This is a genomic window from Enterobacter cloacae complex sp. 2021EL-01169 (assembly GCF_020733125.1).
In the GTDB taxonomy this organism is placed as follows: Bacteria; Pseudomonadota; Gammaproteobacteria; order Enterobacterales; family Enterobacteriaceae; genus Enterobacter; species Enterobacter roggenkampii.
Map to the genome: position 1 here is coordinate 172,191 of NZ_JAJFTC010000006.1, position 57,231 is coordinate 229,421.

Consider the following 57,231-nt stretch of genomic DNA (forward strand, 5'->3'; position numbering starts at 1 on the left):
GGCAGCGGAGATGGCCTCTTCCTGCTGCTTAAGCTGGGCGAGCAGGGCGGCGCGCTGTTGCTGCTGTTGGCGTACCGCACGCTCTTTGGCGGCGATATCGGCCTGAATGGATTTCAACTGGTCGCGGTCATCCGCGTGGGCGGATGCGGCGCACAGCAATACGCCAGCGCTGAGTGCGCTGGCGTAAAACAGAGGTCTGACTGATAACCTAAGCGGCTTCACGACCCATGTGATTGAAAAAATCGCCTTTCCCCTCATGGGGAGCGATTATTCCACGATGAACAGCGGCTTACCAGTCATCTCTTCAGGGATCGGCATCCCCATCAGCGACAACATGGTTGGCGCGATGTCAGAAAGCTTGCCGCCTTCTACGGCTTTCACTGATTTATCACCCACATAAATCAGCGGAACCGGCAGGTTGGTGTGGGCGGTGTGCGCCTGTCCGGTCGCCGGGTCGCGCATCTGTTCAGCGTTACCGTGATCCGCGGTGATCAGCAGCTGGCCGCCAACGGATTCAACCGCTTTCGCCACCTGCTCAACGCAGTGGTCCAGCGCTTCAACCGCTTTCACTGCCGCTTCCATCACCCCGGTATGACCGACCATGTCGCCGTTCGGGTAGTTACAGATGATGGTGTCGTATTTGCCGCTCTCGATGGCCGCAACCAATTTTTCAGTCAATTCTGCAGAGCTCATTTCTGGCTGCAGATCGTAGGTGGCGACTTTCGGGGAGTTGATCAGAATACGTTCTTCGCCTTTGAACGGCTCTTCAACGCCGCCGTTAAAGAAGAAGGTCACGTGCGCGTATTTTTCCGTTTCGGAGATACGCAGCTGCGTTTTGTCGTTCTTCGCCATCCACTCACCGAAGGTATTTGCCAGCGAGGCCGGTGGGTACGCGCACGGCGCTTTGATGTCTGCCGCGTATTCGGTCAACTGGATGAAGTCGATGTTTACCACTTTCTTACGGGCAAAACCGTCGAAGTCGCTGTTGACGAACGCACGGGTGATTTCGCGCGCGCGGTCAGCGCGGAAGTTCATGAAGATCAGCGCGTCGCCGTCTTCCATCGCGGCATCGGCCTGGCCTTCAGCACGGATCACGGACGCTTTCACGAATTCGTCGTTTTCATCGCGTGCATAAGCCGCTTCCAGCGCTTCAACGGCGGTCGCAAACTGGAATTCCCCTTTTGCCAGGGTCAGCAGGTCATAGGCCTGTTCAACGCGATCCCAGCGGTTGTCGCGGTCCATGGCGTAGTAACGACCAATGATGGAGGCCACGCGGCCTTTACCCAGCGCGGCGAATTTGTCTTCGAAGGCTTTCAGGGAGCCTTCCGCACTGCGTGGTGGCGTGTCGCGACCGTCCAGGAAGGCGTGCAGATAGATTTTTTCCGCACCGCGCTCAGCGGCCAGTTCAACCATTGCCATGATGTGATCTTCGTGGCTGTGAACGCCGCCAGCAGAGAGCAGACCCATGATGTGAACGGCCTTGCCAGCAGCAACGGCTTTATCAACCGCGCCAGACAGCGTTGGGTTGGAGAAGAAGGTGCGTTCTTTGATTTCAACGTCCAGACGCGTCAGGTCCTGATACACGATACGCCCGGCGCCCAGGTTAACGTGACCGACTTCGGAGTTGCCCATCTGGCGGTCCGGCAGGCCCACTTCCAGGCCAGACGCGTCAATCAGCGTATGCGGACGTTTTGCCCACAGGGCATCCATGACCGGGGTTTTGGCGTTGAAAATAGCGTTATCCTGGCTGTCTTCACGGTAGCCATAGCCATCCAGAATCACCAGTACCATAGGTTTTTTAGAAACCGACATTGCGACAACCTCATGCTCAAGAGTCAAAATTTGCGTAATTTTACTACAGCTGAATCGATCAAATAGCCGCAGAAGATCAAAGAAAGCGCAGGGGCAAGGTACTCGCCAGACCATTTTGAGGCATTTTTTTAGGTGGCATGCCGCAGAAAATGGATTAGGTTAGGGTCGCTGGCTGTATTTGCCAGAACGCACAGGTATACTCCTGTCCTGGTTTTTTTAATCACTAAGTCGGGAGTAGTAACCCTCCATGCAAGAAATTATGCAATTCGTTAGCCGCCATCCGGTTCTGAGCATCGCGTGGATTGGCCTGCTGGCTGCTGTGCTGTTCACCACATTTAAGAGCCTGACGTCTAAGATTAAGGTTATCACCCGTGGTGAAGCGACGCGTCTGATTAACAAAGAAGATGCTGTCGTGGTCGATCTGCGTCAGCGTGACGATTTCCGCAAAGGGCACATTGCAGGTGCGATTAACCTGCTGCCTGCTGAAATCAAAGCGAACAACGTGGGCGAGCTTGAGAAGCATAAAGCCCAGCCGATTATCGTGGTTGACGGTACCGGCATGCAGGCGCAGGAATCCGCCAGCCTGCTACATAAAGCAGGCTTCGAAAACGTATCTGTGCTGAAAGAAGGCATTTCCGGCTGGAGCGGGGAAAATCTTCCTTTGGTACGCGGTAAATAAGGAGTTCAGTCATGGCCCATATTGAGATCTACACCAAAGCGACGTGCCCGTTCTGCCACCGTGCGAAAGCGCTGCTGAACAGCAAAGGCGTCACGTTCCAGGAACTGCCGATTGACGGTGACGCGATTAAACGCGAAGAGATGATCCAACGTAGTGGTCGTACGACGGTTCCACAGATTTTTATTGATGCGCAGCACATTGGCGGCTGTGATGACTTGTATGCGCTCGATGCCCGTGGTGGACTCGATCCGCTGCTGAGCTAAGAGACTTTAGGACAATTAAAAAGGGTATTTCCATGTCAGAACAAAGCAATAATGAAATGATTTTCCAGATCCAGCGCATCTACACCAAAGATGTCTCTTTTGAAGCGCCAAATGCGCCGCACGTTTTCCAGAAAGACTGGCAGCCAGAGGTTAAACTTGATCTGGATACCGCATCAACCCAACTGGCTGATGACGTGTATGAAGTCGTACTGCGTGTGACCGTGACCGCTTCTCTGGGCGAAGAGACTGCTTTCCTGTGTGAAGTACAGCAGGGCGGTATCTTCTCCATCGGCGGTATCGAAGGCAACCAGATGGCGCATTGCCTGGGTGCGTACTGCCCGAACATTCTGTTCCCGTATGCACGTGAATGCATCACCAGCCTGGTTTCTCGCGGTACATTCCCGCAACTGAACCTTGCGCCAGTTAACTTTGATGCGCTGTTCATGAACTATCTGCAGCAGCAAGCTGGCGAAGGTGCTGAACAACATCAGGATGCCTGATGAGCACTGTTAATGCGTCAATGACTGTGATCGGTGCCGGCTCATACGGCACCGCTCTTGCCATCACGCTGGCAAGAAATGGTCACGATGTGGTCCTGTGGGGCCACGACCCAAAACATATCGCGACGCTACAGCGCGACCGCTGTAACGTGGCGTTTCTCCCGGACGTTCCGTTCCCTGACACCCTGCACCTTGAAAGCGACCTTGCGACCGCGCTGGCGGCCAGCCGCAACATTCTGATTGTGGTCCCGAGCCATGTCTTTGGCGACGTGCTGCGTCAGATTAAGCCGCTGATGCGCCCGGATGCGCGCGTTGTCTGGGCGACGAAAGGACTGGAAGCCGAAACCGGACGCCTGCTGCAGGACGTTGCCCGCGAAGCGCTGGGTGATGCGATCCCGCTGGCGGTCATTTCCGGCCCGACCTTTGCCAAAGAGCTGGCCGCTGGCCTGCCGACGGCGATTTCACTGGCCTCCACCGATCGGGCCTTCTCCGACGATCTCCAGCAGTTGCTGCACTGCGGCAAGAGCTTCCGCGTTTACAGCAACCCCGATTTTATCGGCGTGCAGCTGGGCGGCGCGGTGAAGAACGTGATTGCGATTGGCGCCGGGATGTCCGACGGCATTGGTTTTGGTGCCAACGCCCGTACGGCGCTGATCACCCGCGGTCTGACCGAGATGTCCCGCCTGGGCGAAGCGCTGGGTGCCGATCCGGCCACCTTTATGGGAATGGCTGGCCTGGGCGATCTGGTGCTGACCTGTACCGACAACCAGTCTCGTAACCGCCGCTTTGGCATGATGCTCGGACAGGGCAGCGATGTGAAAGACGCGCAGGAGAAGATTGGCCAGGTGGTGGAAGGCTACCGCAATACCAAAGAAGTCCGCGAGTTGGCGCACCGTTTCGGTGTCGAAATGCCAATAACCGAGGAAATTTATCAGGTATTGTATTGCGGAAAAAATGCGCGCGAGGCAGCATTGACCTTATTAGGTCGTGCGCGCAAGGACGAGCGCAGCAGTAACTAGTCGGAACCGTTGTCACCTGAATGACCCAGCCAGCGCAGAACTGGCTGGTCATTAACTATCGTCTGGAGTAAGCAATGCCGTGTGAAGAACTGGATATCGTCTGGAATAACATTAAAGCCGAAGCCCGGGCGCTGGCCGACTGTGAGCCTATGCTGGCCAGTTTCTACCACGCAACGCTACTCAAGCACGAAAACCTCGGCAGCGCGCTGAGCTATATGCTCGCCAACAAGCTGGCGTCCTCGATCATGCCCGCGATTGCGATTCGTGAGGTGGTGGAAGAGGCTTACGCCGCTGACCCGGAAATGATCGCCTCTGCCGCCTGCGATATCCAGGCGGTGCGCACGCGTGACCCGGCGGTCGATAAATATTCTACGCCGCTGCTGTACCTGAAAGGCTTCCACGCCCTGCAGGCTTACCGCATCGGCCACTGGCTATGGAATGAAGGCCGCCGCGCGCTGGCGATCTTCCTGCAAAACCAGGTTTCCGTGACGTTTCAGGTTGATATTCATCCGGCGGCGAAGATTGGCCGCGGGATCATGCTCGACCACGCCACCGGGATCGTTGTCGGGGAAACGGCGGTGATTGAAGACGACGTCTCGATCCTGCAGTCGGTTACCCTGGGCGGTACCGGGAAAACCAGCGGCGATCGCCATCCGAAAATTCGTGAAGGGGTGATGATTGGCGCGGGTGCCAAAATTCTCGGCAATATCGAAGTCGGGCGCGGCGCGAAGATTGGCGCAGGCTCCGTGGTGCTCCAGCCGGTGCCGCCGCACACCACCGCCGCTGGCGTACCGGCGCGCATCGTCGGTAAGCCAGACAGCGATAAGCCGTCCATGGATATGGATCAGCACTTCAACGGCATTCACCATACCTTCGAGTATGGTGACGGCATTTAACTTCTGAGAATGGCGCCCGGATATCCCAGCTGGCGCCATGCTTCATACACCACCACCGACACCGCGTTCGACAGGTTCATGCTGCGGCTGTCCGGCATCATCGGAATACGGATTTTCTGCTCAGCGGGCAGGGCATCCAGGATCGTGGCCGGCAGGCCGCGGGTTTCCGGGCCAAACATCAGATAGTCACCTGCCTGATAGCTTACGGCGCTGTGCGCTGGCGTGCTTTTGGTGGTCAGGGCGAACATGCGCTGCGGCTGCTCTGCTTCCAGAAACGCGGCGTAATCGTGGTGGCGAATAACGGCGGTAAATTCATGATGATCCAGCCCTGCGCGACGCAGGCGTTTGTCGTCCCACGTAAAGCCCATCGGCTCAATAATGTGCAGACGAAAACCGGTGTTGGCACACAGGCGGATAATATTGCCGGTATTCGGCGGAATTTCTGGTTCGAATAAAACGATGTTAAGCATGCTGCCCCCTTAATTGCGGGGGCAGGATAGCAGAAAAGAGAGGAACTACGCGACGCCGGGTTCCTGCGAGCGGCTGTACAGCATTTTGTAGACGGTTGCCGCCGCGGCCACCAGGGCGGGCACGCTGAGGATCATTAAAATACTGTCCGCCTGCCACTGCATGGAAAGAAGCTGGGCGCTGGTCATGGTTCCCGCCACGCCGCCAAAGCGGCCGATGCCCTGCATCCAGGCGATGCCCGTCGCGCGGCACTCGGTAGGGTAAAAGGTGGCGGCCAGGGTCTGCATGCCCGACTGCGCACCGTTCATCGCGATCCCCATCAGGAAGATCAGCCCGCCAAACAGGGCGATATGGTTATGCTCAATGCCCAGTACCAGAATAAGGCCCATCGTCAGGACGAAACCACACGCAACCACCCTGTGCGCTTCCCAGCGGTCCATCATCCAGCCCGCGAGCAGAATGCCTGCGGTACCGCCAAAGGTGAACAGCGAGGTGAGCCAGGCGGATTCCGCCAGGGCATAGCCCATCCCCTGCATCAGCGTCGGCATCCAGCTCAGCAGGACGTAGTAAATCACCAGCCCCATAAAATAGGTCACCCACAGCATCAGGGTGCCGGGCAGCCAGGGCATGGAAAACAGCTGCGACACGCTCCCTTTTTTAGACGCGACCTTCTCCTCCGCCAGGAAAAAGCCCGTGACGCCCTCCAGCGTGCTGCGCGAGAACCGGCTGGCGATACGGCGGACCTGCATGATGTCTTTCCCGCGCTGCACCAGAAACTTCACCGACTCCGGTAAAAGCAGCGCCAGCAGCAGCGTTAAAACCAGCGGCGCAATTGCGCCGGTCAGCAGCACGCTTCGCCAGCCGTGGTGGGGAATCAGCCAGGACGAGATCGCGCCGCCGCCCGCCGCACCCAGAGGGAAGCCGCAGTACATGGTATTGATCGCCATCGCGCGACAGCGCTGGGGGGCAAACTCGGAGATCAGCGTAATGGCGTTCGGCATGGCGGCACCGAGCCCCAGGCCGGTCAGGAAGCGCCACAGCGTCAGGGTATTCAGGCTTTGCGCCCAGGCCGTCCCCAGGCTCGCAAGGCCGAAGAACAGGCACGAAAAGACCAGCACGCGCTTGCGCCCCATCCGGTCCGATACCGGACCGGCAATCAGCGCGCCCAGCGACAGCCCCAGCAGCGCGGCGCTCAGCACCGGCCCCAGATCCTGCTTGTGGATCCCCCATTCTGCCGACAGCGTAGGCGCGATGTAGCCCATCGCCGCCGTATCAAAGCCATCGATCGCCAGAACCAGAAAGCCCAGCACAATGAGCAGCCAGTGAAACCCTGAAAAGCGGCTGTCGTCGATCACCTGCTGAATATCCACCTTACCTGAATAGGTCATACGCTCCCCTCTGATGTGATGTTGTTTTTGTGTTCTTGTCTTTGCTTGTCTATACAATTGCGGGCGACAGGTAGATGTCAAATTTTCTTATCCAATATGTTATCTGGATGTTATTTTTGGCATAAAAAAGCGCCCGAGGGGGAGATCGGACGCATGAGAAGAGATGTTAACGAGGGATAATTCAGGCCGCGTTTCCCTGAGCAAGCGGAGCCAGCGCTGCCGGTAATTTGCTTAACTCCTGAACCAGAGAATCCCTGCTGATTTCGCTAATCGTTTTTGCACCGGTCAGCGTCATAGCCACCTTCATCTCTTTTTCGATCAGGTTAAGCAGATTCGCCACGCCCGCCTGGCCCGCGGTCGCCAGGGCGTACAGATACGCGCGCCCCAGCAGCACGCTGTCGGCACCCAGCGCAATCATGCGCACCACGTCCAGCCCGTTGCGGATCCCGCTGTCGGCCAGGATGGCGATATCGCCTTTCACCGCATCGGCAATGGCCGGCAGGGCGCGGGCGGAGGAGAGCACCCCGTCGAGTTGGCGGCCGCCGTGGTTAGAAACCACAATCCCGTCTGCGCCAAAGCGGACCGCATCGCGGGCATCTTCCGGGTCGAGGATCCCCTTGATCACCATCGGGCCATCCCAGAATTCGCGGATCCACTCCAGGTCTTTCCAGGAGATGGACGGATCGAAGTTGTTCGCCAGCCAGCCGATGTAATCCTCCAGCCCGGTGGGTTTACCCAGATACGCCGAGATATTCCCCAGATCGTGTGGACGACCGTTCAGGCCGACGTCCCACGCCCACTGTGGATGCGTTACCGCCTGCCAGTAGCGGCGGAGCGCCGCATTTGGGCCGCTCATGCCGGAGTGCGCATCGCGGTAGCGCGCGCCGGGGGTCGGCATATCAACGGTAAAGACCAGCGTGGAGCAGCCCGCCGCTTTGGCGCGCTCCAGCGCGTTACGCATAAAGCCGCGATCGCGCAGGACGTACAGCTGGAACCACATCGGTCGCTTGATGGTCGGGGCGACCTCTTCGATCGGACAAACCGAGACGGTAGAGAGGGTAAACGGAATGCCTTTGGCATCCGCCGCGGCGGCGGCCTGCACTTCACCACGGCGGGCGTACATGCCGCATAAGCCGACAGGTGCGAGCGCGACCGGCATGGAGAGCGTTTCGTTGAACAGTTTCGTCTCAAGGCTGAGGTCAGACATATTCTTCAGCACGCGCTGGCGCAGCGCCACCTCCGACAAGTCTTCCACGTTGCGGCGCAGGGTGTATTCGGCATACGCCCCGCCGTCAATGTAGTGGAACAGGAACGGGGGCAAAATGCGCTGCGCCGCGGCGCGATAGTCACTGGCTGCTGAAATAATCATGCTTTGTTCTCCCTGGAAATATCACTGTCGCCAGGCAGACGGGTAATACGCGCCTGTCGGGCCTGGTCTTCATCGAATCGTTTAATCGTGGTGTGCACGAAACCGAGATGCGCCATCATCGCTTTGCGTGCGGCCTCGGCATCACCGGCCAGAATGGCGTTGAGCACCGCCTCGTGTTGTTCGGTCAGCTGGGCAAACACCGGCGGAACCAGATACATCCGCTGGCGGCTCTGCTTCACGGAGGATTGCAGCAGGTCGAAGAACCCGCGCATGGTCTGGAGCAGCACCACGTTGTGCGACGCCTCGGCAATCGCCAGGTGAAAGCGCACGTCCGCCTGGGAGGCGATATCCGGGTCGCTGCTTTGCGTGGCCTCAAAGCAGGCGATGAGTTTCTCTTTGTCGGCCTCGGTTGCCCGCATGGCCGCGTGCCAGGCGGTACTGGTTTCGATGGCGTGACGCGCTTCAAGGATGTCGAAGCTGTAGTCCGGGTCGTTCTCCATCAGCGTTTTCAGCGGCTGAACGATGTTTTGCTCGGACCAGTCGTCATGCTGCCAGCGTACAAAGGTGCCGCCGCCGCGACGGCTTACCAGCACCCCTTCGCTGACCAGCGTTGCCAGCGCCTCGCGCAGTGAATTGCGCGACACGCCAAGCTGGGCGGCGAGCTGGCGTTCGGCGGGCAACTTCATGCCCGCTTCCAGCTGTTGTTCTTCAATCAGCGCCCGCACGCGAGAGGCAATCTCGTCGGACAGGCGTCTGGGCATCACTATCATGGGATCATCCAGGTTAAGACATAGGCCTGCAGGGTGGTGATGACTCCGACCATACAGGTGAATATCAGGCTATGTTTCACGGTAAAGCGGAACAGATCCGACTCTTTACCGACCAGTCCCACCGCCGCACAGGCAATGGCAATGGACTGCGGGGAGATCATTTTCCCGGTCACGCCGCCCGTCGTGTTTGCGGCCACCAGCAGGACGTCCGACACGCCAATCTGCTGGGCCGCCGTGGCCTGCAGTGCGGCAAACAGGGCGTTAGACGAGGTATCGGAACCGGTCAGGAACACCCCCAGCCAGCCAAGGAACGGCGAGAAGAAGGTGAAGGCGTGGCTGGTATGGGCCAGCGCCAGTGCCAGCGTTGATGACAGGCCGGAGTAGTTCGAGATAAACGCGAACGCCAGCACCATGCCGATGGAGTAAATCGGCAGCATCAGCTCCTTAATCGTCGCCGCAAAGGTTTGCACCGCGGCCGCAGGTTTCATGCGCAGCCACACCACGGAAAGAATAGCGGCAAACAGGATGGCGGTCCCGGTGGCGGAGAACCAGTCGAATTTATAGACCGCGGCATACGGCGTGGCGGCGTGCACCACCGGCGGCATACGGGCGACCATCTTGTCGAGGAACGGGACAGAAACGTTAATGACCATGTCGTACAGCGCGCCGCCCGGGGCGAACAGGGCTTTAAACGGCGGGATGCTCCACAGCGTAACCGTGGCGGTCAGGAACAGGAACGGCGACCAGGCGCGGATCACCTGGCCTGCGGTGTAGCCGGTGCGGGCCAGCGTTTGATCGACCTGCGAAGCGCCCATGTCGGCGAAGCGGAAAATACGAACCGGCTGCCAGCGTTTCAGGAACAGCGTCAGGCAGACCAGCGACACCAGCGAAGAGATGATGTCCGGCAGCTCCGGGCCAAGGAAGTTCGAGCTGAGGTACTGGGCAATCGCGAACGAACCGCCTGCCACCATCACCGCAGGCCAGGTCTCCTTCACGCCGCGCCAGCCGTCCATAATCGCCATGATCCAGAAGAGGACGATAATGGTCAGGAAGGGCAGCTGGCGGCCAACCATCTGGCCGATCTCGAAACTGTCCAGCCCGGTGACCTGTCCGGCCACCAGAATCGGAATACCCATCGCGCCAAACGCCACCGGCGCGGTGTTCACAATCAGGCACAGGCCCGCGGCATACAGCGGGTTAAAGCCCAGACCGACCAGCAGCGCGGCGGTGATCGCCACCGGTGCGCCAAAGCCTGCCGCGCCTTCCAGAAACGCCCCGAAGGAGAAGCCGACAATCAGCATCTGCAGGCGCTGGTCCGGCGTGATGGAGAGAATCGACGAGCGGATGATGTCGAACTGCCCGGTTTTCACCGAGATTTTATAGACGAAGACCGCCGCGATGATGATCCACGCAATCGGCCACAGGCCGTAGAAGAAACCGTAGACGACGGAGGCCAACGCGCGATCGACCGGCATCTTGTAGAAGAACAGCGCCACCATCAGGGCGATGGCGACGGTGTACGTCGCGGCAAGGTAGCCCTTCAGCTTGAGCTTAATCAGCGCAAAGAAGAAGAACAGGATCGGCAGCGATGCGATCAGGCTCGATAGCCAGATATTTCCGGCCGGGTCGTAGTTTTGTTGCCAGAGGCTCATGCAGGTCTCCTGGGGACCAGACAGCCTGCGCTGCGGGTGAGTCTCCGCTCATCTCTGCGTCACAGTCTGTGTAAAAGTGGTCCTGCCAATGTTGTGTTGTAGGGTTAATGACAATGAATGGTTAACCAGATGTTATGAGCTAGCAATGGTTTTGTGAGCGGAAATAATGGAATTGTGAACCGGGGGAGGATTGATTGCACTATTGGTTGGACCAATTCACGCGAAGGGGAAAAGAGTAGGCCGGGTAAGCGCAGCGCCACCCGGCATGAAATCAGAACGCCGTCTTACAAAAACCCGTCATCTCTTTCAGGCCCATTTCGCGGCCAAGCTCGGTCATCGGGTGAACCACCACCAGACCACGGACGCTTTTCTTCAGCTTGCCCATGTCGGCCTGCTCTTTTTTGGTGATCGCACGGCGGTGCGGCATGTTCATCAGCTTCTGCGCTTCTTTGCTCAGCTTCTGGCCTTTGACCTCGCGCAGGCGCTCGATCTCCGCTTCCAGCTTCGCGGTCTCTTTCTCAAGCTCGGCGTACTTCTCGGCGGAGTCGACCAGCGACAGGCCCGCCATCTGATGGCGGATGAGATCCAGGCGGTCGCTCAGGCGTTTAATTTCGTTCTTTTCGACTTCTTTCATGACAAATAACTCTGAAAACGGGGAATTTACAGGGAAGGATACACCAATGTGAGCAGGCTTACTTCTGAAACGCTTTTTTTAAGCTGATTCGGGAAATCAGCTCAGTCAGGGAAAGGACCATCGTGGAACGGACAACCTGTTGATAACGCAGCTTTTGCATCGCGTAGAGTTCCGGGTCGCTGTTATCAAACTGCGGTGCCGGAGGGAGCGCGGTGACGCAGTGCAGCTCGCCGAACGGCCCCAGGATCTCATCGTCGGTAAAGGTGTATTCGTTACCGTCATGGTTGAGTTCTTCGCGCAGCGCCATTAGCAGCTCCGCATCTTCATACTCTTGTCGGTTCAGCACGCCAAGACCATAAATCAGCTTCAGACGCACGGATAAATCGCCCAGCGGTCCGTCTCCGTCCAGTAACGGTTCTACAGCATATTTTACCGCGTAGTCGTCTTTGCGAAACACCTGAAGCACCAGGATATTCACCGCCTCGGTTAACAGCTCGACGGCGGCAATCAGGAAACTTCGTACGGTTTTGCCAGCATTCAGACGCTCAAGCACACGATTTTCAAAGGCCTGGGTTTGTTCCATTATTGCCTGCATATCTGACAATCTGTAATCAGGGCGCAGGATTACCTGCGCCGCATTCTGCATCATTTGGTTGCGTTGTATGCGTTAACCGCCTCCACAACCACGTCGCTGTTGGCGTCCAGACCGGAAATCTGCGCCAGCGCAGCCTGCGCGCCCTGGGTATCAATCAGCTGAGCCAGTTCCTGTGCCTGTGGATCCTGCTCGCTGCGGTAGTGCATCGCGGCGGCAATCCCTTTCACCAGGTTGGCGTGCGGCAGACCGTATTCCAGCGTGCCCAGCAGCGGCTTAATCAGGCGGTCGCCCGCGCTCAGCTTACGCAGCGGCTGACGGCCCACGCGCTCAACGTCATCTTTCAGATACGGGTTTTCAAAGCGACCGAGGATTTTCTGGATGTATGCTGCGTGTTTCTCAGCATCAAAACCGTAGCGTTTGATCAGCACCGCGCCGCTCTCTTCCATTGCCCCTTTTACCACCGCGCGGATCTTCTCATCGAGGATCGCGTCACGAATGGTCTGATGACCGGCCAATTTTCCGAGGTACGCGGTTATAGCATGCCCGGTGTTCAGCGTGAAGAGTTTGCGTTCGACAAATGCCATCAGGTTATCGGTCAATTCCATTCCCGGAATGGTCGGCAGCGCGCCTTTAAACTGGGTTTTATCGACGATCCACTCGCTGAAGGTTTCAACGGTCACTTCCAGCGGATCGTTGGCCGCAGATTCTGACGGCGGGACGATACGGTCAACGGCGGAATCCACAAAACCGACGTGCGCTTCCACCCAGGCTTTATCTTCATCTGCCACAGCGTTGAGAACGTGGCCTTTCAGCTGCGTGGTGCCGCGCACCATGTTTTCACAGGCGATGATGTTCAGCGGGGTGTCGATACCCTGCGCTTTACGTTTTGCCAGGCCTTTCGCGACCGCAGGGGCGATGCGCTCAAGCACAACCGGGCCCACGGCGGTGGTGACCAGATCGACGCTGGCGATAAGGTCAATAACGTCGTCGCCGATGCTGCTGACCGCGTTGACGCCAGATACTGTCTCAACCTGCTCGTTTTCGCCCACCACATGGACCTGATAGCTATGACGGGCATTCAGGGCATCCAGGACGACCTGATTCACATCGGCGAATGTCAGGGTAATGCCCGCGTCTGCCAGCAGTTTACCGATAAAACCACGACCGATATTACCTGCGCCAAAATGTAATGCTTTCATAGTGTTAACCTTCATCAATGTTTTTACCCGAGAGGGCTGGGGTGAGGAACGTTTTCCCCTCACCCTAGCCCTCTCCCCGGGGGGAGAGGGAGGAGTACCGTTATTTGTTAAGCAGAGCCAGAACTTCTTCAACACTGGTGGTGTTCGCCAGACGCTCAATAACCGTTTCATCATCCAGCGCGTTGGTCAGGCTGGTAATCACCTGAATGTGCTCGTTGTTGCGAGCGGCGATACCAATGACCAGACGGGCGATGTCATCTTCTTCTTCACCGAAGCGCACGCCCTGCGGGTACTGACAGAATACGACGCCGGTTTTCAGGACGCGATCTTTCGCTTCAACCGTACCGTGCGGCACCGCGATGGATTCGCCCAGATAGGTTGGCGTCAGTTTTTCGCGTTCCAGCATCGCGTCGACATATTCAGGCTGAACGTAGCCGCCTTTCACCAGCTGCTCACCGGCAAAGCGAATCGCGTCTTCTTTGGTGGCCGCGGTACGACCGAGGAAGATGTTTTCCGCACCCAGCTTAAACAGGTGGGCGTTGCTCTCGTCAAAGCTGTCCTGCAGGCTGGAGCGCACTTTCACTTCGTTGTCTTCGTGACGCTGCGCGGCAACCAGACGTTCGGTCAGGCTGGTGTACAGGCCGCTGTCGAGGAAGTTGGTCAGCGAAATGTGCTGTGCCTGCGGCACCTGGCGCATGGCGCGTTCGGTCAGATCGCGGTGCGTGATCACCAGGTCAACATCCGGCGGCAGGCTGTTAATGGCGCTGTTGGTCACGGAGATGTTGGTCAGGCCCGCATCCTGCACTTTCTTACGCAGCACGCCTGCACCCATTGCGCTGGAACCCATACCGGCATCACAGGCAACGATGATTTTACGCACGTGGCTCAGGTCGTTAGAAACATCACCTGCTGCCAGTGGCGTTGCGCCTTTGGATTCGGCTTTCATGTCGTGCATACGACGGGTTGCGGCTTCGATGTCATCATCTTCTTTCACCTTGCTGGTTTTCAGCAGGATAGAAGAGACCACGAAGGAGACGGCCATTGCCGCAAAGATAGCTGCGAGGTTCGCGAAATAAGCGCCTTTTGGCGTCATCGCCAGTACCGCCAGGATAGAACCCGGAGAGGCCGGAGAAACCAGACCACCGCCCAGGACGCTCAGCGTGAACACGCCGGTCATACCGCCGAGGATAACGGCCAGGATCAGACGTGGGTTCATCAGCACGTATGGGAAGTAAATTTCGTGGATACCGCCCAGGAAGTGGATGATCGCTGCACCGCCAGCAGACTGTTTTGCGCTGCCACGGCCAAAGAAGATGTACGCCAGCAGTACGCCCATACCCGGACCCGGGTTGGCTTCAATCAGGAAGAAGATGGACTTGCCGAGATCGTGTGACTGCTGAATGCCCAGCGGCGAGAAGATACCGTGGTTGATGGCGTTGTTAAGGAACAGGATTTTCGCCGGTTCAACGAAGATCGACGCCAGCGGCAGCATCTCATGCGCCACCATGAAGTTTACGCCTGCCGCCAGAACTTTAGACAGCACTTCAACCGCAGGGCCAATGCCGAGGAACGCCAGAATGGCGAGGATCATCCCGATGATGCCCGCAGAGAAGTTGTTCACCAGCATTTCGAAGCCGGATTTGATCTTACCATCAACCCAGACGTCGAATTTCTTAATCGCCCAACCGCCCAGAGGACCGGCAATCATCGCACCGAGGAACATCGGCATATCCGCACCGACGATAACACCCATGGTTGTGATGGCACCCACGACGCCACCACGGTCACCGCCCACCAGACGACCCCCGGTGAAACCGATGAGCAGCGGCAGGAGATAGGTAATCATTGGGCCAACAAGTTTCGCCAGCGTTTCGTTAGGCAACCACCCTGTCGGAATGAACAATGCAGTGATGATACCCCACGCGATAAACGCGCCGATATTTGGCATCACCATGTTGCTGAGGAAACGACCAAAGCTTTGAACTTTGATCTTGAAATCGGATGACATAAAACACCCCTTCTTCTGTTTACGCTTAGGCTTATGGCCCGAGGTTTATTGTTAATGAGGCGGCAGAGGTAGCCGGGCCCTGTTCTGATGCTGTGAAATCTGGCACTGAATCGTTCAACTGTCCAGACAGGGAAAATTTATGTGATGCGTGTCACGTAAAGGCAGGGGGTAGGGATGTCAATGAAGTGATCTCAATCACAAAATAAGTGGGCAAAAAAAATACGATGGCGAGAAAAAAATCAAAATCCACCCCTTTGTGTGATTATCGTCACGTTTTGCCATGGCGTGTTTGTTTCTGGATTGTGACTGATTTCACAAAATATTTTTATGCAGATTTCTCCGGCTGTGATCGGCGGCAAACTCTGCTTCGCGTTTCAGCGCCAGGATGATATGGCACGACACGATAAGCTAAAAAACCACTTTTGATGTGTGGTATGGCGAAAAGTTAAAAGGTGGATTACGCTCATATTGTAAGGTTAAGTCTATTATTATTCAGGATATATTTTGACACGCTTATAAACTTGCATGGAGATATTATAAAAACTCATACTCCCCGGCTCGGAAATAGTAAGCACATCCCCGTGTTTATAAAAAAATTAATTAGGTTGCGTACCGTTTTATTAATTTAATGAGTTGACGTTGTTTAAGTGAGGAGAATATGTTTCTCAACTATTTTGCGCTGGGCGTATTGATTTTTGTATTTCTGGTTCTCTTTTACGGAATCATCGCCATCCATGATATTCCTTATAATATGGCCAAAAAGCGTAACCATCCGCATGCCGATGCCATTCATACGGCAGGCTGGATTAGCCTGTTTACACTCCATGCCATCTGGCCATTCCTGTGGATTTGGGCCACGCTGTACCGCGAAGATCGCGGCTGGGGCATGCAAAACCACATCACAAAGCCTGATGAAGTTCCGGGCATGGATGCGCTGGCCAAACGCGTGGCGGAACTCGAACAAAAGCTGGCTGCAGTACAGCCCACTGCTGATAAGAACACGCTGGAGCGCTAATCATGGATCTGTTGATTATTTTGACCTACGTGGCATTTGCCTGGGCCATTTTTAAAATATTTCGAATTCCGGTCAACCAGTGGACGCTTGCCACCGCAACATTAGGCGGCGTATTTATTGTTGCCGGTCTTATTCTGTTAATGAACTATAACCATCCGTATACCTTTACGGCGCAGAAAGCGGTTATTTCTATTCCAATCACGCCGCAGGTGACCGGTGTGGTCAGTGAAGTCACGGATAAAAATAACCAGCTTATTAAAAAAGGCGAAGTGTTATTTAAACTGGATCCTGGCCGCTACCAGGCGCGCGTCGACAGACTCCAGGCTGACCTGGTAACCGCGACGCACAATATCGATAACCTGAAAGCGCAGCTGTCGGAAGCGGTTGCCAATACCACACGCGTCTCCGCTGAGCGCGATCGCCTCTATAAAGATTATCAGCGCTACCTGAAAGGCAGCCAGGCGAAGGTGAATCCTTTCTCTGAAAGCGATATCGACAACGCGCGGCAAAACTATCTGGCACAGGATGCCATGGTGAAAGGCTCCGTGGCTGAGCAGGTGCAGATTCAAAGCCAGTTAGACAGCATGGTGAACGGCGAGCAGTCACAGATTGCTTCGTTACGTGCCCAGCTTGCCGAAGCCAAATATAACCTGGACCAGACCGTAGTGCGTGCGCCGAGCGATGGTTACATCACCCAGGTGCTGATCCGTCCGGGGACCTATGCCGCCGCGCTGCCTCTGCGTCCGGTGATGGTCTTCATTCCTGAACAGAAGCGTCAGATTGTGGCCCAGTTCCGCCAGAACTCGCTGCTGCGTCTGAAACCGGGCGATGAAGCGGAAGTGGTGTTTAACGCCCTGCCGGGCCAGGTATTCTCCGGGAAGCTCACCGCAATTCTGCCGGTGGTGCCGGGGGGAACCTATCAGGCGCAGGGTGCGCTCCAGTCTCTGACGGTGGTGCCGGGCACGGATGGCGTTCAGGCCATCATCGAGCTGAGCCCTGACGCTGAAGTCGATGCCCTGCCGGACGGTATCTATGCCCAGGTGGCGGTCTATTCGGACCACTTCGCTCACGTCTCGGTCATGCGTAAAGTACTGCTGCGTATGACCAGCTGGATGCACTACCTCTACCTCGATCACTAATCCTTCAGGGCAGGAATGCGACATGCAGACCTGCCCTTTTTTCATCGCTTGATCCATACTGACTTTTTTCCGGCATTAAGGATCAGGCAATGAAACTCATCGGCAGCTACACCAGTCCCTTCGTGCGAAAAATCTCGATTCTCCTGCTGGAGAAGGGGATTGAATTTGAATTCGTGAATGAACAGCCTTACAACGCAGAAAACGGCGTTGCGCAGTACAACCCGCTGGGAAAAGTCCCGGCGCTGGTCACGGACGAGGGCGAGTACTGGTTCGATTCCCCAATTATTGCCGAGTACATTGAGCTGCTGGGCGTTGCCCCGGCTATGCTGCCTGCTGACCCAAAAGCGGCGCTGGCGGTGAAGCAGGTCGAAGCCCTGGCCGACGGTATTATGGATGCGGCATTAACCTCCGTACGGGAACAGGCAAGGCCCGCTGCCCAGCAGTCGGAAACGGAACTGTTACGCCAGCGGGAAAAAATCAGCCGCAGCCTGGACAGGTGTGAACAGCTTATCCGGGAGGGAAAGATCGACACCGACAGCCTGAACCTGGGGACCATCGCCATCGCCTGCGCGATTGGTTATCTCAACTTCCGCCACGTCTCCCCGGGCTGGTGCGTCGACCGTCCGCTGCTGGTGAAGCTTGCAGACACGCTGTTTAGCCGCGAGAGCTTTGCCCGTACCGAACCACCAAAGGCTTGACGCGGGTTATAACACTTCGCCGTCGGAGGCGGTACAATCCCCCCACATGTTAACTCCCTCTCCCGTCGGGAGGGGGGAAGATATTTACTCGCCAGGCGCTTTCATGACTACTCATCATTCGCTGTACAGCCAGATCCCCGCTACCGACCGTCTTCTTCGCGAACCCCGCATTCATGCTGTTGTTGAGCGTTTCGGCCATACCGCGACGGTGGAAATGTTACGCCTGCTTCAGGACGAAGCCCGATGCGCGATTCAGGCAGAAAACGCCTTGCCCGCCTGGTGTAGCGCGTGGGAGCAGGAAGTTGAACAGCGGCTGGATGAGAAGGCGCAAAGCGCATTACGCCCGGTGATAAACCTGACCGGAACCGTGCTGCATACCAATCTGGGGCGCGCGCAGCAGGCGGAAGAGGCCGTTGCCGCAGTCGTGCAGGCCATGCAAGCGCCCGTAACGCTGGAGTACGATCTGGACGGCGCCGGACGCGGGCACCGCGACCGCGCGCTGGCGGAGCTGCTGTGCCAGCTGACCGGCGCGGAAGATGCCTGCATTGTGAATAATAACGCCGCAGCGGTGCTGCTGATGCTGGCGGCCACCGCCAGCGGCAAAGAGGTGGTGGTGTCCCGCGGCGAGCTGGTGGAGATTGGCGGGGCGTTTCGTATTCCGGACGTGATGCGCCAGGCAGGCTGCACGTTGCATGAAGTGGGCACGACAAACCGTACCCATGCGAAAGACTATCGCGCGGCGGTGAATGAAAATACCGCCCTGCTGATGAAGGTTCACACCAGCAATTACCATATTGAAGGCTTCACCAAAACGGTTGAAGAGGCGGAGCTGGCGGCGATTGGGCGCGAATTGAATATACCGGTGATTGCCGATCTCGGCAGCGGCTCGCTGGTGGATCTGAGCCTGTACGGGCTGCCAAAAGAGCCGATGCCGCAAGAGATGATTGCGGCGGGCGTTAGCCTGGTCAGCTTTTCCGGCGACAAACTGCTGGGCGGGCCGCAGGCCGGGATTATCGTCGGCAAGCGCGAGCTGATTGCGCAGCTGCAGCAGCATCCGCTCAAGCGCGCCCTGCGCGCCGATAAAATGACGCTTGCCGCGCTGGAGGCGACGCTGCGGCTCTATCTCCATCCGGAAAAACTGGCTGAGCGCCTGCCCACGCTGCGCCTGTTAAGCCGGGATGCCGCCTCGATTCGCGCCCAGGCCGAATTACTGCTGCCGCGCGTCGCTCCTCACTACCCCGATTTTGACGTTCGCATTGAGCCCTGCCAGTCGCAGATTGGCAGCGGTTCGCTGCCGGTGGACAGGCTGCCGAGTGAGGCGCTGACGTTCACGCCGCGTGACGGGCGCGGTAGCCATCTTGACGCCCTGTCGTCACGCTGGCGTGGCCTGCCGACGCCGGTTCTCGGGCGGATTTACGACGGCCGAATGTGGCTGGATCTGCGCTGCCTTGAAGATGAAGAGCGATTTCTGGAGATGTTGTTGAAATGATTATTGCCACCGCCGGTCACGTTGACCACGGAAAAACCACGTTACTGCAGGCGATTACCGGCGTAAACGCCGACCGCCTGCCGGAAGAGAAAAAGCGCGGCATGACCATCGATCTGGGCTATGCCTACTGGCCCCAGCCTGATGGCCGCGTGCTGGGCTTTATTGATGTGCCGGGGCATGAAAAGTTTCTGTCTAACATGCTGGCGGGCGTGGGCGGCATCGATCATGCCCTGCTGGTGGTGGCCTGCGATGACGGCGTGATGGCGCAAACCCGCGAGCACCTGGCGATCCTGCAGTTGACCGGCAACCCGCAGCTGACCGTGGCGCTGACCAAAGCCGATCGCGTGGATGACGCGCGCGTCAGCGAGGTGCGCGAAACGGTCCAGGCGACACTGCGGGAGTATGGCTTTGCCGACGCATCGCTTTTTGTCACCGTGGCGACAGAAGGGCGTGGTATCGACGAACTTCGCCACCATTTGCAGCACCTTTCATCACGCGCTCACGCCAGCCATCACCGCTTTCGTCTGGCGATCGACCGGGCCTTTACCGTAAAAGGTGCGGGGCTGGTCGTAACCGGCACCGCGCTGAGCGGTGAAGTCAGCGTGGGAGATACCCTCTGGCTGACGGGCGTGAATAAACCGATGCGCGTGCGCGGACTGCACGCACAAAACCAACCCGCTGACCGTGCCCACGCCGGACAACGTATCGCGCTGAACATTGCCGGGGATGCGGAAAAAGAGCAGCTGAACCGCGGAGACTGGCTGCTGGCCGATGCTCCACCGGAACCGTCTGAACGCGTGATTGTCTCCCTGCAGACACACATGCCGTTGACCCAATGGCAGCCGCTGCATATTCACCACGCGGCCAGCCATATCACCGGGCGCGTGTCGCTGCTGGAAAACGACCTTGCCGAGCTGGTATTCGATTCGCCGCTCTGGCTGGCAGACAACGATCGTCTGGTACTGCGTGACATTTCTGCAAGGGAAACGCTGGCGGGGGCGCGCGTGGTGGCGCTGAACCCACCCCGACGCGGCAAGCGTAAGCCGGAATATCTGCAGTGGCTGGCCGCGCTGGCGCAGGCCAGAGAGGATAACGCCGCGCTGCGGGTGCACCTCGATCGCGGGGCGGTGAGTCTGCGTGATTTTGCATGGGCACGCCAGCTGAGCGGGGAAGGCTTACGCCAGCTGACCCAGGAGCCGGGCTTTATACAGGCCGGAGACAGCCTGCTCAATGCCCCGGTTGCTGCGCAATGGCAGCGTAAGATACTGAACACGCTTGCGACTTACCACGAACAGCATCAGGACGAGCCAGGCCCGGGCCGTGAGCGTCTGCGACGCATGGCGCTGCCGATGGAAGACGATGCGCTGGTGCTGCTGCTGATCGAAAACATGCGCGAAAGCGGGGTGATTAAAAGCCACCACGGCTGGCTGCACCTGCCGGATCACAAGGCCGGGTTCACCGCAGATCAGGAGGCGATATGGCAAAAAGTAGCCCCGCTGTTTGGCGATGAGCCGTGGTGGGTTCGGGATCTGGCCCGCGAAACGAATACCGAAGAGCAGCTGATGCGGCAGGTGTTGCGCCATGCGGCGCAGCAGGGGCTGATAGTCGCGATCGTGAAAGATCGTTACTACCGTAACGATCGCATTGTGGCGTTTGCCAACCTGATCCGCGAGCTGGATCAGGCGCGCGGCTCGACCTGCGCAGCGGATTTCCGCGATCGGCTGAACGTGGGCCGTAAGCTGGCGATCCAGATCCTGGAGTATTTCAACCGCATCGGCTTTACCCGCCGTCGCGGTAACGATCATCTGTTGCGCGATTCGTTATTATTTCCTGAAACTCCGTGACCTCCGTCGTAAACACCGTTACCGGTTGGCGAGAAAATCGCCACCCGGAACTACCCTTGTTGTACACCAACAGCAAGGAGACGGACATGACAAACAATCCTCCCTCATCGCGTATCCAGCCCGGCGAGTATGGTTTTCCCCTCAAGCTGAAGCCCCGTTATGACAACTTTATTGGCGGCGACTGGGTCGCGCCCGTCGACGGCGAATACTATTCCAACCTGACCCCGGTTACCGGCCAGCCGCTGTGCGAGATTGCCAGCTCCGGTAAGCGTGATATCGACCTGGCGCTGGATGCGGCGCACATAGCGAAAGAGAAATGGGCTCACACCTCCGTGCAGGACCGGGCGGCGATCCTGTTCAAAATCGCCGACCGGATGGAGCAAAATCTGGAGCTGCTGGCGACGGCGGAAACCTGGGATAACGGCAAGCCGATCCGGGAAACGATGGCGGCTGACGTGCCGCTGGCTATCGACCACTTCCGCTATTTTGCCTCCTGTATTCGCGCGCAGGAGGGCGGGATCAGCGAAGTTGACAACGACACCGTGGCGTATCACTTCCACGAACCGCTGGGGGTAGTAGGCCAAATTATTCCGTGGAACTTCCCGCTGCTGATGGCGAGCTGGAAAATGGCGCCCGCGCTCGCGGCCGGAAACTGTATTGTGCTCAAACCGGCGCGTCTGACCCCGCTCTCGGTCCTGCTGCTGATGGAAATCGTTGGCGATCTGCTGCCGCCGGGCGTGATTAACGTGGTCAACGGTGCGGGCGGTGAGATAGGGGAATATCTGGCCACCTCAAAACGGATTGCCAAAGTGGCGTTTACCGGGTCGACGGAGGTGGGCCAGCAGATCATGCAGTACGCCACGCAAAACATCATTCCGGTGACCCTCGAGCTGGGCGGGAAATCCCCGAACATCTTCTTCGAGGACGTGATGGAGGAAGAGGATGCCTTCTTCGATAAAGCCCTGGAAGGGTTTGCGCTGTTTGCGTTTAACCAGGGCGAAGTCTGCACCTGCCCAAGCCGCGCGCTGGTGCAGGAATCCATCTACGAGCGCTTTATGGAGCGGGCCATTCGCCGCGTCGAGTCTATCCGCAGCGGTAACCCGCTCGATAATGTCACCCAGATGGGGGCACAGGTCTCGCATGGACAGCTGGAAACGATCCTCAACTACATCGACATCGGCAAGAAGGAGGGGGCGGATATTCTCACCGGCGGACGCCGTAAGGTGCTCGGAGGGGATCTGCAGGACGGGTATTACCTTGAGCCGACGATCCTGTTCGGGCAGAACACCATGCGCGTTTTCCAGGAGGAAATCTTCGGACCGGTGCTGGCCGTGACCACCTTTAAAACGATGGAGGAGGCGCTGGCGATTGCCAACGACACGCCGTATGGCCTGGGGGCAGGCGTCTGGAGCCGCAACGGTAATCTGGCCTATAAAATGGGCCGCGGCATTCAGGCCGGGCGCGTCTGGACCAACTGCTATCACGCCTATCCGGCACACGCGGCATTTGGCGGTTATAAGCAGTCGGGCATCGGGCGTGAAACCCACAAGATGATGCTGGAGCATTACCAACAGACCAAATGTCTGCTGGTCAGCTATTCCGATAAGCCACTGGGGCTGTTCTAGTCGCCCAGCTCAGGCCGTCCGTGGGCGGCCTGAGCAATTTGCTGGCGCAGGCAGTTCAGTACGCCATCCAGAACGTATTGCACGCGCCAGGGCTGGTATTCGCGTTTGCGGAAGATGGCCGTCAGGTCGAGCCACCACTCTTCCTGATGCGGGAAGCAGGGGACGAGCATGCCTTTCGTTAATTCTTTTTTCAGGCTCTCTTTTGGCGCAAAAACAATCCCAAGATTATTTCTTGCCAGCTCCAGGGCCGTCTGCGTATTGTCGCAAATATAATTACCGGTCACCCGGTAGTCATGCACGTCATCGCTGCCGTGCACGCGGAAACGCCAGATGTTGGCTTCATCGACCAGCATGGAGTCAATGAGAATACAGGAGTGATTAATTAAATCTTCAGGTCCGGTTAAGGGATGTTTATTTAAATATTCTACGGTTGCGAAGGCCGTAACGGAATATTGTGTCAAAACGCTGGCCACCAGGCTTTCGTCTTTCGGCTGAGCATAGGTAATTAAAATGTCGCAGTCATCTGGAAAGGTAACGCCTTCTGAAAATTCATTCCGGTCCAGATTGTAGGTTTTCAGGGAGATGCGGATGTCGCCGATGTCTTCTATCTGATGGATCACGTGTCGCGCGAGGTAGGTCACGATACCTGTTGGGGCATAGATCGTCACTTTTCCGCGCTTTTCATGCTTATAATCAGCAATGAAATTAACAAGCTGGCTGTTCTTATCCAGCGTGGCATTCACGTAGGGGAGTAACGCTTCACCAAACTGGGTCAGGGCCAGCTGCCGCGTGGTGCGCTCAAAAACCTTGAGCCCAACCCGCGTTTCAAAATCAGACAGATATTTACTGACGTTGGCCTGCGCCATACCCAGCAGGGCGGCGGCATCACCAATGCTGTGGGTGGCTGCAATGACGGAGATAATTTTTAATTCGCGTGGTTTTAGCTGTAATGTACTCATTATGCACACCCATCTATATGATTTTATATATAATATTATATAAACCGCAGCGTTGCATTGGCAATTTTGTAACCATTATTATGCGCCTCGCTTGTTTGGCATATATATGGATTACATGGAATGACTATTAAATACAATTTACTGATCGCTGCCACGTTATTTGCATCAACGTCTGCCATGGCCGGTGAATTTTCACTTGGTGCGGGGGCTGTATTTAATGAGTCTCCTTACAAAGGCTATAACGAAAATACGACCGCAGTACCGCTGATTAGCTACGAAGGCGATCGTTTCTACGTTCGTCAGACCACGGGCGGATGGATCCTGTGGAAAGATGCAAAAAATGAATTGAGCCTGACCGCAACGTGGATGCCGCTGCATTTCGACCCTGACGATAACGACGATCATCAGATGAAGCAGCTGGATGAGCGTAAAGCATCCGCCTTCCTCGGTGGGGCGTACTACCGCCACGAAAGCTGGGGGTCGCTGAAAGTGGCGGTCTCTGGTGATGCCACGGATGAAAGCGGCGGCGTGATCGGCGAAGTATCGTACTTCCGTCCGATCAAAATGGAGCGCCTGACCCTGACGCCTTCCGTAGGTGTGTTCTACAGCGACGAAAGCTATAACGACTACTACTACGGCGTATCCGGTAGCGAGTCTCGCCGCTCCGGACTGGATCAATACACCGCCGGCGACAGCTGGACGCCATACGTTGGTCTGGCGGCTAAATATCAGTTAACCCAGAAGCTGTATCTTAACGCCAGCGCGGTCTACACCGTGTTGCCTGACGACGTGAAGAATAGCCCGATGATCGACCGCGACGACAGCTTCGCGCTGATGACCGGCCTGACCTGGCGTTTCTGATGCGGTAAAGCCGGGTGGCGGCGTTGCCTTACCCGGCCTACGATCTTGCCTGCAGTGCTGTTCCTTAAAGCCCATCTCAATGCTCGATCACTGCCCGTAGTAGGCATTCGCCCCGTGCTTACGCAGATAATGCTTGTCGAGCAGCTCCTGCTGCATAACCGGTAGCTGCGGTGCGAGCTGGCGTGAGAACAGGCCCATGTACGCGCACTCTTCCAGCACAACGGCATTGTGGACCGCATCGGCCGCGTCTTTACCCCAGGCGAACGGGCCGTGGGAGTGGACCAGCACCGCCGGGATCTGCATCGGGCTGAGATCGCGCTCCTCGAAAGTTTTGATGATCACTTCACCCGTCTGGTATTCGTATTCCCCTGCAATCTCTGCCGTGGTCATCAGGCGCGTGCAGGGGATGGTTCCGTAGAAATAGTCCGCGTGCGTGGTACCCCAGGCCGGTAAATCCAGCCCCGCCTGGGACCAGATAGTGGCGTGTCGCGAATGGGTATGCACGATGCCGCCAATCTCCGGGTAACGACGATACAGCGCAAGATGGGTAGGCGTGTCTGAAGAGGGTTTTTTATTACCCTCGACGACCTGACCCGTGGCGATATCCACCACCACCATATCCTCCGCCGTCATCACGTCGTATTCCACACCGGACGGTTTAATGATCATCATGCCGCTTTCGCGGTCAACCGCGCTGACGTTGCCCCAGGTAAAGGTCACCAGCTGGTGGGCGGGCAACGCCAGGTTTGCTGCCAGTACCTCGGCTTTAAGTTCGTCTAGCATGTCATGCCTCCTTCCTGCATACGGGCTTCAATCCAGCGGCGCGCCTGGATAATCTCCAGCACCGGCTCTTTTGCTTTTTCGGTCCACATTTCAATCAGAAATGCGCCGCGATAGTTCAGTTGATGCAGCGTGTTAAACACGCCAACGAAATCGACGCAGCCCTCGCCAAACGGCACGTCGCGGAACTGTCCTGGGCTTTGTGCGGTGACGGGTTGGGTATCTTTCAGGTGAATAGCCGCAATGCGGTCAATGCCCAGCGTCAGCTCGGCGGTGACGTCGTTACCCCACGCGCTCAGGTTGCCAACGTCCGGATAAACGCTGAACCACGGTGAGGCGAGCATGTCGTCCCACTTTTTCCATTTGCTGATGGAGTTCATAAACGCGGTGTCCATGATTTCCACCGCCAGCATCACCTGTGCGGCGGCGGCCTGATCCACGGCCCACGCCAGCCCGTCGGCAAAGCGCTGTTGCGTCCCCTCGTCATGCGCTTCGTAATAGACGTCATACCCGGCAAGCTGGATGGTGCGAATGCCTAAATCACGCGCCAGCCTGATGGCTTTGCTCATGATCTCACGGGCGCGTTCGCGCACGGTTTCATCGCGGCTGCCAAACGGGAAGCGACGGTGTGCAGACAAGCACATAGAGGGGATCGCCACGCCGGTTTCCAGCATCGCTTCCACCAGAGAGGCGCGCTGCGTGGTGCTCCAGTCGAGGCGTGATAATCGCTCATCGGTTTCATCGACAGACATCTCGACAAAATCGAACCCGCAGCTTTTCGCCAGTACCAGCCGCTCGGGCCAGGAGAGATCTTTTGGCAGCGCTTTTTCGTAAATACCTAACGGATGCTGACGCATGGTTACGCTCCCCAGATGTCGCGAATGTGCGAATGGAATGCCTGTGCCACCTGCGGCGGATTGGCGGCGCCTGCCAGCGCGCGTCCGGCAATAAAGGCTTTGACGTTGATTTGCTTAAACAGCGGCAGGTCGGCGGGGGTGATACCGCCGGTAATAGAAAGCTGCAAACCGATATCGGAGAGCGCTTTCATTTTTGCGAGATCCTCCTCACCCCACTGCTGGCCGCTCGCCTGTGCGTCACGTCCGCGGTGATAAATGGCCTGCTTCACGCCGATGCGATGCCATGCGCGAGCATCGTCCAGCGTCCAGTGACCAAAGAGCTCCATCTGGATTTCTCCCCCGCGGCGCAGGGCCACCTCGTGGCCGCGTTCAACGGTGGCCAGCGGGGCGGCGCAGATGATGGTCATCCAGTTTGCACCCGCGCCAAATGCCTGCTCTGCCAGGGTTTCTCCGGCATCGGCCACTTTCCAGTCCGCAACGATGATTTTATCCGGGCACTGCTCGCGCAGGGCGCGCACGGCGTTTAGCCCTTCGGTCAGGCACAAAATGGTGCCCGCTTCGACGATATCAACGTGATCGGCAAGCAACGCGACATCACGCTGCGCGGCCTGAAGAGAGGTATGGTCGAGCGCCAGCTGCAGTAATGGTCGGCTCATAGGTTGTTCTCCTTAACTCGGGCGTGATAACCCTGTAGTGCTGAAATCAGTAACTGGTAGCGGTGATATTTGCGCTGGTAGGCCGCATGGGCGCGCATGTCAGGCTCAATGACACGAATGTCGTGTCGGAGGGCGCATTGCGCCGCATGGAAATCGGGATACACGCCGGTGCCGACCAGGGCGGCCAGCGCCGCGCCGGAACAGCCGGTCTCTTCCAATTGCGGCAGTTCAATCGCCAGCCCGCTGACGTCCGCGAGCATTTGCATCCATACCTCCGAATGGGTTGGGCCACCCGTCACGCGCAGGGCATGCACGTGGGTAAAGCGCTCGAGCATGCGGTTGAGGTGGGTCATGTGGCAGAACACCACGCCCTCATAAACCGCCTGCAGCAGGTGCGCGCGTGTGTGTAGCGCCTGCATTCCGTAGAAACCGCTGGTCATCTCCAGCCCGGCGTTGCTGCCATAGAGGAACGGCAGGAAATACACATCGCTTTCGGCTTTCGGCAGGCTGGCGACGGCGTGGTTGATCTCGCTGAACGACATGTCGCCCCACTGCGCGGTGAGCCACTCAAGGTTGCCGGACGAGGTCGGGCTGGCTTCGTGAACGATGTACTGCTGCGGATGCACGTAGCGGCCATAAACGTAGGGGAAGGGTTCGTTGCTGCGAAGCGCACTGGCGATCCCGCTGGTGACGGCCCAGGTGCCCATCACGGCGTTCAGCGTGTGCTCGTCCTGCAGTCCGGCGCAGAGCGCGGTGGAAACCACATCAAACAGTCCCCCCACGACGGGCGTGCCCGCCGCGAGACCGGTCAGGGCGGCTGCCTGAGCGGTGATTTCCCCGCAGATTTCTGCTGAACCGACAATCGGCGGTAGGGCGCCGTCAATCTCGCTGATCCCGAGCCAGCGCGTAAGCTGCGGGTCATACTGCCCGGTATTCATGTTGTAGAGATTGGACTCGGAGATGTTGCTCTCTTCACCGCCCTTCACGCCGGTCAGGCACCAGCGCAGATAGTCGTGCGCCATCATCACGCAGCCAATTTGCTGATACCGCTGCGGCTCGTTCTCTTTGACCCAGCGCAGAAGCGAGGCCGGATGCCCGGTCCACAGCGTCTGGCGCGTATGCGGGTAGAGTTTTTCGGGAATGCCGTCCTGCTGCCAGCGCTGCACAATCTCCAGTGCCCGGCGATCGGAGGAGAGGATGGCGTTGCCCAACGGTTGGTCTTGTTTATCGAGCAGAAACAGCCCCTTACCCTGCGCAGAAATGCCGACCCCATTGATCTGGTTGCCGTTTACGCCTGCATTCTTGAGCAACGCGGCGATGGTGGCGTGGCAGTGCTGCCAGAGCTGATGCATATCCCGTTCGGCGTAGCCCGCTCGCGGGCTGAGCGTGGCAACGGAGCGGCGTTCGATACAAACTTCTTTGCCCTGGCGGGTGTATAAACCGGCTTTTAGATAAGTACCGCCACAATCGATACCCAGCCAGAAGGGCTCTTTTTCACTCATCTTCATCTCGCTTAATTGCCGGGTGGCGCTTCGCTTACCCGGCTTACAGTTCGGTTTTCTCCCTCTCCCCGTGGGAGAGGGCTGTGGTGAGGGCATCAGGCCGCACGCTTATGGGGATTTACCGTGGGATTGGGCTCTGCCCCGGCATCGCATTTCGCCGGCAACAGCAGGGCCAGCAGCGACGCCAGCGCGAGTGAAACGGCCAGGCAGTAGACGCCAGCATCTTTGCTGTAAAGGGTGATCAGCACGCCAACGGCATACGGGCCGCAGAAGCCACCGAGGTTACCCAGGGCGTTGATCACGCCGCGCGCGCCACCTGCCATTTCGGCGCTAAACAGTCTTGCCGGTATCGTCCAGAACACCCCCGCGGCGGATTGCAGGAAGAAACCACAGCCCACCAGTGCGGCATAGGCCAGCCAGATGTTTGCTTTCAGGGCAACGGAGAGGAACATGCAGAGCGCGAAGCCAATCAACGGCAGGGAGACAAACAGCTTGCGCTTGCCGGTGCGGTCAGAAAGCGAGGAGAACAGGAACATGCCCGCAATGGCGCCGATGTAGGGCAGGATGGCGAGCATCCCCACCTGACCAATGCTGGTGTGCGTCAGCTCCTTCAGAATGGTCGGCAGCCAGAGGGTGTAACCGTAAATCCCGGTCTGATAGAAGAAATTCAGGGCGATCAGCTGCCACATGGTTTTGTCAGACAGCACCGCGCTGAGCGAGGCATTTTTCACCTCTTTTCCGGCGATGGCCTGCTGTTCAGCCGCCAGCGTTTGTACCAGATAGTTTTTCTCGGCCGCTGAGATCCAGCGGGCTTCCTGCGGACGGTCGTACACGGTGAACGCCCACAGCACCAGCACAACGACGGACATCAGACCTTCAATGATGAACAGCCAGCGCCAGTCAAGTGCGGTAATAATCCATCCCGACAGCGGGGCGGTAATTATCCCGGCGATGGGTACGAACATGATCACAATTGCGTTGGCGCGACCGCGTTCGGCATCCGGGAACCAGTTGCTGATCATGGTGAGCACAACGGGTAGCATCCCGCCTTCCGCCACGCCGAGTAAGAAGCGCAGCACCAGCAGCTGGTACTGATTCGTCACGAGACCCGTGAGCACCGAGATCACCGCCCAGGCGACCAGTGACCAGCCGATAAATTTCTTGCCGCTACCGTGTACCGCAATCTTGCCGCCGGGTACCTGCAGGAACAGATAGCCGATAAAAAATATGCCGCCCGCGAGGCCTGCCATGGTGGCGGTAATACCTAATTCTTCGTCCATCCCTCCCGGCATTGCAAACGCGATATTCACGCGGTCCATATATGAAATAATACAGGCGATAAGAATAGGAGGAATGATTCTTAGCCAGCGCTGGCGCGGAATGTCCGCATGTAGAGCATGAGTAGAAATATTCATAGTTAATCTCTCAGTAGGTAACCGGAATAAACTTTTCTTATTGTTATTGCGTTGCTTTATTCATTGCGCTGATACCGTCGCGCAAAATGGCGATGCGATGGCTGACATCAGCATTAGCATTTATTTCCAGTAATTTAATACCGGAGAATTTCAACGTTGCGGCGCTCGCCGCAGTAAAGAGTGCTTTTGCACGTTCAGTGGACATCAGACTGTCGGCGCAGAATGAGGAAAAGGGCGCATGCAGATCCTGCCATTCACCGTACTCCCCGCCGGGGGTGGTGCCTGAAAACATCAGCGCACCCAGTTTCCCGGCATCAAGCGCGGCCTGAACGTGGTCAAGGGGAAGGGTGGTGTTACGGCCTTCGATGGCCGACCGCGCCCAGTTGATGCAGATGCTGATATCCGTGTCTTTCACCACCTCCAGCACCTGCTCCAGGGGCAGGAAGCCTTTACGTGGTGCGGCGCCGGTCATGGCATCGCAATGTTCCAGCACCAGGTCGCAGCCCCAGTCCCAGCTTGTTATTTCACGGACGGAGCGGGAAAACGCGTCGGTGGCTTGTTCGACCGAGGCATTGCCCGCCTGCGGGGCCGCCTGCATCTCAAGAGCAATCACTTTCCCCGGGAAGCGGGTATTCACGGCGTTAATTTTTTTGTGCAAATGTCGGTAAAAGTCCACGCACGCTTTACGCTGCGCGTCGTCAGCCGAGGCCAGGCCAAACGCGCTGTTGATGCCGCGGCGCCGCATGGTTTCCATAACTGCCGTGACCACGATTTGCCAGTCCCCCGGGGTATGGCGGAACAGCCATTCGTCACCAAGGGGGTGAAGATTTTCAAGGCAAGGCTGTTCCAGCCCGCGAATATTCGGCGTGTCGGAAAGTTCCCGCCAGAAGGTTTGTTCTTCTTGTTCCCCTTTCTGGTGAAACGAGGGTGCGCAGGGGTACGCACCAATAATAAAACCGGTATTAGTCATTTCGCGTTCCTGTATTTATACCCGTCATACTTCAAGTTGCATGTGCGTTGGCTGCGCTCGTTCACCCCAGTCACTTACTTATGTAAGCTCCTGGGAATTCACTCTCTTGCCGCCTTCCTGCAACTCGAATTATTTAGGGTATATCAGAAAATTAATCTAATTCGCTGATTGCCACTTTCACCACAATCTTACGAATTGTGGTTTCCTTGTTTTTAATACAGGCAGGACGGTGCACATCCTGCGGAAAAAATATGGCATAGCTGCCGGGTATCATTTCGATAAACGACTCATTTTCACTGTTGTGATAAAAAATAATATCGCGTTGTTCCAGCAATGATTCGCTTATTTCGTTATTACCGGTATCAATCGCGATACCGATTTTCTCTTCACCCCAGGCCAGGAATTGGATATCCAGATAGCGGCGATGCACTTCCGGGCGATTCTCGTGCAGATCCTTTGTTGTCAGGTCGAGAACCTGGGCAAAAATGTTGCGACCTTCAATTTCTACTACGCCTGGCTCCAGGGTGGTGAAATCCGTCGTGCGCAGAAAATGAAGGGCTTTTTCAATCGCCCGCGGCAGGCGACACGGATTTGGCTGGGAAATATGTCCGAATATCATGGCCCACTCCTTACAGAGACTGGATTTTCGCCCACACGCTGTCGTCAACCGTGATGCCGTTGCGGCGGTTCTCTTCAAGCAAACGGGTAAATTCATGCCCTGGCAGACGGATGGCGACATTTTCATCCGCGCGTTCGGCGGTGGTGATGAAGTCCATAATGCGCTGCAGTTTGGCATCGCGGGTTGGGCCATCGATCAGGCGATCCACCTCAATGGCGATGAAGATCTGCGATACGCCGTACTCGTCGCTGTTGTCCTGGGTCACTTCCGCGACGGACGATCCGTTGGAGAGCAGGGTGGCGATCATATCGAGCACGATGGATAAGCCGGACCCTTTCCAGTAGCCCATGGGCAGAATACGGCGGTTTTTCTCGATCACGCCCGGCTCTCTGGTGAGGTGACCTTCGTCGTCAAAGCCGCCATCTACCGGCAACGCGCGCCCGGCCAGGCGGTTCACCTCCAGCATGCCGTAGGAGAACATCGACATCGACATGTCGACCATGGTGATCGGGTTCGACGGAATGGCAACGATCAGCGGGTTTGTGCCGATACAGCACTCTTTTGATCCCCACGCGGGCATCACGGCAATCGAGTTGGTCCAGCAAATGCCGATATAGCCCTTCTCCGCCGCCTGCCAGCCGTAGCTGCCGCCGCGCATCCAGTGGTTCGCGTTACGCAGTGCCACCAGACCAATGCCGTGATCGGACGCCAGCTCGGTGGCGCGATCCATCATCTTCTTCGCCGTCAGGTTGCCAATGGAGCGCTGCGCATCCCACTGTTCGATGGCGCCTAATGTCATCACCCGTTTGGGCTGGGCGTCAGGAATGATATCCCCTGCATCAAGCTGCTGAATAAAACGCGGGAAGCGGTTTACACCATGCGAATAGACGCCGGATTCCGTGGTGCGGGCAAACATCTCGGCGCAGGCGTCTGCGGTTTCCGCTTTCACGCCGCGGTCGAGCAGAACCCGATTGAACGCCGCTTTCAACTCTTCGAAGGTCACTTTCATCCCTGTTCTCCTGTTCTTTTAAGGGCAAGTGTGAGTGCTTTTTTATCGCTAAATTCCACTATGCGAAATCTGATTTCAAATATATCGATCAAATTTTGTCAGATCAACGACATTCATGTTTTTCAAAATCCATTAAAATCAACTGGTTGTGTTTTTTCTGTTGAGATCGTGAACTGACCCACACTTTGCGCTACCATCAGGGCGCGCTAAACAGGAGCCATGTAATGAGCATGAAAGAGAGCGAAATGACGCAAGAAAAAGAGAGGCCAGCAGGCAGCCAGAGCTTGTTTCGCGGCCTGATGCTGATTGAGATCCTCAGCAACTATCCGAACGGGTGTCCGCTTGCACATTTATCGGAACTGGCGGGGCTGAATAAGAGCACCGTGCACCGCTTGCTGCAGGGGCTACAGTCGTGCGGGTACGTGACCCCGGCACCCGCCGCGGGCAGCTATCGCCTGACCACCAAATTTATCGCCGTCGGGCAAAAGGCGCTGTCGTCGCTGAATATCATTCATGTGGCCGCTCCGCACCTCGAAGCGCTGAACATTGCGACCGGCGAGACGGTGAACTTCTCCAGCCGGGAAGACGACCACGCCATCCTGATTTATAAGCTCGAACCGACAACCGGTATGCTGCGCACGCGCGCCTATATCGGCCAGCATATGCCGCTGTACTGCTCTGCAATGGGCAAGATTTACATGGCGTTTGGTCATCAGGATTACGTGGCGAGCTACTGGGAAAGCCATCAGGAACAGATCCAACCTTTGACGCGCAACACTATCACTGAACTGAGCGCTATGTATGATGAACTGGCGGAAATTCGCGATCGCTGCATGGCGATGGACAAAGAAGAGAACGAGCTGGGCGTCTCCTGTATTGCCGTGCCGGTGTTTGATATTCACGGCCGCGTTCCGTATGCGATCTCTATCTCGCTATCGACGTCGCGCATGAAGCAGGTGGGCGAGAAGAACCTGCTCAAGCCGCTGCGCGAAACGGCAGAGGCTATCTCAAAAGAGCTGGGTTTTAACGTACGCGAGGCGTAACAGATGAACCGATTTATCATGGCGAATGCGGAAAAATGCATCGGGTGCCGCACCTGTGAAGTGGCCTGTGCGGTCGCGCATCAGGATGAATTCACCGCAGAGGCTTTTACCTCTCGCCTGCGGGTGGTGAAGGGGGACGCCTACACTACGGCGGTGGGTTGCCATCAGTGCGAGGACGCCCCCTGTGCCAATGTCTGCCCAACCCATGCCATCAGCCTTACGGCAGGCGCCTGGCTTGTTGAGCAGACGCGCTGTATTGGCTGCAAGAGCTGTATGGTCGCCTGTCCGTTTGGGGCGATGCAGGTACGGCTGGTGGGAAGCAGGGCACAAGCGCTGAAATGTGATTTATGTGTGCAGCGCGAAGGCGGACCGGCCTGCGTGGAGGCCTGTCCAACCCACGCGCTGCGCTGCGTTGATCCTGCCAGTATTCGGGCTGAAAGGCTTACTGCATTTTATTGAAATTCCACGTAAACGTCAGACTGTAGCGCCAGTCTCTGTTGCGACTGTCTGTCGGAACATCCCCGACGGGTCTTGCCGCCTCAACCGTGATGCTATAGTGGCGGGTATCGCCTACCATCACGCCAGCCGCCACTGACCCGAGCCGCTGATGAGGCAAGCCGGAGGTGTTAAACCAGGTTTGCGCGGTATCGGCCAGGATGTTGGGCTGGATTGTGGCAAGCCATGTGCTCTCTTTTCGCATCTGGATATAGCGCAGTTCTACCTGCCCGCCATAGCCGTAATCACCGCTTGCTTCACTGTCCTGGTATCCACGGCCAAACCGCTGGGCACCGAAGCTAACGCGTTCGGGTTCTGGCAACGTGTTATTTGACCAGTCCCCCTCCCAGGACGTTGATAGCCGCCACTTGTCGGCAAACATCCAGGCTGCGTCCAGATAGCTTTTCGTGAGCGTAAAATTAATATCGGGCCTGGGGGCCGAGACGATATCGGCTCCCATCGCATCAATACCCTGACGCACGTTGAGTCGGCCGCTGATGCTGGCGGTTGTGAACTGATGTGCACCGTTGATGCCCACTTCCAGCGCGGGATAACGCGCGTGCTGGTTGACGGAGTCCAGGCTATAGGTTTTGCCCAGCAGTCTGGCCTGCAGGGCATAATCGTCCTGGCGGTCGGTGTAATCAAAACCGCTGGTCAGATTAATTTGTGATTTTTGCGTCAGCAGCAGGGGGTAGCCAAACGTCACACCGCCGTTGTATTGCGTTGTTTTTTGCTTCGAATCGACGCTGATATTATTCGGCAAAGAGAGCAGGGGCGAAAAATCTCGCGGATCCTCACGGTAATAGCTGCCTTTTAGCTGCATCGTCAGCCCTTCATCGTTTAAAAACTGCTGCCAGTTCAGGCCGACATAATTTTTTCGCGTGTTGCTATCTAACGGCACAAGCGTGGCCACGCCAAGCTGATCGCCATAGCTTGTCATGTTGCTGAGCGTGCCGTTCAGCATCATTAAATCTTGCCCTTTACGGGTATCAATCGTCGACGCGATATTCCAGCTCCGCTCCTGGTTGCCGGTGATTTGCATCGCCGCCGCGCCATAGATATTGGTTGGCAGCTGCGCGTTAGCCGTAACCGGAACGTTCGGGGTGCGCGTCATCAGCTGGCTGTAGCGATCGAACGTATCCTGAGACAGCGGTTTTTCCGCCATGATTTTTTCGGATAAACGTTTAAGACGTTCGGCGATATGCGGGTTATTACTGGTGATGTCGCTATGAGCGACATAGCCTTCAACCAGAACAATTTTAATATTGCCCTGCTGGAAATTATTATCGGGCAGCCAGGCATAAGAGAGTGGAAAACCGTCGGCCTTATAGCGTTCCGTAATATCATTTACCAGCCCCGTAAGCGTTTTTAGCGGCACGGTTTTTCCAGCGTAAGGCCTGAAGGGCTGAAGTAATTCCTTCAAGGGATAACGCGTGCCGCCAATAAACTGAATATGATGAATGGTAATGGGCGTTTCAGGCGTCAGCGTTGACTTCGGTTTTTCTATTTTGACGTTCGGCTGTGGCGCGGCCTCAGTCTGTTCGGGGGCAACGTTACGAGAAACTTGCGCCGGGTTATCGGGGTTAATAATAGAGGGCAGAGTATCGGCGCGGGCCATGCTCAGCACAACCAGCCCCGTCAGCGAAAAAAGGAAGTGGTGTTTCATCGCGCTATCCCTGTTCGTCATCCCCGGTTGGGGTGAATGTCGCTGAATAAAGCGCCCCTGAACCAGGGGCGCAGACAGGCAGTAAAAGGATTACTGTTTTGGCGTCAGTAGGCTCGAGGTTAACGTGTTGAGCCCGTTAATCGGGTTTGTCGTAGATGTGTTTTGGGTTGTGCCTGCATTGGCTGTTACACCCGCAGTCAGCGTATTGAGGGTGGTATTGACCGTTGTGCTCAGGCTATTGTTTGTGGCTGTCACATTGGCATCGGCCGTCAGAGATCCTGTGCCGCTGCCTCCGGTGGTTGATGTGGGTTTCACTAGCGTACCGCTATCCGTGACCGTCTGGCCGACATTTTGAACGACCTGACCGACACCGCTAAGCCCGCTATTGCTGCTGCTAATGTTGGTCCCCACGCCGCTGACGGTGCCACCCACCTGGGTCAGCAGACCGTTAACCGGTGTGCCGAGACCCGTTGTGGTGCCTACGGTTTGCGTCACGCCTTGTACTCCGCCCAGCGTCTTGTTAGCCAGGGTCGTGGTATCGGTTGTTACCTGAGTGACAGCAGGGCTGCTTACCGTGTTGGTGAGACCCGTGCCGGTGTTACTGACCAGTTGCCCGGTACTGTTTACCACGCTGCCCGTCAGGCCGGTTACGCCGCTGACCGGGGTTCCGGAAGTGGAACTCGCCAGGCCCGTGCCTACCGTTGAAACGGTATTGCCGAGGGAGGTGACCGACGTGGTCACGCCTTTAACCGTGGTACCCACACCGTTCGGGTTGTTTGGATCGCCAACGCCAGTCGTGACGCCTGCCCCCACGGTGGACACGGCACTGCCAACACCGCTGACGGTGGTTGAGACGGTTGACGTGACGGGATTATTTGTCGGAAGCTGGCTTCCGAGGCTATCCACAGTGGATCCGACGCTGGTCACGGTTTTACCGGCATCACCCAGTATCGTATTTACGCCTGCGGTAGTGGTTCCTCCACTGCCTCCTGAGCCTGAGCCTGAGCCTGAGCCTGAGCCTGAACCTGAACCAGAACCCGTTCCGCCGCCAGCGCCTGTCCCGGTACCTGAACCCGTTCCGGTGCCCGATCCGTTGCTGCCCGAACCGCCATTGCTCGCGGTTGTGCCACTTCCATCATCTGAGCCGCTGCTGCTTCCCGTCGCAGGGTTATTTTTGGCCGTTGAGTGAGATCCGCCACCGCTTCCACTACAGGCAGAAAGAGAGAACGCGAGCAGTACCGCAACAGCAATAGCGCTGATGCGACTAACATTATTAGGTAGCATATGAATACTCCACGCAAAAGAACGCCGAGCGGCGTATTAGTGAGTATATGCAGTATTTTTAAATATGCATGAAAGCGACTCAGGAAGGTATTTTGCTGCGTTGAAGAGGGTTATTTAAAATAACAATAAGTTAGCATATTTAATTTTTGCTTAATTATTGAGAGGGTGGTTAGCGAGCCTAAATTAAAGGAATATTCCTAAGAAAACTCAATGGGAATGATAAATGAAGCGCTACAGGATATATCCTTAATATAAGATTCAGATCACGGAAAAATAAGGCTCTTCATTTGAAGAGCCTTATTTTTTAACAATTGCCTTCTTGCCAGGCTTTTTCGATCTCTTCGGCGAGAATTTTAACACCCGCTTCGATTTTTTCCGGGTCGGGGACGTAGTTCATGCGCATGCACTGATGGGTATGCGGCCATGGCTTATCCAGACCCGGGAAGAAATAATCGCCCGGCACCATCAGTACGCCGCGCTTTTTCAGTCGCTGGTAAAGCAGTTCGGTGGAGATAGGTAAATCCTTAAACCACAGCCACAGGAAAATCGCCCCTTCCGGTTTGTGGATAAGGCAGCGTTCTTCCGGCAAATAGCGACGAAGTGTCGCAATCGTCTCCTGAACGCGCTGGTAGTAGAAAGGCTTGATTACGTCATTCGACAGACGCAGCAGGTCCTTGCGTTTGATCATCTCGCACATCATCGCCGGGCCAATGCCGCCCGGAGAAAGGCTGATAATGCCGTTCATATTGGTGATGGCGGTGATGATTTTCTCATTGGCGATGATGATGCCGCAGCGGCTGCCCGGCAGACCCAGCTTAGAGAGGCTCATGCACAGGACAATGTTCGGGTTCCACAGCGGACGTGCTTCGCTGAAGATGATGCCCGGGAACGGCACGCCGTAGGCGTTATCGATCACCAGCGGAATACCGTGCTGATTGGCCAGCGCATCCAGCTTCATCAGTTCGTCATCGGTGATCACGTTGCCCGTTGGGTTAGTCGGGCGCGATACGCAGATCATGCCCGTCTCTTCGCCAATATGCAGGTGTTCAAAATCGACGTGATATTTGAACTGGCCTTCCGGCAGCAGCTCGATGTTCGGGCGCGCAGAGACGAACAGATCCTCTTCCAGGCCGGAATCGGCATAGCCGATATACTCCGGCGCCAGCGGAAACAGCACTTTTTTGGTGGTGCCGTCCGCGCGACGCCCTGCGAAGAGGTTAAACAAGTAGAAAAACGCGCTCTGGCTGCCGTTTGTCAGTGCAATATTCTGTGGTTCGATATCCCAGCCCAGCTCGTCACGCAGCATTTCGGCGAGGAGTGCCAGCAGCTCGGTTTTCCCCTGCGGGCCGTCGTAATTGCAAAGCGCATCGGTTGCTTTGCCGCTTTCCAGCATCTGAGCGAGCAGGGTCTGGAAATAGGTATTCATCTCCGGGATTTGAGCCGGGTTTCCGCCGCCGAGCATGATTGCGCCCGGTGTGCGCAGCCCGTCGTTGAGGTCCTCCATCAGGCGAGTAATGCCTGAATGGCGGGTAAATTTGTCGCCGAAAAGTGAAAACGTCATAGCAGGTGATCTGTCGAGCTTATTTTGAAAGTGGGTAACCATAACGCTAGCACCGTGTTGGTGCAAATCGGGTGGTGTGGTCGGATTTGTGGTTTTATAGGGCGGGAGTGGATTTGTGTAGTGAATAGTTCTGGAGCTTCTCCCCTCTCCCCATGGGGAGAGGGTTAGGGTGAGGGGTATGATCTACTGATTCCCCGCCCACACGACCATCACCTTATCGCCATCATGTTCACGTACGAATCCATACCCCTCTTTCAGCGACAGCGTGGTTTGCTTGCCTTCACCAATCGCCGGGTGGCGGGCGCGGAACTGACCCAGCGTTTGCCAGTGGGCGACGGTTAAGGCCTGCTTGCCCGTGACGTCCTGCCAGTTCATATCCGAGCGGGTGCCCTGCAGCGGGTCGGAGCCTGTCGGCCCGAACGGACGCTCGGACTCATCCCCGTAATAGATTTGCACGCTGCCCGGTGCCAGCAGGAGCAGCTCCGCCGCGCGCTGGCCCCCTTCGCGGAACAGACGCGTATCGTGTGATGAGAGGTAGCTCAGCACATTGAAGCTTTGCAGCTTCTCCGCCATCTGCTGCCAGGTGAGATCCATATCGGCCAGGCAATTTACCGCTTTCGCCGCCTGCTCCTGATAATCAAAGTTGATCATCGCGTCGAAGCCGTGGCGGTAATAATCGCTCTGCATCACTCCGTGACCCCAGGATTCGCCGGTCATCCAGAACGGTGCGTTGTCGAGCTTTTTGTCCGGGTGAGCGCCTTTCCAGGCGGCCAGCGCCTGGCTTGCCTGGTCTTTCAGCTGCTGCCAGGCCGCAAGCTCAACGTGCTTCGCGGTATCCACGCGGAAACCGTCGATGCCGTAGTCACGTACCCACTGGCTGAGCCAGTGGGTCAGGTAATCGCGCGGGGTATAGCCCGGAATAGCTTTCGCGTGGGTATCGGGTTTGTGTTGGTAGAAATTGGGTAGCCCGGAAGGGGCGGTGGATTCCGTTTTCAGGTCGGGCAGAAACGCCAGCGACATCGTTAAATCATCGAAGCCGGGGTTGTCGTAATCACCGATGTCGGTGCGGATCCACTTTTTACCCCACCATTTTTCCCATGCGGCTTTGTCGCTGAAGTTGATGTAGTCGTTGAAGCTATGCCAGGTCTGGCCTGCGCCAGGCTTCCAGTCCGTCCAGTGGTCTCCAAGCGTCTTTTTCAGCTCATCACCCTGCAGGTACAGGGCGCCAAACTGATACGCCTGCATGTCCGCAAGCGTCGCGTAGCCCGTGTGGTTCATGACGATATCAAACAGGATGCGAATGCCGCGCTTATGCGCTTCATCAACAAGCTGACGCAGGTCATCCCCGGTGCCCATGTTGGCGTCGAGCGTTGTCCAGTCCTGGGTGTAGTAGCCGTGGTAGGCATAATGCGGGAAATCACCTTTGGTGCCGCCGCCTACCCAGCCGTGGATCTGCTCAAGCGGGGAGCTTATCCAGAGCGCATTCACCCCCAGCTGCTGCAGGTAATCGAGCTTGCTGGTCAGTCCCTTGAGATCCCCGCCGTGGAATGTACCAATCTCCTGCATGCCGTCTTTGTGGCGGCCGTAGCTGTTGTCGTTGCTCGGATCACCATTCACATAGCGGTCAGTCAGTACAAAATAGACGGTGGCGTTTTGCCAGCTAAACGGCGCAGGCCTGTCGGTTTCAGCGCGCTCAAGCAGCAGCAGGCCGTTACTGTTGGCGGCTGGCTGCAGGGTGATTTTTCCACCTTGTACGGTCACCGTCTGTTTACTGTAGAAATCGCGCACGACGGAGCCTTCCGGGAAGGTATGGCTGACGTCCAGCGTCAGCGGCTTACCGTCCCACTTCGGACACTGGCGGATAACGTTGGCCACCGGCTGTTCTGTCGCGCTCTGAACCGCCAGCAGCAGGGTGGGCGTGCCGGAGCGTGTATCAATCCGCATCTGGTATTCACCGTCGCGGAAAAGGCGCCACTGCGGCGGTGTGCCGTCACAGGGCTTGAGCGACAGCATCTCATTGAGTTTTATCGCGCCTGTGGGCTGCCAGCACGTCTTGTCAAAACTGAGCGTAAGAGGACGCGTACCCTTCGCAAGCTTTGCCTGGCTGGTGAAAATCCCGGTGCCTTCGGCGCGAAATGCGTCAAACCCCGGCGATGACCAGTCGGCATGCGCCAGTGCGGGTAACATCAGAAAGGCTATTGCGGTGCGTTTCATTCCTGGTTCCTGTCGCGGATTTTTTGACCAGTGTGCCAGCAGGCGGGCGGGAAAAACTCATCCCCTGTCGCTTTCTGCCAGGAGGATGCGTGAGGATGAGTGATCTTGCGCAAAATTAGGCAGTTATCTGCGATAACGCACACATTTTTCCAGAAATGATGTTTTTATGAGCAAGTTTCAGGTGACATAGTTTCGGAATTGGACTATTTCTATACGTGCTCTTGAAGTCTATTTTTGATATGATTTGAGATTCCGCTCTCAAATTTGTGAAAAAAATAAGGTGTTGGGATGATTACATCCGACCAGGAGACCTAATGATATCGACTCCCATTCGACGATATGGGGCTGCGATACTCATGTTACTCACCACGGCATTTTCGGGTGGGGTGCTTGCGAAGACGCACACGGATACAACGAGTAAGAAAGCCCACGTAATAAAGACGACAAGTAGTAAGGTTAGCAGTAAACAAGAGTATTCTCGCAATAGTGCAAAGAGTAGTTCACTTCCTGATTTGCGAAAATACCCTTCCGGAACACCAAGGAAAAAAGCGTTTCTCCGGACGGTAATGCCTTACATCACGAGTCAAAATGCCGCGATTACTGCGGATCGTAACTGGCTGATTTCCAAACAGTACGATAGCCGCTGGTCGCCATCCGAGCGCGCGCGTCTGAAAGATATCACGAAGCGCTACAAGCTGAGCTGGAACGGGAACACGCGTCGTGTGCCGTGGAATGCTCTCCTTGAGCGTGTGGATATCATCCCGGGCAGCATGGTTGCGACCATGGCTGCAGCCGAAAGCGGCTGGGGAACGTCTAAGCTAGCGCGTAACAACAACAACCTTTTCGGCATGAAATGCGTGAAAGGTCGTTGTACGAATGCGCCTGGCAAGGTGAAAGGCTATTCGCAGTTTGAATCCGTGAAGGATTCCGTGAACGCCTATGTGGTGAATCTGAACACGCACCCGGCCTACTCATCGTTCCGTAAATCACGCGCTCAGCTGCGTAAAGCGGACCAGGAAGTGACGGCCAGTACGATGATCCACAAGCTGAAAGGGTATTCGACGAAGGGACAGAGCTATAACAACTATCTGTTCGCCATGTACCAGGATAACCAGCGCTTAATCGCCGCTCATATGTAATCTCAAAAAAACGCCTTCCACTGGAAGGCGTTTTCTTTTCTAGATCAGCACCTCGCTGTGGCGATCCCGATACTCCTTCGGCGTGGTGTCATACTCTTTGCGGAACACCGAGTAGAAATATTGCAGAGACGGGTAACCGCACATCTGCGAGATTTCGTTGATCGACAGCGACGTGGAAACGAGCAGGCTGCGTGCTTTCTCCAGCTTTTCAGCATGGATGACGGCATGAATGGTTTCACCCACCTCTTCTTTAAAACGCTTCTCCAGATTCGAACGCGAAATGCCCACCGAATCCAGCACCTGATCGACCTTAATCCCTTTGCAGGCGTGGTTGCGAATATAGTGCATGGCCTGAATGACGGCCGGGTCGCTTAAGGAGCGATAATCGGTCGAGCGACGTTCCACGACGCGAACCGGTGGCACCAGCAGGCGCTGAAGCGGCAGAGATTCTTTATCCAGCAGACGGTGCAGCAGCTTCGCCGCCTGATAGCCCATTTGACGCGTGCCCTGAGCCACGGAAGAGAGCGCCACGCGGGACAGATAGCGGGTAAGCTCTTCGTTATCAATGCCAATCACGCACAGCTTTTCGGGCACCGGAATGTGTAAGTGTTCGCAGACCTGCAGCACGTGGCGGGCGCGGGCGTCCGTTACGGCAATAATCCCGGTTTGCGGCGGCAGCGTTTGCAGCCAGTCAGCGAGACGGTTCTGCGCGTGCTGCCAGTTTTCCGGGGCGGTTTCCAGCCCCTGATAGACCACGCCGCGATACTTCTCCTGCGCGACCAGCTGGCAAAATGCGTGTTCACGCTCAACGGCCCAGCGCTTGCCGCTGGTGGCGGGTAAACCATAAAACGCGAAGCGGTGGACGCCTTTCTCTTTTAAATGGAGAAACGCGGCTTCGACCAGGGCATGGTTATCGGTGGCAATATAGTGAACCGGCGGATAGTGTTCGGGCGAGTGGTAGGAGCCGCCGACGCCCACGATCGGCACGTCGACGTCGGTCAGCAGCTGTTCAATGACGGGGTCGTCATAGTCGGCGATGACGCCATCGCCCAGCCAGTCTTTAATGTTCTCCAGACGGGTGCGGAAATCTTCTTCAATAAAAATATCCCATTCGGATTGCGACGCCTGCAAATATTCACCCACGCCTTCTACCACCTGACGGTCATAGGCTTTGTTGGCATTGAATAACAACGTAATGCGGTGACGCTTTTCAAACATGGCTCACTTCCCAATTAAGTCACAATACCGTTATCAGGCCCGTCGCTTGGTGGCCGAGTCCATCCAGACTGCCAGTAAAAGAATGGCTCCCTTGACGATATACTGCCAAAACGTCGGGACGTCCATCATACTCATCCCGTTATCCAACGACGCCATGATAAATGCCCCCATCACCGCGCCCGCGACGCTGCCGATACCCCCTGCGAGGCTGGTACCGCCAATAACGCAGGCGGCGATAGCATCCAGCTCGGCGATGTTGCCCGCGGAGGGTGAACCGGCCCCCAGACGCGAGCTGAGGATCAGCCCGGCGATGGCGACCATCAGGCCGTTAATGGCGAAGACCGCGAGTTTGGTGCGTTCGACGTTAATCCCCGACAAACGGGCAGCCTCAAGGTTGCCGCCGATGGCATAAATACGGCGGCCAAACGCGGTGCGCGTCGCCATAAACATGCCGCCCAGCAGCAAAAGCGCCAGCAGCAGCACCGGCGTCGGAACGCCGCGATAGTCATTCAGAAGCCAGATGGCGCCCAGCACAATGACCGCCGTCAGCGCCTGACGTCCCACCACCGAGGTTGATGCTGGCGACGCCAGCCCCAGCGCCTGACGGCGCATGCGTCCACGCCACTGCCACGCGACAAACGCCAGCAACCCCGCCACGCCGATGGTAAAGCCCACGCCATCCGGGAGATAGCTTTGACCAATCTGCGACATGGCCGCGCTGGTCGGGGAGACGGTGGTACCGTTGGTGATGCCGATTAAGATCCCGCGGAAGGCCAGCATCCCCGCCAGGGTGACAATGAACGACGGCACTTTACGGTAGGCTACCCACCAGCCGTTCCAGGCCCCCAGAACCAGACCCAGCACCAGCGTGACTGCCACGGTAAGCGGCAGCGGCCAGCCGAGCCAGACGTCAAAAATGGCCGCCACGCCGCCGAGGAGCCCCATCATCGAGCCGACCGACAGATCGATTTCCGCGGAGATAATCACGAACACCATGCCCACGGCCAGAATGCCGGTGATAGCGGTCTGGCGGAGCAGGTTGGAGACGTTACGCGCGCTCAGGTACGAGCCATCCGTCATCCAGGTAAAAAAGAGCATGATGACGATAATGGCCGCGATCATCACGAACACCTGCAGGTTCAGCGCTTTTAGCCCTGCGAACGCACCGGGCGTCGGAACGGCGACTTTGATATCAGACGGATTGCTTTTCGACATGACGTTCGCTCCTTAAAGCGGCTTCCATCACCTGCTCCTGCGTCAGGTTCTGGTTAATCAGGTTGGCTTTCAGTTTTCCCTCGTGCATAACCAGCACACGGTCGCTCAGGCCGAGCACTTCGGGTAACTCAGACGAAATAACAATGACGGCAATCCCTTGCTGTACAAGCTGATTAATCAGTTTGTAGATTTCATATTTGGCACCGATATCAATCCCGCGCGTGGGCTCATCGAGGATTAATATGCGCGGGTTGAGCAGCAGGCAGCGCGCCAGAATCGCCTTCTGCTGGTTGCCGCCGCTCAGGCGGCCAATGGCCAGTTCCGGTGAGGAGGTTTTGACCTTCAGACGGGCAAGCGACTGGAGGATGCACTGCTGCTCGGCGGCATCGTCAAGGCTGCTCAGCGCGCCGGAGAAGCGATCGAGTGCCGCAAGCGTAATGTTTTTCCCCACTGCCATGACCGGCACGATGCCGTCCTTTTTGCGGTCTTCCGGCACCATAGCAATGCCGTGGGCAATCGCCTGCTGGCAGTTGTCGATTTTCACCGGCTGGCCGTCGATATAAATCGTGCCCTCCCAGCGCCCCGGCCATACGCCAAACAGACACTGTACGGCCTCCGTGCGCCCGGCGCCGACTAACCCGGCAATACCGAGAATTTCGCCGCTGTGCAGAGAAAACGAGACGTTATTGACGCGCTTGATGTGGCGGTTAACGGGGTGCCACGCGGTCAGGTTTTCCACGCGCAGCACTTCATCACCTTTGGTGTGAGGCTCATTCGGGTAGAGCGCCGTCAGCTCGCGCCCCACCATCATGGTGATGATGTCATCTTCGCTCATGCCCGCGGCTTCACGCGTGCCGATGTGTTGCCCATCGCGGATCACGCAGATGGTGTCCGAAATGGCTTTAACCTCGTTCAGCTTGTGCGAAATGTAGATACAGGCGATGCCGTGGTTTTGCAGATCGCGGATGATATTGAGCAGAACCGCGGTTTCCTGTTCGGTGAGCGAGGCCGTTGGCTCATCGAGGATCAGCAGCCTGACCTGCTTATTGAGCGCTTTAGCGATTTCAACCAGCTGCTGTTGCCCCAGGCCCAGGTCGCCCACGCGGGTATCCGGTGAAATGTGGAGGCTCACCTGCGCCAGCAGCTTTTCACAGCGGAGCGTCATGGTGTCGTAATCCAGCACGCCGTGGCGGGAGATTTCGGCTCCGAGGAAAATGTTCTCCAGCACGGTGAGATGTTTCACCAGCGCCAGTTCCTGGTGGATGATGGCGATACCTTTGCGTTCGGTATCGCGAATGTGAGTTGCCTGGATCACTTCGCCGGCAAAGACGATTTCGCCTTCGTAGCTACCGTGCGGGTAGATCCCACACAGCACTTTCATCAGCGTTGACTTGCCTGAACCGTTCTCGCCACACAGCGATACCACTTCGCCGGGGTTTAGCCGGAGACTGACGTTGTCGACGGCTTTTACCGTGCCGAAGCGCTTGGTGATGCTTTTCATTTCAAGTAAATAAGGCATAACTGCTCCACATAACCCGAGGAAAGAACAGTGCAACGTGATGCGCCCCCGCAGAGCAGGGGCCGCGCCGGATTACAGTTCGCTCTTCTTGTGGAAACCGTCCTTAATGACGGTGGCGTCAATGTTCTCTTTATTGACTTCAATAGGGGTGAGCAGGCGAGCCGGAACGTCTTTCAGCCCGTTATTCAGCGTGGCGTCTGCTTTTGGTTGCTTACCGTTGCCCAGTTCCACGGCGATTTCCGCCGCCGTATTGGCCAACTCGGTAATCGGTTTGTAGACCGTCATGGTTTGGGTGCCGGCGATAATACGTTTTACGCCAGCCAGATCGGCATCTTGCCCTGAAATGGCGACTTTACCCGCCAGCCCCTGGGCGCTCAGGGCCTGAATCGCACCGCCTGCGGTGGCATCGTTGGAGGCCACAACCGCGTCAATTTTGTTGTTGTTGGCCGTCAGCGCGTTTTCCATAATCTTCAGGGCGTTTTCGGGTAACCATCCGTCGGCCCACTGATCGCCAACCACTTTTATTTTCCCGTTATCGATGTACGGTTTAAGGACCTTCATTTGCCCTTCGCGGAACAGCTTGGCGTTGTTATCTACCGGCGAGCCGCCCATCAGGAAATAATTGCCCTGAGGCACTTTGTCGATCAGGCTTTGTGCCTGTAATTCGCCGACTTTTTCATTGTCGAACGAAATATAATAATCAATGTCCGCATTATTAATCATGCGGTCATAGGCCAGCACTTTTATGCCTTCTTGTTTGGCTTCTTTCACTACGTTACTTAATACCTGGCCGTTATAGGGGATAATGACCAGCACATCGACGCCACGGTTAATCATATTCTCGATCTGCGACATTTGCGTTTCTTCGTTGCCGTTAGCTGACTGAACAAACACATTCGCACCGAGTGATTCCGCTTTTTTGACAAAAATATCGCGATCTTTTTGCCAGCGCTCCAGACGAAGGTCGTCAATCGCCATGCCAATTTTGACCTCTTTGGCATGTCCTGCAAAGCTTGCCAGAAGGAGCGTGGCGCAGAGCGTTAGGGTCAGGTTCTTTATCTTCATAATTATTAGGCCTTTTTGTAGGGGTATGTGTTGCTGAGATAAAAGAAACATTCACTGCTGGGACGCAGCAAATTTTTAACGCGGAAAGGCAGGCTGGCAATTACAGATTTTTATCTTCTCATTATGATATTTGGTTTATTTCTGAATTTATGACCGCGATCGGATTTTAAAATACGTAACGTCTTAATTACATTTGATTCTGGAATCCGCGCCGAAAAATAGTTTGCCTGCGCATTATTTTGCGAGCCAGCGCACAGTTGTGCATTCTCTCAATAGCAGTGTGAAATAACGTAATTGAGCAACCCAAAATGTCTATTCACTATTACTCCTGTATCAACGACTCGCCGCATACCCTGATTATGGAGCTCAATATGCAAGCTTATTTCGACCAACTCGATCGTGTTCGTTACGAAGGCCCGAAAACGACCAATCCTTTAGCATTTCGTCACTACAACCCGGATGAGCTGGTGCTGGGTAAGCGCATGGAAGATCATCTGCGCTTTGCCGCCTGTTACTGGCATACCTTCTGCTGGAACGGCGCCGATATGTTCGGCGTGGGCTCCTTTGACCGCCCGTGGCAGCAGCCGGGTGAGGCCATCGAGCTGGCGAAACGCAAAGCCGATGTGGCGTTTGAGTTCTTCCACAAGCTGAACGTGCCGTACTACTGCTTCCATGACGTCGACGTGTCGCCGGAAGGCGCATCGCTGAAAGAGTATCTGAACAACTTTGCGCAGATGGTGGATGTACTGGCGGCAAAACAGCAGCAAAGCGGCGTGAAGCTGCTGTGGGGCACGGCAAACTGCTTCACTAACCCACGCTACGGCGCAGGTGCGGCAACCAACCCGGATCCGGAAGTGTTTAGCTGGGCGGCCACGCAGGTGGTGACGGCAATGAACGCCACGCATCAGCTGGGTGGCGAAAACTATGTCCTGTGGGGAGGCCGTGAAGGCTATGAAACCCTGCTCAACACCGATCTGCGTCAGGAGCGCGAGCAGATTGGCCGCTTTATGCAGATGGTTGTCGACCACAAGCACAAAATTGGCTTCCGCGGCACGCTGTTGATTGAGCCGAAGCCGCAGGAGCCGACGAAGCACCAGTATGACTACGACGTGGCGACGGTGTATGGCTTCCTGAAGCAGTTCGGTCTGGAAAAAGAGATTAAAGTGAACATTGAGGCCAACCACGCCACGCTGGCGGGCCACTCTTTCCACCACGAGATCGCGTCGGCGATTGCGCTGGGCATCTTCGGCTCGGTCGATGCGAACCGCGGCGACCCGCAGCTGGGCTGGGATACCGACCAGTTCCCGAACAGCGTGGAAGAGAATGCGCTGGTGATGTATGAAATCATCAAAGCGGGCGGCTTCACTACCGGCGGCCTGAACTTTGACGCCAAGGTGCGTCGCCAGAGCACCGACAAATACGATCTGTTCTACGGCCACATTGGCGCGATGGACACCATGGCGCTGGCGCTGAAGGTAGCGGCACGTATGATTGAAGACGGCGAGCTCGATAAACGCGTGGCGAAGCGTTACAGCGGCTGGAACAGTGAGCTTGGCCAGCAAATTTTGAAAGGTCAGTTATCACTTGCGGAAATCGCGAAGTACGCTGAACACCATCAGCTGGCGCCGCAGCACCAGAGCGGGCACCAGGAGCTGCTGGAAAATCTGGTCAATCACTACCTGTTCGATAAATAACGGCATCCAGCTTGTAGGCCCGGTAAGCTCAGCGCCACCGGGCATTTTCACTTAAGGAATCCACTATATGTATATCGGGATCGATCTGGGCACATCGGGTGTGAAAGCCATCCTGTTAAGCGAGCAGGGCGAGGTGTTAGCAACGCAGACTGAAAAGCTGCAGGTTTCACGTCCGCATCCGCTGTGGTCGGAACAGGACCCGGAGCAGTGGTGGCAGGCAACGGATCGTGCAATCAAGGCGTTAGGTGAACAGCATTCTCTGCGTGACGTGAAAGCGCTGGGGATTGCCGGGCAAATGCACGGTGCAACCTTGCTGGACAGCGAGCATCGCGTGTTGCGTCCTGCGATCCTCTGGAATGACGGCCGCTGTGCAGAAGAGTGTGCGCTTCTTGAGGAACGCGTACCCACTTCCCGCGCGATCACCGGCAACCTGATGATGCCCGGCTTTACCGCGCCTAAGCTTCTGTGGGTGCAGCGACACGAGCCGGAGATTTTCCGGCAGGTGGCGAAAGTCCTGCTGCCGAAAGACTATCTGCGTTTTCGCATGACGGGCGATTTTGCCTCCGACATGTCTGATGCCGCCGGCACGATGTGGCTCGACGTGGCGAAACGCGACTGGAGCGAGGCGATGCTGGATGCCTGCCATTTGACCCGTGAACACATGCCCGCCCTGTTCGAAGGTAGCGAGGTAACAGGCATGTTGCTGCCGGACGTTGCGGAACGCTGGAATATGTCTGCCGTGCCGGTGGTTGCCGGGGGCGGTGACAATGCCGCAGGGGCCGTGGGCGTCGGCATGGTTGAGGCAGGTCAAGCGATGCTGTCGCTGGGAACGTCTGGCGTCTATTTTGCCGTCAGTGACGGCTATCGCAGCAATCCCGAAAGCGCGGTGCACAGTTTCTGTCATGCGCTGCCAGGAAAATGGCATTTGATGTCGGTGATGCTGAGTGCAGCGTCGTGCCTGGACTGGGCGGCGAAGCTGACCGGGATGGCCGATGTTCCTGCGTTGATTGCCGCAGCACAGCAGGCGGATGAAAATGCCGGTACCGTCTGGTTTTTACCGTATCTGTCCGGCGAGCGTACGCCACACAACAACCCTGAAGCGAAAGGGGTGTTCTTTGGCTTAACCCATCAGCATGGTCCGGCAGAACTGGCGCGTGCGGTTCTCGAAGGCGTCGGATATGCGCTGGCTGACGGAATGGACGTGGTTCACGACTGCGGCCTGAAACCCGCAAGCGTCACCCTGATTGGCGGCGGTGCGCGAAGCCCTTACTGGCGACAAATGCTGTCGGACATCAGCGGCTTGCAGCTGGATTTCCGCACCGGTGGCGATGTTGGCCCCGCGCTCGGCGCCGCGCGTCTGGCGCAGATTGCTATGAACCCGGAAAAACCGGTTTCACAACTGCTGCCGCAGCTTACGCTTGAACAGGCACATTTGCCTGACGCGGCGCGCCACGCGCGGTACGCGGAAAGGCGCGACGTGTTCCGCAAAATCTACCAGCAGCTGCTGCCGCTGATGACGTAAATTCGCTTGTCCGGGAGAGGCACGAGGATGTCCTTTTTTGGTCTGTGCGTGCCTTCCTTTCCTTGCCAGTATGGTGTCACACCCACTGGCGAGGAGAACCATCATGTCACGCATTGCACTCATCAACATTGATACTCAGCAGTCCTTCCATCACCGCAATTACTGGCAGGAGGATGACATTCCCGCTTTTCAGCAGGCGATGCTGGGGCTGATTGAAGGCTGCCAGGCGCGCGGTATTCCGGTCGTTGATATTTTTCATGTGGATGAAGACGGCCCATTTACGCTGGAAAGCGGCTATGTCAAACCGATGGCCTTTTTGCGTCATCAGCCGGATGTGGTTTTCCAGAAACACGTCCATAATGCCTTCACGGATACCGGGCTCGATCGCTGGCTGCGCGAGCGTGATATCAATAGTGTGATTATCTGCGGCATTCGCACGGAGCAATGCTGTGAAACCACCGCCCGGGTGGCATCCGATCTGGGTTATGCTGTGACCTTTGTGAGCGAGGCAACGCTGACGTTCCCCATGACCTACAAGGGCATTACCCTTAGCGCAGCGGACATTCGCCACCGTACCGAAACGGTACTGTCCGGGCGTTTTGCCGACATTAAAACGGTAGCGGAGACGCTGGAGTCACTGTAATGCCCATCGACGTCTGGTTCGTGATGTTGCCCGGGGTGCTGTCATTAGATATGACGGGCCCGGCAGAAACCTTTGTGCTGGCTGGCGACGCGTTTCGTCTGCATTACATTGGCCCGCAACCTGACGTGCCGACGTCGATAGGCCTGACGATGAGCGGCATTCAGCCGCTGCCGGAACGTCTTCCCGAGGGGAGCCTGCTGGTATTGCCCGGCGTGAGCGACTCCCGCTCTCAGTTTTCGACGCCGCAGGCGTTACGGATACAGCACTGGCTGATGCGCCTGCAGCCGATTATTCAGCGCCGGGATATCACGGTGATGTGCGTCTGTTCTGGCGCGCTGCTGGCGGCGAAATCGGGCCTGCTGAATAACAAACAGTGCACAACTCACCATGACGTTATCAGCCGTTTACGCACCGCGGCCCCTACGGCGACGATTAAAGAAAACCGCATCTTTGTGCAGGACGAGAACATCTGGACCAGCGCGGGGATCACATCGGGCATCGATCTGGCGCTGCATATGATTAACCGCCTGTGCGGCCCCGAAAAGGCGCTGAATGTGGCGCGCGAGATGGTGGTGTGGTTCCGCCGTTCTGGTGACGATCCCCAGCTCTCCCCGTGGCTACGCTACCGCAATCATCTTCATCCGGCGATTCATCGGGCGCAGGATGCGCTCACCGCCGAGCCGCAAAAAGCGTGGAGCTTGCCTGATATCGCCGCGCTGGCGCACGTCAGCCCGCGCCATCTTACCCGGCTTTTCCAGACTCATTTAGGCATTAGTGTCCGCGATTATCTGGAGCAGCTGCGTCTGGCGGTGGCGGAACAGTGGCTATTGCAGGGGCGCGGCGTGGAGCAGGCTTCCCTGGCGGCAGGGTTTTCCTCCCCGCGCCAGTACCATCGCGCCCGGCAGCGAAGCGTTAGCTGACGAAGCGGCGAACGTCTATTTTTTGCAGCAGCATCGACAGCAGCAGGCTGATCGCCAGGGTCGCGGCAAAAATCCAGATGATATCCAGCACCGGCCAGGTTTTTAGTTCAACCCCTCTTGTCCGAAGCGCGTGGATCACCAGCGCGTGAAAACCGTAAATCCCGAGAGAGTGTCGTGAAATGACGCTCAGTACGGGAAGGGGACGCGCATTCAGGGTGTTTTTAACGAGCGTGAGCAGCGATACGGCACAGATAAAGACCATCGGCCCGCAGTAGAGATACCAGGTATCGGCAAAATTACCGCGCCACTGCAGCTCATGCAGCGTCCCGCGTGAAATCACCGCCACGCCGGCGATAAACAGTGCCCCGCAGAGCCAGTTCAGACCGCGTTTTTGCGTGTCCATCATCCCGATGGCGCGCCCCAGCATGCCGTAAAGCACGTAATAGAAGGTATCGCCGTTGATATAGAGGTTCACCGGCAGCCACTCAAATCCGTCGATTTTCTGCGAGACCGTATTCGGGTTGGCGACAATGCCAATCACCACCATCAGGGCCAGAAGCATTTTCCCGCTGACGTTTTTCACCTGAATGAGCGGAGAGACCAGATAGATCACGATAATGGCGAAGAAGAACCACAGGTGGTAGAACACCGGCTTTTGCAGCAAATATTTGAGGGATAACCCGGCGTTAATGGAGGTGAACAGGGTGATATAGAGCAGGGCAACGGCGCTGTAGAACCCCAGGCAGGCTGCGATGCGGATGAAGTGCCGCGGCTGCGCGCTGCGTTCGCCAAAAAAGAGAAAGCCAGAAATCATGAAGAACAGCGGCACGCTGACGCGCGACGCAGAGTTGAGAATATTGGCGATATCCCAGTTAACGGGGCTGATGCTGTGGGCGTTCGTGACGTACCAGGTCGTCGTGTGGATCATGACCACCATCAGACACGCTATTCCTCGCAGGTTATCAATCCAGTTAATTTTTGACGGCATCAGTTCCTCGTATTCCCTGTAAAGTGAATGTGACTCCCATTGTCCAAAAGTCTTCGTTTGGAAAATTCTGAGTTTTATTCGCAGGCTTGCCGGGAGACCGCGAGATTCGCAGAATGGCTGACCATAATCTATAAACGTGTTGATACTAAAAATAACAGCCACTGACCAGGACGGTAATAAAAATGATGATGAAGCGTGTGGCATCACTCTTTCTGCTTTTCATACTGGCAGGATGCAGTGCGCCACAAGAAGCACCAGTGCAAAAAGCCCAGCAAGGCAGAATGAGCCCGGAACGTTCACTGAATATGGAGTCACTCTGCAAGGACCAGGCCGCACGCCGCTATAACTCGGACGTGCAGAAAATCAACTTCACCGGGTTTGAGCGCTTTCAGGGCAGCTATGAGCTCAAGGGCTATACGGCGCGTAAAGAAGGCTTTGTCTGCTCGTTTGATGCGGACGGCCAGTTTTTACACCTCTCCATGCGCTAGCCTGCTCGCATAATCAACAGCCAGACGCCGTCAGCGCCCTGGCGTGAATGCTTATTTCCCAATTTTCCCTAAACAACCCCGTTTCGTACTGTATATCTTGCAGCCAGCGGGTATACTGGTCCCTTCCATTTAAAACCACACGTATCCAGCACGAAATACTATGCAAAAGTTTGATACCAAGACCTTCCAGGGCCTGATCCTGACCTTACAGGATTACTGGGCTCGTCAGGGCTGTACCATTGTTCAACCTTTGGACATGGAAGTCGGCGCCGGCACTTCACACCCGATGACCAGCCTGCGCGCGTTGGGGCCAGAGCCAATGGCGACCGCGTATGTGCAGCCTTCCCGTCGTCCGACCGATGGTCGTTACGGTGAGAACCCGAACCGTCTGCAGCATTACTATCAGTTCCAGGTGGTGATTAAGCCATCACCCGACAACATTCAGGAACTGTACCTCGGGTCGCTGAAAGAGCTGGGTATGGATCCCACCATCCACGACATCCGTTTCGTGGAAGACAACTGGGAAAACCCAACGCTGGGTGCCTGGGGTCTGGGTTGGGAAGTGTGGCTGAACGGCATGGAAGTGACCCAGTTCACTTACTTCCAGCAGGTTGGCGGTCTGGAATGTAAGCCGATCACCGGTGAGATCACCTACGGTCTGGAACGTCTGGCGATGTACATTCAGGGCGTAGACAGCGTTTACGACCTGGTCTGGAGCGACGGCCCGCTGGGTAAAACCACCTACGGCGACGTGTTCCATCAGAACGAAGTGGAACAATCCACCTATAACTTCGAATACGCGGACGTGGACTTCCTGTTCACCTGCTTCGAGCAGTATGAGAAAGAAGCGCAGCAGCTGCTGGCGCTGGAGACTCCGCTGCCGCTGCCTGCCTACGAGCGTATTCTGAAGGCCGCCCACAGCTTCAACCTGCTGGACGCCCGCAAAGCGATCTCCGTGACTGAACGTCAGCGCTACATTCTGCGTATTCGTACCCTGACCAAAGCCGTTGCAGAAGCTTACTATGCGTCCCGTGAAGCCCTTGGCTTCCCGATGTGCAACCGAAACAAATAAGAGGCGGCCATGTCTGAAAAAACTTTCCTGGTGGAAATTGGCACCGAAGAGCTGCCACCAAAAGCCCTGCGCAGCCTGGCTGAATCTTTTGCTGCGAACGTGACTGCCGAGCTGGATAACGCTGGCCTGGCGCACGGTAAAATTGAGTGGTTTGCTGCTCCGCGTCGTCTGGCGCTGAAAGTGGCAAACCTGGCGGCGTCTCAGCCGGATCGCGAAGTCGAAAAACGTGGCCCGGCGATTGCCCAGGCGTTTGACGCGGAAGGCAAGCCTAGCAAAGCGGCGGAAGGCTGGGCGCGTGGCTGCGGCATCACCGTCGATCAGGCCGAGCGTCTGACCACCGATAAAGGCGAATGGCTGCTGTATCGTGCCCACGTGAAAGGCGAAAGCGCGGAAGCGCTGCTGCCGGACATGATTGCCACGTCTCTGGCGAAGCTGCCCATTCCTAAGCTGATGCGCTGGGGCGCGTCCGACGTGCACTTCGTGCGTCCGGTTCACACCGTGACCCTGCTGCTGGGCGACACCGTTATTCCGGCGACCATTTTGGGCGTGGCGTCCGATCGCGTGATTCGCGGCCACCGCTTTATGGGCGAGCCTGAATTCACCATCGACAATGCCGACCAGTATCCGCAAATCCTGCTGGAGCGCGGCAAGGTCATTGCTGACTACGAACAGCGTAAAGCCAAAATCAAAGCGGACGCGGAAGACGCGGCGCGTAAGATTGGCGGTAAAGCCGATCTGAGCGACAGCCTGCTGGAAGAAGTGACCTCGCTGGTGGAATGGCCGGTTGTGCTGACCGCGAAGTTCGAAGAGAAATTCCTGGCCGTTCCGGCTGAAGCGCTGGTGTACACCATGAAGGGTGACCAGAAGTACTTCCCGGTTTACGCCAACGACGGCAAACTGCTGCCAAACTTCATCTTCGTGGCGAACATCGAATCGAAAGATCCGAGCCAGATTATCTCCGGTAACGAGAAAGTGGTACGCCCACGTCTGGCGGATGCCGAGTTCTTCTTCAACACCGACCGTAAAAAGCGTCTGGAAGATCATCTTCCACGCCTGCAGACCGTACTGTTCCAGCAGCAGCTGGGTACGCTGCGCGACAAGACCGACCGTATTGCGGAGCTGTCCGGCTGGATCGCTCGTGAAATCGGTGCCGACGTTAACCACGCGACCCGCGCAGGCCTGCTCTCCAAGTGTGACCTGATGACCAACATGGTGTTCGAATTTACCGACACCCAGGGCGTGATGGGCATGCACTACGCGCGTCACGATGGTGAAGCGGAAGACGTGGCGGTTGCCCTGAACGAGCAGTATCAGCCGCGCTTTGCGGGTGACGAACTGCCGTCCAACCCGGTAGCTTGTGCTGTCGCAATTGCCGATAAGATGGACACCCTGGCGGGTATCTTCGGTATCGGTCAACATCCGAAAGGCGACAAAGACCCGTTTGCGCTGCGTCGTGCTGCGCTGGGCGTGCTGCGTATCATCGTTGAGAAGAACCTGAACCTGGATCTGCAGACCCTGACCGAAGAAGCGGTGCGTCTGTACGGCGATAAGCTGACCAACGCCAACGTTGTGGATGACGTGATCGACTTTATGCTCGGTCGTTTCCGCGCCTGGTATCAGGATGAAGGTTACACCGTCGACACCATTCAGGCGGTTCTGGCGCGTCGTCCGACCCGTCCGGCTGATTTCGATGCGCGTATGAAGGCGGTTTCCCACTTCCGTACGCTGGAAGCGGCATCTGCTCTGGCGGCGGCCAACAAGCGTGTCTCCAACATCCTCGCGAAATCCGACGAGACGCTGAACGAGCGCGTAAACGCCGCGACGCTGAAAGAGCCGGAAGAGATTGCCCTGGCGATGCAGGTTGTGGTGCTGCGCGACAAGCTCGAGCCGGTCTTTGCGGAAGGTCGCTACCAGGAAGCGCTGGTGGAGCTGGCCGAGTTGCGTGACGTCATCGACGCCTTCTTCGAGAAAGTGATGGTAAACGTAGAAGATAAAGAGCTGCGTATTAACCGTCTCTCTATGCTCGAGAAACTGCGTGAGCTGTTCCTGCGCGTGGCGGATATTTCGCTGCTGCAGTAATGTGCCCGTTGTGACAAATGCTAAAAACCCGCTTCGGCGGGTTTTTTTATAGTGTGTTGCTGAAAATTTAACCTTGAAATGGTCAACACATTCCCGCTATCCTTATCCCCGTTAACTTTCTCGCGCTGGAGTGCCCCCCAAAAATGAACAAACACGACTGATGAATTTCGATCCTTGCTAAAACGCCACCGCGTCGGCAGGGGATGTTTTGATTTCATTCAGGAGTGCTTATGGCTCATTTTGCGCAGTCCCCTTCTTTTATTTTGCATCAGGTCACCTGTCAGTTTCCGACGGGCGATACCCTTTTTGGTCCGCTGAATCTCACGCTGGAACCCTCCCTCTGCGCGCTGGTTGGCCGCAACGGCAGCGGAAAAACGCGTCTGCTGCGCTTGCTGGCGGGGCTGGACGAACCGGCTACCGGTCATATTGAACGCTTTGGCTCGCATGCCTGGGTGGCGCAGCAGCATGTTATTTCTTCGCAGACGACGCTGGCTGAACTTCTCGGGTATGACGCGATTTTTGCGGCGCGTAAGCGCATCGACAGCGGCGATTATCAGCCCGACGATCTGGCATTGCTCGACGGTTACTGGGGTATAGCCGAACGTCTGAGCGAAGCGTTTATCAATGCGAAGCTTCCGCCGTTTGATCCGGATAAACCTGCCGGTGAACTCAGCGGCGGCGAGCGCATTCGTGCCCTGCTGTGCGGGGCATTTACG

At 56.7% G+C, this 57,231-nt stretch carries 53 protein-coding genes (2 of these 53 running past the window's edge); 23 read left to right on the plus strand and 30 right to left on the minus strand.

Annotated features, from left to right (window positions below; translation table 11 throughout):
- Positions 1-234, minus strand: the beginning of a protein-coding gene (envC, locus tag LLF79_RS16375) for a murein hydrolase activator EnvC (RefSeq protein WP_025910576.1). 1,026 nt of this gene lie to the left of the window's left edge; the window shows 234 of its 1,260 coding nt (coding positions 1-234); its start codon is at positions 232-234; the stop codon falls past the left edge of the window.
- Between the two features lie 33 nt (positions 235-267).
- A complete protein-coding gene (gpmM, locus tag LLF79_RS16380) occupies positions 268-1,812 on the minus strand; it encodes a 2,3-bisphosphoglycerate-independent phosphoglycerate mutase (RefSeq protein ID WP_023345210.1) in 1,545 nt (514 codons plus the stop codon).
- Positions 1,813-2,059: 247 nt separating this feature from the next.
- On the opposite strand from gpmM, the gene LLF79_RS16385 reads away from it, so the two are divergent.
- The 5 genes from LLF79_RS16385 (at position 2,060) to cysE (ending at position 5,169) form a co-directional block, all read left to right on the plus strand.
- Positions 2,060-2,491, plus strand: a complete 432-nt coding sequence (locus LLF79_RS16385; protein WP_008502714.1) for a rhodanese-like domain-containing protein — start codon at positions 2,060-2,062, stop codon at positions 2,489-2,491.
- Positions 2,492-2,502: 11 nt separating this feature from the next.
- Complete coding sequence (grxC, locus tag LLF79_RS16390; protein WP_008502715.1) at positions 2,503-2,754, plus strand: glutaredoxin 3; 252 nt, start codon at positions 2,503-2,505, stop codon at positions 2,752-2,754.
- 32 nt (positions 2,755-2,786) lie between these two features.
- Entirely contained in the window at positions 2,787-3,254 is a 468-nt protein-coding gene (gene secB / locus LLF79_RS16395) for a protein-export chaperone SecB (RefSeq protein WP_008502716.1), read from the plus strand.
- Positions 3,254-4,273, plus strand: coding sequence for an NAD(P)H-dependent glycerol-3-phosphate dehydrogenase (gpsA, locus tag LLF79_RS16400; RefSeq protein WP_008502717.1), 1,020 nt, complete (start codon positions 3,254-3,256; stop codon positions 4,271-4,273). The genes secB and gpsA overlap by 1 nt, the downstream gene beginning before the upstream one ends.
- Positions 4,274-4,347: 74 nt before the next feature.
- On the plus strand, positions 4,348-5,169 hold the full coding sequence (gene cysE, locus LLF79_RS16405) for a serine O-acetyltransferase (protein WP_008502718.1): 822 nt from the start codon (positions 4,348-4,350) through the stop codon (positions 5,167-5,169).
- On the opposite strand, the gene trmL is transcribed toward cysE, so the two are convergent.
- The 9 genes from trmL to LLF79_RS16450 all read right to left on the minus strand — a co-directional run bounded on the left by trmL (position 5,166) and on the right by LLF79_RS16450 (position 15,252).
- Complete coding sequence (gene trmL, locus LLF79_RS16410) at positions 5,166-5,639, minus strand: tRNA (uridine(34)/cytosine(34)/5-carboxymethylaminomethyluridine(34)-2'-O)-methyltransferase TrmL (protein ID WP_227879891.1); 474 nt, start codon at positions 5,637-5,639, stop codon at positions 5,166-5,168. The two genes, cysE and trmL, sit on opposite strands and share 4 nt — an antisense overlap.
- A gap of 45 nt (positions 5,640-5,684) precedes the next feature.
- The gene (locus LLF79_RS16415) at positions 5,685-7,025 is read right to left on the minus strand and encodes an aromatic acid/H+ symport family MFS transporter (RefSeq protein WP_039024592.1); all 1,341 of its coding nucleotides are present in this window, start codon (positions 7,023-7,025) and stop codon (positions 5,685-5,687) included.
- Positions 7,026-7,206: 181 nt separating this feature from the next.
- Entirely contained in the window at positions 7,207-8,394 is a 1,188-nt protein-coding gene (gene lldD / locus LLF79_RS16420; protein ID WP_008502721.1) for a quinone-dependent L-lactate dehydrogenase, read from the minus strand.
- Positions 8,391-9,164, minus strand: a complete 774-nt coding sequence (gene lldR / locus LLF79_RS16425) for a transcriptional regulator LldR (protein WP_032654503.1) — start codon at positions 9,162-9,164, stop codon at positions 8,391-8,393. The genes lldD and lldR overlap by 4 nt, the downstream gene beginning before the upstream one ends.
- The gene (gene lldP, locus LLF79_RS16430) at positions 9,161-10,816 is read right to left on the minus strand and encodes an L-lactate permease (RefSeq protein WP_045414869.1); all 1,656 of its coding nucleotides are present in this window, start codon (positions 10,814-10,816) and stop codon (positions 9,161-9,163) included. The genes lldR and lldP overlap by 4 nt, the downstream gene beginning before the upstream one ends.
- Before the next feature lie 271 nt (positions 10,817-11,087).
- Positions 11,088-11,450 carry a YibL family ribosome-associated protein gene (locus tag LLF79_RS16435; protein ID WP_008502724.1) on the minus strand — a complete coding sequence of 121 codons (363 nt, stop codon included), beginning with the start codon at positions 11,448-11,450 and terminating at the stop codon, positions 11,088-11,090.
- Positions 11,451-11,508: 58 nt separating this feature from the next.
- Positions 11,509-12,099, minus strand: a complete 591-nt coding sequence (gene mtlR / locus LLF79_RS16440) for a mannitol operon repressor MtlR (RefSeq protein ID WP_008502725.1) — start codon at positions 12,097-12,099, stop codon at positions 11,509-11,511.
- The gene (gene mtlD, locus LLF79_RS16445; protein WP_045414873.1) at positions 12,096-13,244 is read right to left on the minus strand and encodes a mannitol-1-phosphate 5-dehydrogenase; all 1,149 of its coding nucleotides are present in this window, start codon (positions 13,242-13,244) and stop codon (positions 12,096-12,098) included. The genes mtlR and mtlD overlap by 4 nt, the downstream gene beginning before the upstream one ends.
- Positions 13,245-13,344: 100 nt before the next feature.
- Positions 13,345-15,252 (minus strand): PTS mannitol transporter subunit IICBA, encoded by a 1,908-nt coding sequence (locus tag LLF79_RS16450; protein ID WP_021242437.1) that lies wholly within the window; start codon positions 15,250-15,252, stop codon positions 13,345-13,347.
- A gap of 658 nt (positions 15,253-15,910) precedes the next feature.
- Between LLF79_RS16450 and LLF79_RS16455 the strand changes: the two genes are divergently transcribed.
- The 6 genes from LLF79_RS16455 (at position 15,911) to aldB (ending at position 23,062) form a co-directional block, all read left to right on the plus strand.
- Positions 15,911-16,267 (plus strand): DUF3302 domain-containing protein, encoded by a 357-nt coding sequence (locus LLF79_RS16455; RefSeq protein ID WP_008502729.1) that lies wholly within the window; start codon positions 15,911-15,913, stop codon positions 16,265-16,267.
- 2 nt (positions 16,268-16,269) lie between these two features.
- A complete protein-coding gene (locus LLF79_RS16460; RefSeq protein ID WP_023345215.1) occupies positions 16,270-17,406 on the plus strand; it encodes an HlyD family secretion protein in 1,137 nt (378 codons plus the stop codon).
- A gap of 89 nt (positions 17,407-17,495) precedes the next feature.
- Positions 17,496-18,104 carry a glutathione S-transferase gene (locus LLF79_RS16465; RefSeq protein WP_008502731.1) on the plus strand — a complete coding sequence of 203 codons (609 nt, stop codon included), beginning with the start codon at positions 17,496-17,498 and terminating at the stop codon, positions 18,102-18,104.
- A 103-nt stretch (positions 18,105-18,207) separates the two neighbouring features.
- Positions 18,208-19,593, plus strand: a complete 1,386-nt coding sequence (selA, locus tag LLF79_RS16470) for an L-seryl-tRNA(Sec) selenium transferase (RefSeq protein WP_227879893.1) — start codon at positions 18,208-18,210, stop codon at positions 19,591-19,593.
- Positions 19,590-21,437 (plus strand): selenocysteine-specific translation elongation factor, encoded by a 1,848-nt coding sequence (selB, locus tag LLF79_RS16475; RefSeq protein WP_206805023.1) that lies wholly within the window; start codon positions 19,590-19,592, stop codon positions 21,435-21,437. The genes selA and selB overlap by 4 nt, the downstream gene beginning before the upstream one ends.
- An 86-nt stretch (positions 21,438-21,523) precedes the next feature.
- A complete protein-coding gene (gene aldB / locus LLF79_RS16480) occupies positions 21,524-23,062 on the plus strand; it encodes an aldehyde dehydrogenase AldB (protein ID WP_227879895.1) in 1,539 nt (512 codons plus the stop codon).
- Here aldB and LLF79_RS16485 read toward each other — a convergent pair.
- Positions 23,059-24,021 carry a LysR family transcriptional regulator gene (locus LLF79_RS16485; RefSeq protein ID WP_008502735.1) on the minus strand — a complete coding sequence of 321 codons (963 nt, stop codon included), beginning with the start codon at positions 24,019-24,021 and terminating at the stop codon, positions 23,059-23,061. The two genes, aldB and LLF79_RS16485, sit on opposite strands and share 4 nt — an antisense overlap.
- 120 nt (positions 24,022-24,141) lie before the next feature.
- Here LLF79_RS16485 and LLF79_RS16490 point away from each other — a divergent pair, with 120 nt between their 5' ends.
- A complete protein-coding gene (locus LLF79_RS16490; RefSeq protein ID WP_021242443.1) occupies positions 24,142-24,882 on the plus strand; it encodes a MipA/OmpV family protein in 741 nt (246 codons plus the stop codon).
- 87 nt (positions 24,883-24,969) lie between these two features.
- On the opposite strand, the gene araD is transcribed toward LLF79_RS16490, so the two are convergent.
- The 8 genes from araD to yiaK all read right to left on the minus strand — a co-directional run bounded on the left by araD (position 24,970) and on the right by yiaK (position 32,690).
- Positions 24,970-25,665 (minus strand): L-ribulose-5-phosphate 4-epimerase, encoded by a 696-nt coding sequence (gene araD / locus LLF79_RS16495; protein WP_023345219.1) that lies wholly within the window; start codon positions 25,663-25,665, stop codon positions 24,970-24,972.
- A complete protein-coding gene (locus LLF79_RS16500) occupies positions 25,659-26,519 on the minus strand; it encodes an L-ribulose-5-phosphate 3-epimerase (protein WP_021242445.1) in 861 nt (286 codons plus the stop codon). The genes araD and LLF79_RS16500 overlap by 7 nt, the downstream gene beginning before the upstream one ends.
- 2 nt (positions 26,520-26,521) lie before the next feature.
- Entirely contained in the window at positions 26,522-27,175 is a 654-nt protein-coding gene (gene ulaD / locus LLF79_RS16505) for a 3-keto-L-gulonate-6-phosphate decarboxylase UlaD (protein ID WP_032654530.1), read from the minus strand.
- On the minus strand, positions 27,172-28,677 hold the full coding sequence (locus tag LLF79_RS16510; protein ID WP_095428922.1) for an FGGY-family carbohydrate kinase: 1,506 nt from the start codon (positions 28,675-28,677) through the stop codon (positions 27,172-27,174). Before LLF79_RS16510 ends, ulaD begins: the two co-directional genes overlap by 4 nt.
- Positions 28,678-28,772: 95 nt before the next feature.
- On the minus strand, positions 28,773-30,092 hold the full coding sequence (locus LLF79_RS16515; protein WP_021242448.1) for an MFS transporter: 1,320 nt from the start codon (positions 30,090-30,092) through the stop codon (positions 28,773-28,775).
- A 43-nt stretch (positions 30,093-30,135) separates the two neighbouring features.
- On the minus strand, positions 30,136-31,062 hold the full coding sequence (locus tag LLF79_RS16520; RefSeq protein WP_227879897.1) for a DUF4862 family protein: 927 nt from the start codon (positions 31,060-31,062) through the stop codon (positions 30,136-30,138).
- A 151-nt stretch (positions 31,063-31,213) separates the two neighbouring features.
- Positions 31,214-31,681 (minus strand): YhcH/YjgK/YiaL family protein, encoded by a 468-nt coding sequence (locus tag LLF79_RS16525; protein WP_023294828.1) that lies wholly within the window; start codon positions 31,679-31,681, stop codon positions 31,214-31,216.
- Between the two features lie 10 nt (positions 31,682-31,691).
- Entirely contained in the window at positions 31,692-32,690 is a 999-nt protein-coding gene (yiaK, locus tag LLF79_RS16530) for a 3-dehydro-L-gulonate 2-dehydrogenase (protein ID WP_021242451.1), read from the minus strand.
- Positions 32,691-32,914: 224 nt separating this feature from the next.
- On the opposite strand from yiaK, the gene yiaJ reads away from it, so the two are divergent.
- Positions 32,915-33,733 (plus strand): IclR family transcriptional regulator YiaJ, encoded by an 819-nt coding sequence (yiaJ, locus tag LLF79_RS16535; protein WP_100122890.1) that lies wholly within the window; start codon positions 32,915-32,917, stop codon positions 33,731-33,733.
- Positions 33,734-33,736: 3 nt separating this feature from the next.
- Positions 33,737-34,192, plus strand: a complete 456-nt coding sequence (locus LLF79_RS16540) for a 4Fe-4S dicluster domain-containing protein (protein ID WP_032664685.1) — start codon at positions 33,737-33,739, stop codon at positions 34,190-34,192.
- Here LLF79_RS16540 and LLF79_RS16545 read toward each other — a convergent pair.
- The 5 genes from LLF79_RS16545 to LLF79_RS16565 all read right to left on the minus strand — a co-directional run bounded on the left by LLF79_RS16545 (position 34,176) and on the right by LLF79_RS16565 (position 40,953).
- A complete protein-coding gene (locus tag LLF79_RS16545) occupies positions 34,176-35,894 on the minus strand; it encodes a ShlB/FhaC/HecB family hemolysin secretion/activation protein (protein ID WP_227879899.1) in 1,719 nt (572 codons plus the stop codon). The two genes, LLF79_RS16540 and LLF79_RS16545, sit on opposite strands and share 17 nt — an antisense overlap.
- 90 nt (positions 35,895-35,984) lie before the next feature.
- Positions 35,985-36,821 carry a collagen-like triple helix repeat-containing protein gene (locus LLF79_RS16550; RefSeq protein WP_227879901.1) on the minus strand — a complete coding sequence of 279 codons (837 nt, stop codon included), beginning with the start codon at positions 36,819-36,821 and terminating at the stop codon, positions 35,985-35,987.
- Positions 36,822-36,850: 29 nt separating this feature from the next.
- The gene (locus tag LLF79_RS16555; RefSeq protein WP_227879905.1) at positions 36,851-37,165 is read right to left on the minus strand and encodes a hypothetical protein; all 315 of its coding nucleotides are present in this window, start codon (positions 37,163-37,165) and stop codon (positions 36,851-36,853) included.
- Between the two features lie 317 nt (positions 37,166-37,482).
- On the minus strand, positions 37,483-38,739 hold the full coding sequence (gene avtA / locus LLF79_RS16560) for a valine--pyruvate transaminase (RefSeq protein ID WP_023294831.1): 1,257 nt from the start codon (positions 38,737-38,739) through the stop codon (positions 37,483-37,485).
- Between the two features lie 183 nt (positions 38,740-38,922).
- Entirely contained in the window at positions 38,923-40,953 is a 2,031-nt protein-coding gene (locus LLF79_RS16565; RefSeq protein ID WP_044597350.1) for an alpha-amylase, read from the minus strand.
- 314 nt (positions 40,954-41,267) lie between these two features.
- Between LLF79_RS16565 and LLF79_RS16570 the strand changes: the two genes are divergently transcribed.
- Positions 41,268-42,092: a protein bax gene (locus LLF79_RS16570; RefSeq protein WP_021242459.1), complete on the plus strand. Its 825-nt coding sequence runs from the start codon at positions 41,268-41,270 to the stop codon at positions 42,090-42,092.
- A 39-nt stretch (positions 42,093-42,131) separates the two neighbouring features.
- Here the strand turns inward: LLF79_RS16570 and xylR are convergent, their stop codons facing one another.
- From xylR to xylF, 4 genes are all read right to left on the minus strand, one after another.
- Positions 42,132-43,310 carry a D-xylose utilization transcriptional activator XylR gene (gene xylR, locus LLF79_RS16575; protein ID WP_023345227.1) on the minus strand — a complete coding sequence of 393 codons (1,179 nt, stop codon included), beginning with the start codon at positions 43,308-43,310 and terminating at the stop codon, positions 42,132-42,134.
- A gap of 33 nt (positions 43,311-43,343) precedes the next feature.
- Entirely contained in the window at positions 43,344-44,525 is a 1,182-nt protein-coding gene (xylH, locus tag LLF79_RS16580; protein ID WP_008502744.1) for a xylose ABC transporter permease XylH, read from the minus strand.
- The gene (locus LLF79_RS16585) at positions 44,503-46,044 is read right to left on the minus strand and encodes a xylose ABC transporter ATP-binding protein (protein ID WP_008502745.1); all 1,542 of its coding nucleotides are present in this window, start codon (positions 46,042-46,044) and stop codon (positions 44,503-44,505) included. Before LLF79_RS16585 ends, xylH begins: the two co-directional genes overlap by 23 nt.
- 72 nt (positions 46,045-46,116) lie before the next feature.
- Positions 46,117-47,109 carry a D-xylose ABC transporter substrate-binding protein gene (gene xylF / locus LLF79_RS16590; protein WP_023618556.1) on the minus strand — a complete coding sequence of 331 codons (993 nt, stop codon included), beginning with the start codon at positions 47,107-47,109 and terminating at the stop codon, positions 46,117-46,119.
- Between the two features lie 371 nt (positions 47,110-47,480).
- Here xylF and xylA point away from each other — a divergent pair, with 371 nt between their 5' ends.
- The 4 genes from xylA to LLF79_RS16610 all read left to right on the plus strand — a co-directional run bounded on the left by xylA (position 47,481) and on the right by LLF79_RS16610 (position 51,888).
- Positions 47,481-48,803 (plus strand): xylose isomerase, encoded by a 1,323-nt coding sequence (gene xylA, locus LLF79_RS16595; protein ID WP_094944770.1) that lies wholly within the window; start codon positions 47,481-47,483, stop codon positions 48,801-48,803.
- Positions 48,804-48,870: 67 nt separating this feature from the next.
- Entirely contained in the window at positions 48,871-50,325 is a 1,455-nt protein-coding gene (gene xylB / locus LLF79_RS16600) for a xylulokinase (protein WP_227879906.1), read from the plus strand.
- 103 nt (positions 50,326-50,428) lie between these two features.
- Positions 50,429-50,968, plus strand: coding sequence for an isochorismatase family protein (locus tag LLF79_RS16605; RefSeq protein WP_008502749.1), 540 nt, complete (start codon positions 50,429-50,431; stop codon positions 50,966-50,968).
- Positions 50,968-51,888 (plus strand): GlxA family transcriptional regulator, encoded by a 921-nt coding sequence (locus LLF79_RS16610; RefSeq protein WP_059364273.1) that lies wholly within the window; start codon positions 50,968-50,970, stop codon positions 51,886-51,888. Before LLF79_RS16605 ends, LLF79_RS16610 begins: the two co-directional genes overlap by 1 nt.
- On the opposite strand, the gene LLF79_RS16615 is transcribed toward LLF79_RS16610, so the two are convergent.
- Positions 51,881-52,876, minus strand: a complete 996-nt coding sequence (locus LLF79_RS16615) for an acyltransferase (protein ID WP_008502751.1) — start codon at positions 52,874-52,876, stop codon at positions 51,881-51,883. The two genes, LLF79_RS16610 and LLF79_RS16615, sit on opposite strands and share 8 nt — an antisense overlap.
- Positions 52,877-53,058: 182 nt before the next feature.
- Between LLF79_RS16615 and LLF79_RS16620 the strand changes: the two genes are divergently transcribed.
- The 4 genes from LLF79_RS16620 to LLF79_RS16635 all read left to right on the plus strand — a co-directional run.
- Positions 53,059-53,364, plus strand: coding sequence for a YsaB family lipoprotein (locus LLF79_RS16620; protein WP_227879908.1), 306 nt, complete (start codon positions 53,059-53,061; stop codon positions 53,362-53,364).
- Positions 53,365-53,524: 160 nt separating this feature from the next.
- The gene (glyQ, locus tag LLF79_RS16625; protein ID WP_003860141.1) at positions 53,525-54,436 is read left to right on the plus strand and encodes a glycine--tRNA ligase subunit alpha; all 912 of its coding nucleotides are present in this window, start codon (positions 53,525-53,527) and stop codon (positions 54,434-54,436) included.
- A 9-nt stretch (positions 54,437-54,445) separates the two neighbouring features.
- Positions 54,446-56,515: a glycine--tRNA ligase subunit beta gene (gene glyS / locus LLF79_RS16630; protein ID WP_008502753.1), complete on the plus strand. Its 2,070-nt coding sequence runs from the start codon at positions 54,446-54,448 to the stop codon at positions 56,513-56,515.
- 230 nt (positions 56,516-56,745) lie between these two features.
- Positions 56,746-57,231: the beginning of an ABC-F family ATP-binding cassette domain-containing protein gene (locus LLF79_RS16635; protein ID WP_227879910.1), read on the plus strand. The gene runs 1,134 nt beyond the window's last position; only the first 486 of its 1,620 coding nucleotides appear in the window; its start codon is at positions 56,746-56,748; its stop codon lies beyond the right edge, outside the window.

Bases quoted from the DNA above. Each gene is read 5' to 3' on its own strand.
- glyQ (WP_003860141.1), top strand. From the start codon at position 53,525: ATGCAAAAGTTTGATACCAAGACCTTCCAGGGCCTGATCCTGACCTTA.
- LLF79_RS16415 (WP_039024592.1), bottom strand. From the start codon at position 7,025: ATGACCTATTCAGGTAAGGTGGATATTCAGCAGGTGATCGACGACAGC.
- LLF79_RS16510 (WP_095428922.1), bottom strand. From the start codon at position 28,677: ATGAGTGAAAAAGAGCCCTTCTGGCTGGGTATCGATTGTGGCGGTACT.
- LLF79_RS16520 (WP_227879897.1), bottom strand. From the start codon at position 31,062: ATGACTAATACCGGTTTTATTATTGGTGCGTACCCCTGCGCACCCTCG.
- LLF79_RS16525 (WP_023294828.1), bottom strand. From the start codon at position 31,681: ATGATATTCGGACATATTTCCCAGCCAAATCCGTGTCGCCTGCCGCGG.
- trmL (WP_227879891.1), bottom strand. From the start codon at position 5,639: ATGCTTAACATCGTTTTATTCGAACCAGAAATTCCGCCGAATACCGGC.
- LLF79_RS16485 (WP_008502735.1), bottom strand. From the start codon at position 24,021: ATGAGTACATTACAGCTAAAACCACGCGAATTAAAAATTATCTCCGTC.
- LLF79_RS16455 (WP_008502729.1), top strand. From the start codon at position 15,911: ATGTTTCTCAACTATTTTGCGCTGGGCGTATTGATTTTTGTATTTCTG.
- yiaK (WP_021242451.1), bottom strand. From the start codon at position 32,690: ATGAAAGTGACCTTCGAAGAGTTGAAAGCGGCGTTCAATCGGGTTCTG.
- LLF79_RS16585 (WP_008502745.1), bottom strand. From the start codon at position 46,044: ATGCCTTATTTACTTGAAATGAAAAGCATCACCAAGCGCTTCGGCACG.
- LLF79_RS16605 (WP_008502749.1), top strand. From the start codon at position 50,429: ATGTCACGCATTGCACTCATCAACATTGATACTCAGCAGTCCTTCCAT.
- LLF79_RS16460 (WP_023345215.1), top strand. From the start codon at position 16,270: ATGGATCTGTTGATTATTTTGACCTACGTGGCATTTGCCTGGGCCATT.
- araD (WP_023345219.1), bottom strand. From the start codon at position 25,665: ATGCTAGACGAACTTAAAGCCGAGGTACTGGCAGCAAACCTGGCGTTG.
- aldB (WP_227879895.1), top strand. From the start codon at position 21,524: ATGACAAACAATCCTCCCTCATCGCGTATCCAGCCCGGCGAGTATGGT.
- cysE (WP_008502718.1), top strand. From the start codon at position 4,348: ATGCCGTGTGAAGAACTGGATATCGTCTGGAATAACATTAAAGCCGAA.
- LLF79_RS16610 (WP_059364273.1), top strand. From the start codon at position 50,968: ATGCCCATCGACGTCTGGTTCGTGATGTTGCCCGGGGTGCTGTCATTA.
- LLF79_RS16545 (WP_227879899.1), bottom strand. From the start codon at position 35,894: ATGAAACACCACTTCCTTTTTTCGCTGACGGGGCTGGTTGTGCTGAGC.
- ulaD (WP_032654530.1), bottom strand. From the start codon at position 27,175: ATGAGCCGACCATTACTGCAGCTGGCGCTCGACCATACCTCTCTTCAG.
- xylB (WP_227879906.1), top strand. From the start codon at position 48,871: ATGTATATCGGGATCGATCTGGGCACATCGGGTGTGAAAGCCATCCTG.
- selB (WP_206805023.1), top strand. From the start codon at position 19,590: ATGATTATTGCCACCGCCGGTCACGTTGACCACGGAAAAACCACGTTA.
- LLF79_RS16565 (WP_044597350.1), bottom strand. From the start codon at position 40,953: ATGAAACGCACCGCAATAGCCTTTCTGATGTTACCCGCACTGGCGCAT.
- LLF79_RS16385 (WP_008502714.1), top strand. From the start codon at position 2,060: ATGCAAGAAATTATGCAATTCGTTAGCCGCCATCCGGTTCTGAGCATC.
- LLF79_RS16465 (WP_008502731.1), top strand. From the start codon at position 17,496: ATGAAACTCATCGGCAGCTACACCAGTCCCTTCGTGCGAAAAATCTCG.
- lldR (WP_032654503.1), bottom strand. From the start codon at position 9,164: ATGATAGTGATGCCCAGACGCCTGTCCGACGAGATTGCCTCTCGCGTG.
- xylF (WP_023618556.1), bottom strand. From the start codon at position 47,109: ATGAAGATAAAGAACCTGACCCTAACGCTCTGCGCCACGCTCCTTCTG.
- mtlD (WP_045414873.1), bottom strand. From the start codon at position 13,244: ATGAAAGCATTACATTTTGGCGCAGGTAATATCGGTCGTGGTTTTATC.
- avtA (WP_023294831.1), bottom strand. From the start codon at position 38,739: ATGACGTTTTCACTTTTCGGCGACAAATTTACCCGCCATTCAGGCATT.
- xylR (WP_023345227.1), bottom strand. From the start codon at position 43,310: ATGTTTGAAAAGCGTCACCGCATTACGTTGTTATTCAATGCCAACAAA.
- secB (WP_008502716.1), top strand. From the start codon at position 2,787: ATGTCAGAACAAAGCAATAATGAAATGATTTTCCAGATCCAGCGCATC.
- LLF79_RS16615 (WP_008502751.1), bottom strand. From the start codon at position 52,876: ATGCCGTCAAAAATTAACTGGATTGATAACCTGCGAGGAATAGCGTGT.
- LLF79_RS16490 (WP_021242443.1), top strand. From the start codon at position 24,142: ATGACTATTAAATACAATTTACTGATCGCTGCCACGTTATTTGCATCA.
- mtlR (WP_008502725.1), bottom strand. From the start codon at position 12,099: ATGATGCAGAATGCGGCGCAGGTAATCCTGCGCCCTGATTACAGATTG.
- selA (WP_227879893.1), top strand. From the start codon at position 18,208: ATGACTACTCATCATTCGCTGTACAGCCAGATCCCCGCTACCGACCGT.
- LLF79_RS16515 (WP_021242448.1), bottom strand. From the start codon at position 30,092: ATGAATATTTCTACTCATGCTCTACATGCGGACATTCCGCGCCAGCGC.
- grxC (WP_008502715.1), top strand. From the start codon at position 2,503: ATGGCCCATATTGAGATCTACACCAAAGCGACGTGCCCGTTCTGCCAC.
- gpmM (WP_023345210.1), bottom strand. From the start codon at position 1,812: ATGTCGGTTTCTAAAAAACCTATGGTACTGGTGATTCTGGATGGCTAT.
- LLF79_RS16570 (WP_021242459.1), top strand. From the start codon at position 41,268: ATGATATCGACTCCCATTCGACGATATGGGGCTGCGATACTCATGTTA.
- lldD (WP_008502721.1), bottom strand. From the start codon at position 8,394: ATGATTATTTCAGCAGCCAGTGACTATCGCGCCGCGGCGCAGCGCATT.
- lldP (WP_045414869.1), bottom strand. From the start codon at position 10,816: ATGAGCCTCTGGCAACAAAACTACGACCCGGCCGGAAATATCTGGCTA.
- yiaJ (WP_100122890.1), top strand. From the start codon at position 32,915: ATGAGCATGAAAGAGAGCGAAATGACGCAAGAAAAAGAGAGGCCAGCA.
- xylA (WP_094944770.1), top strand. From the start codon at position 47,481: ATGCAAGCTTATTTCGACCAACTCGATCGTGTTCGTTACGAAGGCCCG.
- LLF79_RS16620 (WP_227879908.1), top strand. From the start codon at position 53,059: ATGATGATGAAGCGTGTGGCATCACTCTTTCTGCTTTTCATACTGGCA.
- xylH (WP_008502744.1), bottom strand. From the start codon at position 44,525: ATGTCGAAAAGCAATCCGTCTGATATCAAAGTCGCCGTTCCGACGCCC.
- LLF79_RS16435 (WP_008502724.1), bottom strand. From the start codon at position 11,450: ATGAAAGAAGTCGAAAAGAACGAAATTAAACGCCTGAGCGACCGCCTG.
- LLF79_RS16500 (WP_021242445.1), bottom strand. From the start codon at position 26,519: ATGCGTCAGCATCCGTTAGGTATTTACGAAAAAGCGCTGCCAAAAGAT.
- LLF79_RS16555 (WP_227879905.1), bottom strand. From the start codon at position 37,165: ATGTTAGTCGCATCAGCGCTATTGCTGTTGCGGTACTGCTCGCGTTCT.
- LLF79_RS16540 (WP_032664685.1), top strand. From the start codon at position 33,737: ATGAACCGATTTATCATGGCGAATGCGGAAAAATGCATCGGGTGCCGC.
- gpsA (WP_008502717.1), top strand. From the start codon at position 3,254: ATGAGCACTGTTAATGCGTCAATGACTGTGATCGGTGCCGGCTCATAC.
- LLF79_RS16450 (WP_021242437.1), bottom strand. From the start codon at position 15,252: ATGTCATCCGATTTCAAGATCAAAGTTCAAAGCTTTGGTCGTTTCCTC.
- glyS (WP_008502753.1), top strand. From the start codon at position 54,446: ATGTCTGAAAAAACTTTCCTGGTGGAAATTGGCACCGAAGAGCTGCCA.